We start from the raw sequence: 54,408 nt of genomic DNA, 5'->3' as shown, positions 1-54,408 counted from the left end.
CCTGCGGTTGTCTTGGAGTGGGAGGATGCAGTCGCTTATACCGTGTGGGCAGGCAAAAGGTTGCCAACAGAAGCGGAATGGGAGAAAGCCGCTCGTGGAACAGATGGACGTATTTGGCCCTGGGGAGATGAGTGGGACGGAACAAAACTCAGCGGAAATGATGGCACCGGACGCAAAGATGGCTATAAAGAGACCGCACCCGTTGGACAGTTTCCACAAGGTGCAAGCCCTTACGGGGCACACGATATGGCGGGCAATCTCTGGGAATGGGTGTCCGATTGGTATGATCCAAACTATTATCAGACCTCACCGCCTAATATCAATCCGAAGGGACCTGAGACCGGTGATGGACATGTTCTAAAAGGCGGCGGTTGGGCAGAGAATTTGGATTTCACCCGATGCGCCAGTCGTCTCGGTGGCGAGCCTGGTTCCCTCTTACGCGGGTTTCGATGCGTTATAGACGCGCCGCCTGGAGAGTAGTTTTAACAGGGGTTCCTCTAATAACGTATTAGGGATATATATTTTCTAAATCGTTAATAACAAAAGGTTTTATACGGTTTTCATGCGATCTGTAGTTCCAATGGCAAGATTTATGAAGTTTAAGTAATATTTTCCTAATTCTATACCATCGTAGGTTGGGTAGAACGGATGCCACCAAAACCGTAAAAAATCATAGAAAAACGGGTTTTCTCCATACACGTCCCATCAACGAGAGACGGAGTGAAACCCAACGCATTTGTCTGGAGTGTCGAGCCTCTGGCGGCGCGAAGTTGGGTTTCCCTGTGTTCTTGAGTGTATATGGCAGTATCTTGGATGTGACGTGTGTTTGAAACACCGACCTCTTCCTCTCAGCACCGTTCAACCCAACCTACGGGATCACAGAAATCCTAAATTGACATCTATCCTTGTGCTGTGCTATACTTTATAATAATCTAAGTTGCTACTCACAAGTTTTGGACGTTTAAAGAAAGTCTTTCAAGCACTCTCTACACCCCAGTGGAGGTTTTTGCGAATCAACGCTAAGGAACAATCAAAAAATTTGAAACGGATTATCACACACGCAAATCCAGACCTTGATGCCATTGTTAGCGCATGGATCGCCCAAGATTTCCTCTTCAAAGACCACGCGTCAGAGGTCCTGTTTGTGAGCCGAAAAGTGCCAGAGAAACTCATGTTGCATGCAGATTGTGTTGTGGATGTCGGAAATACATGCGTCCCTGAAAAATACCGATTCGATCACAAGCCTCCCGCATTTCAGAACAGAAACAGCACCTGTGCAACCCGACTCATCTGGGAATATTTACGCGACACCAGTGCCGATGTTGCACACCTTGAACCTTTGGTCCAGATTACATATCAAGGCGATACGCATCGGAATTCAGACGCACTCAAGCGGAGTCGAATTGACGGACCGCATGCGGAATTAGCCAAACTAAAATCAGAATATAAAGAGGTAACAGAGGTCTATCAACAGATGGTTCTCTGGCTGAGGAGTTATACAAAAAACTTATGAAACAATTTACATACCTACTCATTGCAGTATTTGCGATCGTCGCAATGCAAGCGCAACTCTCAAGTGCCGATGAATGGCACCAGTGGCGCGGGAAAGACCGCAAGGGTGTTTGGAACGAAACGGGAATCATTGAAGAATTTGAAGGTGAGCAGATTCCGCTGCGTTGGCGGGTTCGTATCGGAAGTGGATATAGCGGACCGAGTGTCGCTGATGGACGTGTCTATGTTACCGATCGGGTTACAAAGCCGAAACAGATCGAGCGTGTTCACTGTTTTGATTCGGAGACGGGTGAATCCATCTGGTCCTACACTTATGAATGCGTATACAAGATTGACTATACAGCAGGACCGCGTGCGACTGTGACTCTGCATGACGGATTCGCTTACGCCTTGGGTGCGATGGGACATCTGCACTGTTTTGACGCTGCTACGGGTGACATCGTATGGAAAAGAGATCTCAATGCCGAATATAATATTAATATGCCTATCTGGGGTATCGCGAGCGCGCCTATTGTTGAAGGAGAAAACCTAATCGTTCAAATCGGCGGCAAACCCGATGCCTGTATTGTGGCATTTGACAGGAAAACCGGTGAAGAAAAATGGAAAGCATTGGACGATAACGCCTCTTATTCAGCACCGATTGTTATCACGCAAGCAGGTGAACGCGTCCTTGTCTGTTGGACGGGTGCGAATATAGCGGGACTCAATCCACAGACCGGTGAAGTCTATTGGCTTTATCCGTTTCCACCCGAGAGTTTCGAGATAGCTATTGCTACACCTATTTTCGACCAGAATGAATTGTTCGTTACTGAGTTCCGTCAAGGCTCGCTTCTTCTGAAAGTGTCCCAGGATAAGTTGTCAGTAGAACTCGGCTGGCATCGTAAAGGCAAAAACGAACAGCATACCGATGCACTTCAGACGACGATGGCGACCCCTGTGCGTTTTGGGGATTACATCTACGGTGTCGATAGTTACGGTGAACTCCGCTGTCTGGATGCACGGAATGGGGATCGGATTTGGGAAGACCTCTCCGCCGTCAGGAAAGCGCGCTGGAGCAATATTCATCTCGTTAAACACCCTGTATCATCGGATAACAAGGTCTGGATGTTCAATGAACACGGCGAACTTCTCATTACAGAACTCTCTCCTGAAGGACTGAATATTATCAGTCGCGCCAAATTGATTGAACCGACACGCGATCAGTTGAACCGAAGAGGCGGTGTTACATGGGCACATCCCGCGTTTGCCTATAAACACGTCTTCATTCGGAACGATGAAGAACTCGTTTGTGCTAATTTGGAAAGATAGTAACTTTCTTCTTTTTTGCCGAAACACGTAGTCCGTAACGTAGTGGAGGACGGATATATTGAAAGGCACGTGAAAGTCCGAGCCAACGTTACTTATCCGCAAGGAATAATTAAAAAACCGCAAGGAATAATTAGGAACGTTTTTTCTTTTGAGTCAAAGATCATGAGCCTGAAACGTAGTGGAAGGCGGCTCTACGGAAGAGAACGTTAACTCCCATAGCACGCTAACCGAACCGCAAGGAACAATTAAATAATGGAAACGACCCGAATGCCGGAGGTAGATTTACGTCCCGGCGAACAACTGCACGGCTTTGAAGTCAAAGCCGTCACACCGATCGACGAATTGCGAGCGGTGACGATTGAATTAGCACATCAACATAGCGGCGCCCGCTTACTACATCTCTACACGGACGACACAGAGAACCTCTTCTCCATTAATTTTCCGACCCCACCATCGGACGATACAGGTGTCCCGCATATACTTGAGCACGCCGTCTTAGCGGGTTCACAGAAATACCCGGTTAAAGAACCGTTTTTTGAAATGATCAAGATGAGCATGGCAACCTTTATCAACGCCATGACCAGTTCAGATCATACTTACTATCCTGTAGCGAGCAATGTAAAGAAGGATCTCTTCAACTTAGCAGAAGTCTATTTTGATGCGGTATTCCATCCACTCCTCACGGAGGAGACCTTTAAGCGCGAAGGGCACCATCTCGCACCTGTTAATCCCGAAGATCCGACTGGCGATTTGAAGGTAACCGGTATCGTCTATAATGAGATGAAAGGGGTCTTCTCGGATCCAGAATCACTGTTGTATCGCGCAATGACGAGCCGACTCCTTCCAGATACGCTCTATGCCTGTGAGTCTGGTGGAGATCCCGATGCAATTCCGGATTTGACCTACGAGCAGCTGAAGAAATTCCACGAAACCTATTATCATCCGAGTAACAGTTACTTCTTCCTCTACGGTGATATCCCAACAAGCGACTATCTTTCCTTTCTCGCGGATAAACTGGATAAGATTCCGAGAAACGAGGCGAGTGCCGCCTTGCGACCCCTTAGTCCAGAAGTTACCCATCAGTCGAAATGGAAATCACCACAAGTTGTAATGGATACTTATCCTGTTGGCGCGGATGAACCCCTCACAGAGAAAACGTACCTGATGTTGAGTTGGTTCATCGGAGATGCGACTGATCCTGAAGAGGTAGTTTTGGGGCGTATTTTAAGTCTCATTCTTCTGGGCAATGAAGCTGCACCACTCCGAAAAGCGATTATCGATTCCAAACTCGGCGCGGATCTCGTCTATTCGGGTGCTGGTTCTATCGGGGCAGCGGCAACTTTCTACCTTCTCCTCAAGGGAAGTGAAACCGAGCGTGTCGAAGCGTTTACCGAACTCGTCACCGATACACTCACAGAGGTTGCGGATTCAGAGATTGATAGTGAGAAGGTGGAAGCCGCGTTCCAGCAAGCAACCTATCACTATCAAGAGGTTGCGTCGATGTTCCCGCTCCGCATGCTCCAACGTGTCATTGAGGGTTGGATATATGAGAAGGATTCAAACACCTTCCTGAAAATGGGGAAAACGCTCGCGGATGTCCGTCAGCAATGGCAGGAAAATCCAGCGATTTTCAATGAAGTCATCCGTAAGCGGCTTATTGAAAATCCACATCGTTTGACAAGCGTTCTATCTCCAGATAGAGACAAACAAGCAAAAACCGATGCCGAACTCGTCGAACAAATGAAGGAGATACGCGCACAACTCACGGATGAACAGGTGACACGGATTGCCGCGGATGCCGCTGAATTGGAACGTCTCAACGCACAACCGAATTCACCTGAAGCATTGGCGAAACTGCCGCAACTTCAGGTGAGCGATCTACCCGAAAAACCGAGACATATCCCGACAACGGTTCAGAACGTTGAGGGTCGTCCGCTTCTTCACAATGATGTCTTTGCCAATGGCGTTAACTATCTCGTCCTAAACTTCGATTTGCAAGGCTTGCCGGAGCATCTTTGGAGTTACCTACCGAGATACACCGATGCGATTAGCAAACTCGGTGCTGCCGATATGGACTACGCGGAGATAGCGCATCGGACATCGGCTGTTACCGGTGGGATCGGCTGTTCACCGGGATTCAGTACGCATGCTCTTGATACAAACCGCTCCTTGCAAAACATGCGTTTTCATCTCAAAGCACTTGATGGCAAAATCGACGAGGCACTTGATGTGCTCCATGACCTTGTCTTTGCTGTGAACCCGCGCGATACAGAACGCCTTCGTGATGTCTTGGTGCAGGCTGTTGCTGAATACCGGACGGAAATGATTCAGGACGGCTTGAATACAGCGATTCATCACGCTTCGCGAGGTCTGTCACCAGAATCACATCTCTCGGAAATTGTTTTTGGTCTTCCGCAACTCCACAACAGCGAAACGTTCCTCAACAATTTTGACGAACTTAACGCCGAGTTGATATGTCATATAGAAGCGATTCGCGACTTCCTGCTGACCCGCGGGCGCGTGACCGCGAGTTTCACGGGTTCCGATACCGCTTTTGAAACGACACGCACTAAACTTGGTGAGTGGCTCAGCGCGATGCGAGAGGAGTCGATTCCGTCAGAATCCATTGCGTTTCAACCGTTTCGGACACCGCCGAGAGAAGGATTAGCCGGTCCTATTCAGATTGCCTACTGTGCACACGTGATCCCGGCACCGCACTATTCGGATCCTGACTCAACGCTGCTCACTATCGGCGCACATATTCTGCGATTGGATTACATCATGAGCGAGATCCGCTTTAAAGGCAACGCTTACGGGGCATATTTCAACTACAGTCCGTTTGATGCGCAACTGTATCAAGCCTCATATCGCGATCCACACGTCGCACGGACGCTCAACGTCTTTGAACAGGCAGCCGACTACGTTAAACAGGTCCAATGGACACAGACAGACATTGATCGAGCGATTATCGCGACAGCGAAAACTGCTGAGAAACCAATTCGTCCGAGTCAAGCAGCGAGTGATGCGCTGAGTCAATACCTTGTAGGACAGACACGTGAGATGCGGGAAGAACGCTACGCGCAACTCCGACGTGCCACCCCTGCTGAGGTAAAACGGGCACTTCTGCAACTCTTGGAGGAAAACCGAGACAAAGCCGCGGTGTGTGTCGTTTCAAGTCGTGAAAAACTGGAAGCAGCAAATAACGAATTAGCACAACCGCTTGTCATTGAGGATATTATAGGCTAATTTAGTTACAGGCGTGGCGGAGCGTCTGCAAGGTGTAATGAATCACCCTTAAGTATAGCAATTTAGTAACCCATTTTTACAATAAACATGAGAGGAATCAAGATGATAAAGAGAATCGCAATTCTAACAGTGTTTACCCTTACTTTGACGGTGATCGCAGCGAGCGCGTCACAGCCAATCGGTTTCGAGAAGAACTGGCACCACTGGCGCGGACCTCACGCAACTGGTGTCGCAGTTGAAGCCAGTCCACCCACGACATGGAGTGAAACTGAAAACATCCGTTGGAAAGTCGCTATCCCCGGCATAGGACATGCCGCGCCAATTGTTTGGGAAGACAAAATTTTCATCCAAACCGCAATTAAGGGGGAAGCGTCGAAAGCAGAAGCCGAGGAATCAGGCGATGACAACCCGTTCAGCGGTTTCTTTAACCAAAGGCGTGGACGAGGGGCAGTTGAAAACGCCTACAAGTTTAATCTTATCGCCATCAATCGAAATGATGGGAGTATCCTCTGGCAGAAAACGCTGCGAGAGTTAAATCCCCATGAAGGCACGCATCAAGATGCCACTTTCGCTTCAAACTCTCCGGTCACCGATGGTGAGTTCATCTATGCTTATTTCGGTTCGCGCGGGCTTTACTGTGTGGATATGATGGGCAATGTGAAATGGGAAAAAGATGTTGGCACGATGTATAAACGCAATACCTTCGGAGAAGGGAGTTCACCTGTTCTTCACGGTAACACACTCGTTATTGTTCAGGACCATGAGGGTGATTCCTTTATTACCGCGCTTGACAAGCGGACAGGGGATGTGTTATGGAAGACCGACCGCAATGAAAGAACAACTTGGTTTTCACCGATTGTCGTTGAACAGGATGGGAAATATCAAGTGGTTACCGCAGGGACAAATCGTGTCCGTAGTTACGATTTGGAAACGGGTGAACTTTTGTGGGAAGGCGATGGGTTGACTGCGAATAGTATTCCTTCACCTGTCGCTGCTGACGGGTTCGTTTATCTGATGAGTGGTTTCCGAGGCAGTGACTTGAAGGCAGTCCATCTTGCAAAAGCAATGGGTGATATTAGCAGTTCAGGGGCAATTGTGTGGGAACACGGTCGGGATACCCCTTATGTTCCGTCGCCACTCCTCTATGGTGATATACTCTATTTCTTGAAAAGCAACGACGGTATCCTCACTGCTTTCAATGTTAAAACTGGTGAGGCGCACTACGGTCCGAAACGGTTACAGGGTGTTTCTGGGGTCTACGCTTCGATTGTTGGGGCATCGGATCGCGTTTACATCACCGGACGGAACGGAACCGTGAACGTTCTCCAGCACGGTCCCGAATTTACAATCATAGCGGAAAACACGTTGGACGATAGCTTCAACGCTTCACCTGCAGTTGTGGGTTCGGAGTTATTCCTCCGCGGCGGTCAGTATCTCTACTGTATCGCAGAATAGAAACGATTTTTCAATTGAGAGACTATAAGTTAGAGGCGGAGGTAAAACTCCGCCTCTTTCTGTAGGATCGATCTCCCGGCCGCGCTCTTCCTTGATTCATCGGAATACAGACAGCTGACTGCTACCTAATACGTCGCTCTTCCACCGCTGACATCGTAGCATTGCCCTGTCACGAAACTCGCCTCATCTGAAGCCAAGAAATTCACCACAGCCGCAACTTCTTCCGGTTTCCCGACACGTCCCAACGGAATTTTACCCACCATATAGTCAATCGTCGATTGCGCCATGCCTTCCAATATCGGTGTTTGGATCACCGCGGGGGATACGGCGTTCACACGGATGTTATAGTCGGTTACCTCTTTCGCCAGTGCTTTTGTCAGGCAGATGACCCCCGCCTTAGACACCGAATACGGGATGAGCGTCGGATTGCCCTCCTTGCCAGCAATTGAGGCAATGTTCACAATCCTCCCGTAATCCTGCGCAATCATCGGACGAATGACTGCTTTGCAGCAGAGAAAAACGCCTGTGAGATTTACACCCATCACGGCATCCCAATCCGATTCTTCTAAGTCGGTTAATGGCAGTGTCCGTCCCGCAATGCCGGCATTGTTGACGAGAATGTCAACACGACTAAAGGTGGAAATCACTTTTTCCACAGCGGCATTGACATCAGTAGATTGTGATACATCTGCCTGAACGGGTAATGCTTTGCGTCCAGTAGCCTCAATTTCCTGTGCTACCGCTTCAGCGGCTGCCATATTTAAATCCATGATACCGACATCTGCCCCAGCGTTTGCGAGTCTGATGGCAATCGCTTTGCCGATACCCTGTCCCGCGCCTGTCACAATCGCAATTTTATCCGTTAGATTCATCAAAATTTCTCCCTTCCAGAAAATCGTCTAATTCAATTCCGAACGCATCCGCTATCCTGTTGACGTAACAGAAAAACCCGACGACCTCCACAATAGCGAAGAGTGCCTCGTCAGTGAGTCCGTAACTACGCAGGCGTTCCAAGTCTGCTTGTGTAACAGTCGGTGCTGCATTCGTTACTTTGACGGCAAATTCAAGCATCGCTTTTGTGGTTTCGTCAATATCAGCCGTCTGAAAATCCGTTACAATCTGTGTAATCTGTTCGTCTGTGAATTGTTCCCGCAATTCATCGGCGTGTGCTATTATTCAGTAGTGGCATTCGTTCACTTTTGAGACGACGGTGGCGATCATTTCCCGTTGCATCCGACTCAATGGGCAGTCCGGGTCGTGCATCACGACTTTGTAGAGCTCAACGAAAGCACGCATACTTTTCGGTCGGGCACTGAAAAGTATGACGATATTGTAAAGTTGACCCGCCCGCGCAATCGCTGCGTCGTATTCCTCTTTCACGATCCCGGTGGCATCTGCCTCATCTACGGTTTGAATCCATGCCATATTTATTCTCCAATCACAACGCCGTATTCACCAACAACCGCGCCTTTGTGTCCGGTTTGGTAATGGAGGTGTCTTTCACCGACAATCGGTTGTGTGCTTTGCACTTCGACGGTGCCGCGCACTTTCCCCATTGCCTCCTCATCCATATCTACGCAGCAGAGTGGTTTAATTTGACGATGCACTTGCCGACGAATATGTCCCTCACGATTACGGACGATGACATTGACAAAGGCATCTGCTTCCCCGACGTTAAGGAATCGGAACCAATCCCAAGCACCCCCTGCGATTTCAGGGAAAAAAAGCCGAATACCAATCTGTCCACCCTCCACCGATGCGCCCGGTAAATCGATAATGGCTGTTCCACTATGCATGTGTCGTTCCGCGACAACCGGCTGATTGCTGCGCACTTCTACGGAGGAGTTTACTTTAATATCGTCTATGGGCGGTGTCCAGCACTCAAAAGGTCTCAGTCGATCGCGTTTTTTTGTCCATGTTGATCGTGCGTCGTCATCTTTCCGGGCAATCATCGTTACTTCTGCATCTTCTCTTCCAACGTTGACGATGACAACCCAATCTTGCCATGCGGGACCGACTTCTGGCAAAAAGAGCGTCCGAGGTGCATCCGAAATCACTTGTCCAAATTGTCCGACACTTGTTTTACCGCCTTGGTAGTGGAGATGGCGTTCACCGACAATCGGCTGTGAACTTTGCATCTCGACTGTGCCGGTAACGTTCCCCATCACACCTTCGTTGAGATCCCAACAGCAGAGTGGCTTGATGACATGATGGCGCTGTCTGAGGACATCGCCGTTCCTGTTTCTGACGGTGATGTTGACGTGCGCGTCTGCCTCACCGACGTTTAGAACCCGAAACCAATCATGAGCACCGGAGACCAATTCTGGGAAGAAGAGCCGCTGGCCGACTGTTCCGTATTCTGGAGCTGCGCCGATGAAATCCAGCACATTTGTGTCCTTGTGCATGTGTCGTTCTGCTACAATCGGTTGGTCGGCGGTGAACTGCATTGAGGAGTTCGTTTTAATCTCGTCAACGGGGGGTATCCAGGACTCGAAGGAACTAATTGTTTTTTCCGCAGACCACGTGGGTTGCCCGTTGTTGGCATGCCTCGCGATTCCGGTCACACGGGTATCTTCAGTCCCCACGTTTGTGACCTGGACCCAGTCTTGCCATTCGGGTCCTACTTCTGGAAAATAAAGGGTGGTTGCGCCTGGCATTGGTTCCTCCTGTATAAAGCCGAATGAGTGAAAACATAAAGTCGTAAAGCGCGCCAGAAAGTTATGAGTGCTGTGGTGAAAACCTCTGTTACTATTTTAACTTGCATTTATTATAATTTTCCACTACAATTTCGGTCAATGCCACTTGGCTTATGCCTATATCGGGCAATTTGTCTGCTTTGAAAAGGGGCACGATTTGGACATAGCGAAATGGTTTTCAGGATTCCAACACATATCACATCTTGAGGAGAACGTTCAATGGCAGCGAAAAAACTCTCAGACGCTGAAATTCAGAAAAACTTGGGACAACTCAACGGTTGGACGGTAGAAGACGGTAAGTTACACAAGGAATTCCAGTTTGATACCTTTGTTACAGCGTTCGGTTTCATGGCACAACTCGCCTTAATCGCCGAATCCATGAACCACCACCCTGAATGGTTCAATGTCTATAACCGTGTGACGATTGACCTAATGACCCACGATGCGGGTGGCATCAGTGACCTCGATTTTCAGTGGGCAAAGCACGCAGATTCGATTCGCGGTTAATCCGGTTTTCTATAGGTAGATGACATAACCGGCATTGGAGAGACGTATGGATAATACGAAGGTTTTGATTGGCAGTCGGCAAGCACCCGAAATTGAGGGAATGCTATCGGATGTTCCCCCAGGGGTTGAGGTGCACTTTTTACCACGCGGTGCGTCTTTGCGTGACCACATCGCCGATGTTGGTATTTTGTTTGGACACGTTAGCGAAGATGCTATGCCAGAAGCAACGGCATTGCGTTGGGTGCACCAACCGCATGCTGGGGTTGAAGGATTTATGTATCCTGCTTTCAAGGCGAGTGATGTTACACTCACCAACTGTCGAGGCTTGTATGGCACACAGATTGCGGAGCACGCCTTTGCGCTCCTTTTATCCATCACCCGTCGGATTCCCGATCAATTGGAATTTATGAAGACGAAACATTGGGAACGTGTTCCATGCATCGAACTGGCGGGAATGACAATGGGCATACTCGGGTTGGGTGGCATCGGACGAGCAATCGCGGCACGCGCACAGGTGTTTGAATTTAATGTCATTGCCGCTGACGTAGAGCCAATCGACAAACCTGATACCATATCAGAATTCTTTCGTTTGGATGGGTTGATGGAGTTCTTGGCGAAGTCCGACGTCCTCATGGTATGCTGTCCGAGTACCCCTGAAACACATAAACTCCTATCAGATGCGCAATTTAATCAGATGCCTGATGCGAGTTACCTCGTGAATGTCAGTCGTGGAAAAGTTGTTGACGAAACGGCGTTGGTAACCGCACTTCGGAGCGGGAAATTAGCGGGGGCGGGATTGGACGTAACGTATACAGAACCGTGTCCACCGGATAACCCACTGTGGGAACAGCAGAATGTCATTCTGACCTCACATAGCGCAGGTGCCTCGCAGCACATTCGGAGACGTGCCATGCAACTCTTTATTGACAATCTACATCGTTACGTAAAGGGTGATCCCTTAGTCAACGTCGTTGACAAGCAGAAGGGATACTAAATCACAACACAGAAATGGAGAGAAAATGAGTCAAAAAACGTATCGTGCAGCAGCAATCGGTCATACCGGTGCCGGCAACTTCGGACATGGACTCCATACCCCATATAAAAATATAGAGAACGTCGAATTTATCGCTGTCTCTGATCCGAACGAAGAGGGTAGAGAAAAGGCAGCAGCAGAAGCAGGTGCCTTACGCAGTTACGCCGATTACCGAGAAATGCTTGAGAAAGAGGATCTTGATATTGTGAGCGTCTGTCCGCGTTGGACCTCGGAGCACGTTGCTATGACAACTGCGTGCCTTGAGGCGGGATGCAGCGTCTATAGCGAGAAGCCGATGACGAGTACGCTCGCCGATGGAGATATAATCGTTGAGACAGCAGAAGCACGCGGGCTAAAGGTCGCTGTGGCGCATCAGGCGGTCTATCTTCCGGCGACACATGCAATCAAACAGATGCTCGACGATGGGAAAATCGGCACCATCCAAGCCATTCATGCCAGCGGCAAGCAGGACCATCGCGGGGGTGGTGAGGATATGATTGTTCTCGGCACCCACATTTTTAACATGATGCGTTTCTTCGTCGGTGATGTCGCATGGATGCAGTCTCATGTCACAACGAACGGCAAGGAGATTGCATACGGCGACGACCACGAACCCACAGAACCTGTTGGACCCGTCGCCGGTGATTCCATCAACAGTTACTTTTCTTTCAAAAACGGTGTCTCTGGCTTTTTTGAATCTCGGAGAGATCAGGCTGGTTCTGGCAGATACGGCATGGAAATCGTCGGCAGCGAAGGGATTTTCTCGCTCCGCGGTGATGTCGCAAACCGACTCATGGTTTATCCGTATCCAGTTCTGCTCCCTTCAAATCCGGATCAGGAGTGGGAGGCAATTGACTTAGACCAAACACCTTTCTCCAGCGGCAATGAACTCGCGATTCGCGATCTGATTGATGCGATTGAGAACGACCGAAAACCGATCTCCGCGGCAGCAGACGCTGTTGCTGCCTTGGAAATGATCCTCGGTGCCTACGAGTCTCAACTGTCAGGAGGACGCGTCCCCTTCCCAATCGCAAACCGCGAGCATCCTTTGAGCAGATAACTCTATAACCCTTATGGCGGGGTTACTCACCCCGTCTTTTCCTATCCCGGTATTATCTTCCGAACACCGTTTTCATACTGCACCTGATAATCGGAATCTGGCACATCCATTGCACGAACAGCAAGCTCACCGAACGTAATCAAGGGTTCGGAAAGTAGAAGCAGTTCATCGAGCGATTCGGTCGGTGTTTTATCTGTTGTATCCAACACAATCTTACGCCCACTCTGGGTAAACAGAGATTTGTCAATCTCCTCCTGAAAAAGATGGTTAAGCGTTGGGATGTCGGCTTCCTTGATAATCTGATATTCGTGTGGGTCTGTTGCCATTCGTTCCTTAATCGCGTCATCACTGGCAGTGACGTGGATCATCACGACATCCGGCAACCGTGCTTCAATCACTTGTGTTTCATAGCCGCGTTGCGCATTGATGTGATACTTCGAGTAGTATGTGCTTTCTGGATCATCGCCATAGAAGGACGAGTAAACCAATTCCTCAATATGCCATCCCGCGATGAGGGTGTTCGGATAGTTTTTTATGACTTCAACGTGATACTGAAGCTGCATCCGCTGCATCCGTTCCTTCACATCGTCTGGAAAATGTATATACGCCGCTCTCGATTCCGGGCTGAGCGTTGAATCCGGAATGGTAAAGTGATCGTCAACGTGAACCCTCAATTTCCGGTGTTGGTAATAGCTGGTCATCAGGTCTACCAATGTTGATTTTCCGGCATATTCGATCCCCACAAAAATACATCTCATAAGAAAATACCTCGCTATTGGAATTGGCGTGAATGGATAACGTCCTGCAGTTTATCTGTCTTTATATCTATCATGAAACAGGAAAAGTGTCAAGGAGTTATTCCTGATCTGATCCCTTGACAATGGCACATTTGCAAGGTATAATACTTTAATCTGAACGGTTTTAACACAAGGAGGCACAGATGGAAAAAATTCAGATCGTCAAAATCCAAAATCCGGAATACGGAGACACCTATACTGTCCACATCGAAAAAAATGGTGCAGGATGGATAGGACAGATACGGGAGGTTCCCGAGGTGCAGTGTAAAGGAAACACACCGGAAGCAATACTGAAAATCCTCAAAACTGAACTCCACGAAATCCTCATAGCGCGTGCAGATGCCTGGGATAAGCAGATTGAGGAAGATATAAAAGCCGGGCGACTGGATCATCTTGTTGAAAAAGCCCTTGAAGATTTGCGGGCGGGCAGGTGTAAAGATCTATAAAACTACTCCTGAGTTTTGGGCACATTATCAAGGACTACCACGATGGATTCAACAACTTGCAGATGAAAAATTTGAACTGTTGAAGCGAGATCCAAGACATCCATCCTTAAATCTCAAAAAGATTGGTACCTGTTGGGTAGCAAGAGTTGGCATTAACTACCGAACCTTGGCACGCGAATAAGATGGGATCCTCGTTTGGTTTTGGATTGGCAGACATGACGAATACGAGCGACAGATCCGGTCCGCCTTTTAATAAGTCATGCGCGTGAGATTTTATTCAACCCAAGGAGGTCCACATGGGAAAAATTCAGACCGTCGAAATCTACTATTCAGAATACGAGACAACCTATACCGCCCACATCCAAAAGAACGGCGACGGATGGATAGGATGGATACAAGAACATCCGAAGGTGAAGTGTGAGGACAGAACGCAAGAGGCATTGCTCGAAACCCTTGAAAACACGCTTTATGAAACGTTAGAAGCCGACTGGGAAGCCTGGGATAGACAGTTGGAAGAGGATGATAAAACGGGTAAACTCGACAAACTTGAGGGGAACGTCCTTGAGGATTTACGGGCAGGTAGGTGCAAAGATTTATAAAACGAATCAACTTTAAAATTATTTCACAAATAATATACCATGATAACAATTGGCAATCTTAACATTCCTAATTTCCCACTGTTGCTCGCACCCATGGAAGATGTGAGCGATCCACCTTTTCGCGCCGTCTGCAAAGAGAACGGTGCCGATCTTATGTACACGGAATTCATCTCTTCCGAAGCACTCATCCGCGATGCCGCACCGAGTGTCGCAAAGTTAGACATATTTGAGATGGAGAGACCCATTGGGATCCAAATTTTTGGGCACAATATCGATTCCATGCGCGCTTCTGTCGAAATTACTGAGAAGGTCCGACCCGACATTATTGACATCAACTATGGCTGTCCCGTTAAGAAGGTTACCTGTAAAGGTGCCGGTGCGGGTATCCTGCAAGACATCCCCAAGATGGTGAAAATGACTGCCGAGATGGTGAAAGCCACGGATCTACCTGTAACCGTTAAAACGCGACTCGGTTGGGATGATAAAACGAAGTATGTCGTTGAAGTCGCGGAGCGACTACAGGATGTCGGTATCCGCGCGATTGCTATTCACGGCAGGACCCGGCGACAGATGTATAAGGGGGACGCCGACTGGACACTCATCGGTAGAATCAAAGACAACCCGCGTATGACGATTCCTGTCTTCGGCAACGGTGATGTCGATAGTCCGCAAAAGGCAGCACGGATGCGGCAACAATACGGTGTTGACGGTATCATGATAGGACGCGCAGCGATCGGCTACCCATGGATTTTCAATGAGGTAAAACACTATTTCGCAACCGGCGAGTTGCTCCCACCGCCTTCAATAGATGAACGTATTTCAGTTTTTAGAAAGCACCTCGATTTTTCTATCAAATGGAAGGGCTTAAAGCTCGGTATCCTTGAGATGCGCCGACACTATAGCAACTATTTTAGAGGCATCCCACATGTTAAGCCCTTTCGCTATCGTCTTGTCACATGCGATAGTTACGACGGTGTGTTGGAGATCGTGGCAGAACTCCGCACGCATGCTCTCATGTTGGCTGCTGCATAGCACGGAGTCGGGATTCGGAGATCCCTCCTACAAGAGAACTAAATTCCCCCAAGAAGTTTCCAAAAAACGCTTGACTCGAAAGCCGAATAATATTATCATATAACAAAATAATATCTCCGCAGTAAAGGACTCTGAATGGACAAAATACCCTTTATGAAACTCAGTGGTGCAGGCAACGACTTTGTCATTATCAATAATTTGGCGGGAATCGTTGATAGCACCGATACAGATTTTGTGAAAAAACTCTGCCAACGCCGTATGTCGGTCGGAGCGGACGGGGTTCTCCTCGTCGAAAAGGCGGACGGTGTCGATTTTCGTATGCGCTACTTCAATGCCGATGGCGGTGAGGTGGAAACCTGTGGAAACGGCGCACGGTGTATCTCCAAATTCGCCTATCTGAACGGCATAGCGTCTGAACAGATGCGATTTCTGACGAACGCTGGGATTTATGAATCCGAAATAGTCGGTGAGAGCGTTAAAGTGCGTATGAGCGATCCTACGGACATACGGCTCAATGTTCCACTCCAATTGGCGGATGGAATGCACACAGTCGGATTCGCGAATAGCGGGGTGCCTCACGTTGTTTTCTTTGTAGAGGATTTGGAAGAAATGGATGTCTTTGACTTAGGACAGCAGACGCGGTATCACGATGATTTCATGCCCGCTGGTACGAACGCCAATTTTATCCGTATTCAGTCGCCAGGTTTGATTGATATCCGGACGTATGAGCGCGGCGTTGAAGACGAAACGCTCGCGTGTGGAACGGGGTCAATCGCTTCTGCTATTGTTGCTGCGACGTTGGGAAAAGTAGAATCCCCCGTTGCTGTGAAAACGGCGAGTGGGGTCGAATTGAAGATTCATTTCGATGTAGAGAACGGTGAGGCACGAAACGTTTATCTTGAAGGCGATGCTCGTGTTATCTTCGTCGGTGAACTCACAACGGACGCATGGAATTACTAAACGCGCGGAAATAGCGGTCAGCCATCGGTTGTCGGCAGTCGGTAAAGAGGACCTCTGATTCCGAATAGTTTCCGATAGCCAATACGATGAAACGCTGACAGATGCATGGTGGTTAGTTATCAGTTAAGAGAGGGTTGGACAAATTCCCTCTTTAACCGATAACCGATAACTAAAAACTTTAACCATTAACTCGCCTCCGTTATAAGTGTTAAGGCACGAGTTGATGGTTAAAACTCTGAAAAGGAGGGTTTACATGTTTCAAGGCTCTTACGTTGCACTCGTCACACCCTTTAAGGACGATGAATCGCTTGACGAAGCGAAACTCAAGGAACTGATTCAATTTCAGCTTGACGGCGGCACACACGGCATCGTCCCGTGTGGCACAACAGGTGAATCCCCCGCGCTGTCTGAGGATGAGCATGATAAGGTGATAGAACTCACTGTTGAAACTGTAAATGGGCAGGTGCCTGTTATCGCGGGTACCGGATCCAACTCAACAACACGCACCTTGCGCGCAACAGAGCATGCCAAAGCCGCAGGTGCGGATGCCGCTCTGATTGTTACCCCCTATTATAACAAACCGACCCAAGAGGGTTTGTATGCCCACTATATGAAGATCGCTGACACAGTGGACATCCCGATTGTCGTCTACAATGTTCCGGGACGTTGCGGGACCGACATCCTGTCACCCACGATTGCCCGACTTGCTGAACATCCAAACATCGTCGCGCTCAAGGAAGCGACGGGTGAACTCAAACGCGCCAGTGAGGTTGTCGATTTGTGCCCTGATGATTTCGTTGTGCTTTCAGGGGACGATGTGAACACGTTGCCGATACTTGCGGTCGGGGGGAAAGGCGTGATTTCGGTTGTGGCGAACGTTGCCCCGGCAGATGTCGCAGAGATGTGCAACGCTTTCCACGCGGGGAACCTTGAACTTGCCCGCAAACTCCACTACAAAATGTTGTCGTTGGCGGTGGATCTCTTTATTGAGACGAACCCGATTCCTGCGAAAACCGCGCTCCAACTGATGGGGAAACTCAATGGAAAATTGCGGTTGCCACTCGCACCAATGGTTCCTGCGAACCTTGAATCCCTACGGAACACGCTTTCAGAATCAGGGTTGATTTAAATGACTCGATTTTGGGCAATTGTTCGTTCGGGCTGTTATGCCTGAACGAACAATTGCCCATTATTGTTGTAGATTCTATTGCTTCGGGATGTTAGAGAAGTAATAAAATCTTGTTTTTTCCTCGGCAGTGTATTGTAAGAGGTTTCCAATCATGAGTTATAGCAATTTCACTTTGGAATCAGTGTTAGCGGCGTTTCAACTAAAGAAGGTTGAAACCGCAGGCACCTTCTCTGAAATAGAGCCGATCGTTCCAAGTGCCTATCTGACAGCAGGGTTGGCAAAAAAGGTGCCTTTGGCAGCTGCTATTGGAACTGAGAAAGCACGTTCTGAACTCATTGTGGCGGATGTACTGGTTGAACTCCGGGAGAAGTTCAACGACCGTATCAGTTTCTTTTCTGGAGTCGATTTCAGTGTTGACCTTGAGAGTGGATTGGTGGATACCTGCGATTTTTTAGTGAGCCTGTCACCAGGACAGCTTTTTTTAGAGGCACCCATTATCGTTCTTGTTGAAACAAAGAAAGACGATCCTAAACTCGGACTTGGGCAGTGTGTTGCCGAGATGATTGCTGCCCAACGTTTTAACGCTGAAAAGGGGAATAACATCCCCTCTGTTTATGGAGCTGCTACCACAGGGACAGAATGGCAGTTCCTGAAATTAAAGGAAAAGCATCTACAGATTGATATTGAAATCTATTCAATTCAGCAGTGTGAGAAAATTCTTGGTATCCTTTCGAGCATGGTAAACCAAGGAGTGTGAAGAGTTGACATTTACCGCTGATACGCTTCTGGCAACAGTCGATGCACAGTATCAATCACCAACTGCTCAACCCCAGGGGCAAATCGGTTCGGTGGACCGAAATAGAGCATAGCACCGCCTCCCTCATAGCCGCCCTCAGCTAATACCCGCTCCGACGGAATATAGCACGGAAACGCGTTTGCATACGCACCTACCCAGAGGCGTTCGGCATCTAATTCACTTTTCAAACGCAGCGAATAATCGACAACCACTTCACTCGCAAGGAAAACAATGGCGAGTTCCTCGCCGAACCTCCACGCTTGGACCGGATAAGAAAGTTCCGTCTGTAGCGGGAGTCCTGCCTGTAAGCGTTCGAGATGTTTTTGGGCGTGGTAGGCATCGGAACCCCCAGCCGCTACGCGTGCCTCCCACTCTTCACGGGTCGGTAGTGTATCAAACGGCAGATTAACTCGCTCAAATACGCCAGTCGGCACACTGGTGAGCGGTTTCGCCTCTTTCTTCAGGAGACGTTGGACTTCCTCTGAGAGTGCTTCTCCATGTGCTTTCGCATACGCAAGACGGGTACTGAAGACCTCTTCTTTTCCATCCGGCATCGGCATCATCCGTGATTCAGGGTTCGCATCGGCACCACATCCGATGGAGATTAAAGCGGTTACACCGGGGAGAGCGTCTTGGAGGGCGTCTTGGGCAAACCCTGCCCAGTCGCCGCAGATATGATTATCTGTGCCTGCCAATGTCGTGCAATGGCAGGCGTAACTTGCCCACACGGCGCGTAATGTACCGTCCAGACTTGTGATTTGCATACACGGTAAGGAGTGGTCTACCGGACCGCCTTCGGTGCGTCGATTTTTTGCAAAACTGAGTTCCCCGATGCTCCAACTTAAACGCGATGGCTCGCGATTTGCGATTGCCTCCAAAGCAACGGCTTCCATCCAATCCTTGAATTGGGCGGTGTACCGGTTTATCGTCTCCTGATGCGCAGGAGGTATATCGGTACTAAACAGGAAAGGTGCGGCGTTTGTTAGGCACGGTGCACTGTGTGTATGTGAAAAGCATGCCGCGAAATGTGCACGCGAGATTCCGGTTTTCTCCTTGATTCGGTCAGAAATTTCCTCAGTCAATTCATCCGGTAAGCCGCAGTTTTCGACCGTTACTAACACAACAGGGTCATCTGCGTCGCTGCCGATAGCGAGTGCCTTCGCCCAAATTCGCTGAATGATACCATCGGATTCTGCGCGACGACTCCCGTAACCGCTGAGTCGAATCGGATAATCTGGCGTAATATCTACTTGGGCAACACCAACCGGAATAACGTTGTTTCTATCTGCCATGCGAGTTTACCTCCGTGAATTAGAAGCGTAGGGTGAATGCAAATAAGTGTTTGTAGGATTCATAGGTGAAATTTCCGAGTATCATGGTGTATTCCAAATATGTGGTTCCAAGCCTGAGTCCCACTCCGAATGAAAACTGGGGCGTTACATGTGTGAGTCTGACGCCGAGTCTGAGTGCCACAGCTTTTGGCACTGTTCCAGCCCATGTTTTCTGAAATTCGCTGCCAACGGCGAAACTTATTCCTTTTTGCCCAAAGTCGCGCCAAATATCCGTTGCGACTGTAATCCATGCCAGAGGTTCATAAGCGGCACCGATACCGACTCGGAAAGGGAGAGGCTCCACTAAGTCTGCGCGCAGGAGATTTTCAAAAAGGACACCTACCAGCAGTGGTGGGTTCGTCTGATTGGCGGTAAACCGTATCGGATGTTGAAACCCAATGTCCAGCTCTAATCGGTTGACTGTTCTCTCAAGTGTCGGTTGGCGTTCATGGACGATGTCCCGGACTCTGTCCCCGAATTGTAATTCTTCAACGATCGCCTCAATCAGTTCTTCAGGTGCATCTACATCTACTTCAGGTCCGTGGCGTGCTTTCAAATTTACAGTTGAGATTGCTGTTCCTCGATTTACAACTTGCTTTAACACTTTAAGGCGCATACCCGCTGCTGATTTTCCGATTTCGCGGCTGAATCCTATGACCCAGTTCCTTTCTTGGAGTAGGTTGTAGCGTGTGAATAGATCCGTTGTAGCGGAAAATTGCCGTGCGTTTCGACGATATTCGGCATAGGTGCTTTCAAGTGTGAAGTCCGCAAAATTTACAAATTTTGCGTCATATCCGATACTCGCACCCCATTTACCGAATGTGTGTGAATAGTAGAACGTTGGCGAAATGTCAATATTGGCTTCAGCCGCAAATTGCACAGTGCCATGTTTCGGTAGTTCTGCCCAGTGAATATTTTCAGCCGCAGCACCGAACGCGAGATTATGGTGTTTTACATGCACAAGCGATGCTGGATTCCCAAATATGCCTGCGTCCTCTGCAGACGTTGCGATACGAGTGCCGCCCATCCCAGCAATTCGGAGCATCTCATTCGCCATGCTCACTGAGGGTATCACAGCCGCTAAGATGTGAAGCACTAAGATCGTGGTGAAGTAGTGCTTCGATGCTCTATTGTGAATCCACACTCATCACCTCAGCGAAAATATCCTCCAACGTATGTTTCACCCCACGAAGTTGGCGAAGTTGGACACCTGTATCGTAAGCAAGTTTGAAGAAAAATGTTGTTTCTGTCTGATCCTGACGTGCCGACGTAACGCGCAGGCGTTTATCGGGATGCAGTTCAACCTGAAAATTGTGGCGTTCCAAAGTGGTGATATAAGCCTTACTGTCACCGACTATCTTCAGATCGAAAGAGTGTCCTTTGTTCTCTTTGAGTTCCTCTATCTGTCCTTGAATAGCAACACTCCCGTGTGATAGGGCAATTATCTCTTGACATGCGAATTCCACATCGGGGAGCAGATGTGAGGACAAGATGACGTTGATGTTTTTGTCGGTCGCTATATCTTTGACGAGTTCGAGCATCTCTTCTCTACTGCTTGTATCCATCCCATTTGTTGGTTCATCAAGAAGTAAGAGTGTCGGATCATGGACCAGGGCTTGTGCTAACTTCACACGTTGTTTCATACCTGTGGAGTATCCATCCACGGTTCGATACCGTTCTTCATCTAAACCGACGTAATAAAGCACCTCGTGTGCGCGTTGCAGCGCATCGCGTCTCGGCATTCCACAGAGTTCTCCGGCATAAGATACGAGTTGGACAGCGTTCATACCCGGTATCAAACATTCGTCTTCCGGCATGTACCCAATCTGTTTCCGAATTTCAAATGGGTTCGCTTGTACATCCAAACCAAATACAGTGGCTGTGCCTTCGTTCGGCTTGACGAAACCGAGGAGTGTCTTAATCAGTGTGCTTTTCCCCGCACCATTCGGTCCGAGTAAACCGACAGCGCCGCCTTGGACCTGTAATGAAAGGTTGTCTAAGGCGGTTGTCGTCCCAAATGAAAGTGAGACATTTTTTACTTCAATCAACATATTTACAGATTGACCCTAAATAAAAAGGAAAAAATAATTTAGTAATTTCTGATAAACAATTCTTTCCCTTTTGCCGCGTTCTCTTTTCGGTAATTGTTCATCCCGTATTGTAACGTCCATTCCTGAATTTCAGCGAAATCAAAGAGTTCCCTGATGACGGGCGAGTCGTCGTATGTAATCAACCACCTGTGTGGACACTTTCGTATATTTTCAGCGAATTTTACGTGATCAAAAGTAGTGTGTAGTGTGCCTCTCACACCGTATAGTTTTGATTCAGTTGCCTTCCAGTAGGGCGGATCGAGAAAAATAAATACGTCGGGGTCTCCGTCTTGGAAAAGTGAATTGGTATAATCTCCATTCGTGATTTTGACTCCGGAAAGATATGGACAAATGTTTTTCACACGTTCAATAGATGAATCCGTAAAACGCTTCTCGTAAGCGGATTGTGAATACCCTCCAGAATCCACTGTGCCAGAAAAGGTAATGCGATTGAGCACAAAGAAGCGTACAGCCCGTTGAAACTCGCAGAGGAGTTCTCGGTTTTGGTTCAGTTCATCTTTCGTTTTTGTTAATTCTTCAAATAAGTTTCGCCCGTTTGTCGAAGTTGTGCGTTTCTCTCTGAGTGCGTCAACTAAGCTGGACCCATGATCTCTTACCTGTTTCCAGAAGCAGTAGAGGTCATAATTAAGGTCGTTAATCCAATAGGACTTGATATGGCTTTGAAAAAGACTTCGGATTGCAAAAAAGACCGAACCTCCGCCAACGAAAGGTTCGCGAAATTCCGATATATTCGCCGGAATCAGCGGCAGAATCTGTTTTAGAGCACGTGATTTACCACCGGGATATCGTAGTGGACTTTTCGCTAATTTACGCATGACGACCTGTTATCCATATTTGTAATTTCTTGTTTTCACTTGCTTCTTGATTGAGTGAGATGAGTCTTTTTTGATATGTTTGGGTCAAACGATTTTCTGCACAGAAATTGTACACATCCTCTGTAACGCACGGCAGGAGTAAACTACCGATAAGATTCCCTGTTAATTTCAATCGGGTGGTAAACTCGATATTTGTTTTTTCATCAATTGCCACTTCTTCCATATTCGCAAAAAGAATCAATTTGAACAGACCGTCTTTGATGTCATCTTCAGACGGAAGTTTTCCTTTGCTACTGTTTTTAGATTCTTGTATAACTAACTGGTCATTCTCCCAGTAAACTTCATCAGCGGTTAAAAAATACTGCCCACCAAGATAGTTTGAGATGTCGAAAACGCCTTTAGTATTTTCTTCAAGAGATTCTAAGACATGCGTTGTTATGGATTCTCTATGGGCGGCTTCGTAGGAGCGTGGGAGACTTGCCTCTTTAAAGGATACTAAACTGAAATGACCGTCTACCTTAAATTTTTCAAGGGTCTGTAGGTGATTTTTGGGACTGTGAACGGCGACGTTTCTCTCCTGAGATATTTTCTTGTATCCATCAACTGCGTTCAGGTAAATTGACTCAAAGTCTTTCTCAAAGTGTGTCGTGTTCCAATGTAGCGCGGTCATCTGATACCGACTCACATCAAGCAATTTTTCGCGGACACTCCGAACATTCATGATCTGATTAGTGATTCGGTCGGTTGTCTCTGGTTTCCTCTCTGCATCTTCATACCACGCTAAGATAATGTAGATATTCAGGAGATTCATCCATGAGAATGTGATAAAGTTAATCCTGTCATTATTCTGCGTACCCGCTCCCTCATCTTTGATAATTGGAATGATTGTAACCTTTTTTGTATTGAAGTGGAATGTGTTATAAATCCGTGCGAAGGGGTAAGAGCGTGTCCGTTTCGGCGAAACCCATTTTGAAAAAGCCAGATTATTTCCTGATGTTCCCAAATCAATTAGTCCATACGCCTGCGCTTGGTTCACATCAAATTGCGGTATATCATACGCTTCAAATCTCTCTGGGTTAAGATACGGTGTATATGTTGCATCTCTTATGAAGCCTTTCAAAAAGAGTGTCCCCATCAAATGCCTCCACGTTAGAGCAGGTTACGAATGATTGCCTCAGACCATACTATTCATTTTAAGTAGTGTTCGTTGTTAGAAACAGCGGGACGAAAGGTTCTTTTTACACGCGGACCTATCTGCGTTAAGATTTCATAGGGAATTGTTCCAGAGCACTGGGCAATTTCATCAACCGTAATTTCTTCGTTTCCCTGCTTACCGATCAGCACGACTTCATTACCAATAGATACCTCGTCTGAAGGTTCCAACTGCACCACACTCACATCCATGCAAACCTTCCCAATAATCGGACGACGCATCCCAGCAATCAACACCTCGCCGATACCAGAGAGCGAGCGCGGATAACCGTCACCGTAGCCTATTTGCACCGTTGCCACGCGGGTTTGATAGGGCGCTGTGTATGTCAACCCGTAGCTGACACCTTCGCCTTCTGAAATAGAGCCTGTCCAACCGATATGTGTCTTCCATGTAAGTGCAGGTTTTAATGCGATAGGTTTTTCAGTTGCGGGATAGATACCGTATAGACTCAAACCGGGACGGACGGCATCGAAGTGGGATTCAGGCACCGCCAGCGACGCTGCACTGTTCGCCGTGTGCATCATTTTCCCGTTATTGTCCGCAAGCAGAGATGACAACCGATTTAGCTGAACAGAAACAAAACTTTTATCTGCCTCGTCCGCGGTGGCAAGGTGTGTAAAAAGACCTTCGACTTCAAGTCGTGGGAGTGTCTTCAATCTCCTCAGAAACTGCTGTGCTTCCGTCCAGTACACACCACTCCGATTCATTCCAGTGTTCACATTGATGTGAACTTTCGTAGGTGTGACCTCTGAAGAGACTGCGTTCAATGCGCTGGCGAATTCCCAATCCCCTATCGTTGGTATCAGACTCAATTCAACGATCTGTTCAACCTGTGTAGGCAAGCAACTAAAGAGGATAAGAATCGGTTTGTGAATACCCGCTTGACGGAGTGCGATTCCTTCTTCAACCGTTGCGACTGCAAACATATCAGCAACTGGACACAGCGTTTCTGCTACAGGCACTGCACCATGACCATAAGCATCTGCTTTCACGACGGCAATCAACTGTTTACCTGTGTGTCTCTTGATTGCTTCAGCATTATGTTTGATTGCCAGCAGATCAATTTCTGTGTGTGTTCGGAAATAGGGCATGTTGTTTGTTACCTTGCTGCGTCAACACAAAAATTATACCACAACTGACACAAATTTACGAATGGTTTCAAATCTTCACCAATAGTCGTCTTATTATGTCTTCTGTTTTTCGGAAGCGGTCGCACCGCCTTGGAACCACAGGAATAACAGGATAAATACAATTGAGTTCGCCAGCAACATCGTTGAGATGGCATTAATCTTCGGTGTAATCCCGAATTTCAGTAGCGAATAGATATGCACAGAGAGCGTCGTATAACCCACACCAGCGGTAAAGAACGTGATAACGAAGTCATCAATAGAGAGCGTGAAGGCGAGCAATGCACCTCCGATAATTCCGGGGGCGATCAGAGGGAGTGTTATCCGCCAAAAGGTCTGCCATTCGTTCGCACCGAGGTCGCGGGCTGCTTCTTCTAAGGTGTGATCGTAGCCTTGCAAGCGCGCTCGCACAACAATCGTAACATAGGCGATGTTGAAAACAGCGTGTGCGATGATGACAGTGATTAAGCCGAGTGGAATCCTGACTTGCACGTAAAAGGTTAATAACGCAATCGCCAACACGATGTCTGGAATAATGATTGGGAGGTAAAGTGTTCGGACAAGTGCGGATCGGAAACGGAAGCGGTGTCGCTCTATAGCGAGTGCAGCCGCTGTCCCGATAACGGTCGCTATAACAGTCGCAACACCCGCTACCATCAAACTATTACGACATGCCCGCCACAACGCTGCATCCTCAAATAGTCTCGCATACCAGCTGAACGTGAAGCCTTCCCAAACTGATATCTGTTCGCCACTGTTGAATGAGAACACCACAACCGCGAAGATCGGCATATATAAAAAGAGGTAAACCAACCCGATGTTGGCTTCAAGAATTTTTAATTTTACCTTGCGGAAGAACAATGTGGATTTGGGCATTTGGCGTGCCTTCCTTAAATCCGCCCGCGTGTTTTTGCAAACGCTAAAATCCAATGCGAAGAAAGTATTTCTGCGTATTGTTGCAGGCTACTTAATTTTTCACTAAGGGGGACTGTCAGGTTGCCCCTCATTCTGTTGTAGCGCGCGGAAATATAGCACAGTCCCGACCAGCACGATGCCCATTAGCATGAACGAGAGTGCAGAGCCGAAGGGCCAATCTCGTGCCGTTTTGAATTGCCGCTCAATGACGTTCCCGATATAACTCACTTTTCCACCACCGAGGAGATCCGGTGTTAGAAACGCACCTACGGTTGGAATGAAGACCAGCATGGATCCCGCGAGGATACCGGGCAGACTGAGTGGCACGGTTATGTGCCAGAACGCGCGCCTCGGCGACGCACCTAAGTCTTGTGCGGCTTCTAACAGTGACACATCTAATTGCTCCAAAGCCGCATACAGTGGGAGTATCATGAAGGGTAGGTATCCGTAGACAAGTCCTATCTGCACGGCGAGAGGTGTGTTCAGGAGCTCTAACGGACTCCAATTCGGAACGACTGCTCCAAAGAGGCTGTTCAGGAGTCCTTCCGTCCGCAATATCAGTATCCACGCGTAGGTCCGTATGAGGAAGTTCGTCCAAAACGGGACGACGACGAGCAGTAACAAAACATTTCTATGTTTGGGTTTGTAGCGTGCAAGATAATAAGCGAAGGGATAACCAAAGAGTAAACAGATCGCGGTGCAGACCAACGCTGTTGATACCGAACGCCAGAGGATACCGAGATAGAGTCCATCGAACAGGCGTTGGTAGTTTTCCGGTGTGAAATTCCACCGCACCCCGCCATAAGTGCCGCGCTCTATGAAGCTATAAATGAATACGGATACAAGTGGAAGCAGAAAGAAACAGACAAGCCAGAATACAACGGGGAAAAGAAGGATAAGGAGGTGGTAGTTACGACGCATATTCTCTTGGAATGGGTAACAAAACCCAAACTGCCGCTGGCGAGGTTTCTAACCTCGCCTATCTACAAGGTCTGAGTAATTGTAAATTTTATCGTAGTTGTCAACGTAGAATAAAATAAGGCAAGTTTATAATTTAAGCTTAGAAGTGCGTAAAAAATAAGAAATCACATTAGATTTCAGTTTTCCTGCCGTCTTTCATACAAGTAGCGAATGTTTTCCTCACAGACAAATTCAACTATCAAACCATTCTGAACGAACAACTCACGGAATCCGTACCATTGGCTGTCTACTGCTTGCAAGATAGGAGATTTCTGCTGATGCTTGTTTTCGTAAGCGACTGCCACGGCAATAAATTTCCTGTCGTCTGGATCAAAGTCACTGAGTTCTGGATCGTCTGGAAACTCTTCAAAACCTCGTCCATCCTGAATCGGTGTAATTGTTACCTGCACGCACTGTTCTGTATTGGTATAATTGCGAATAAACCATTCCAAAAAGTGTCCGTTGATCCGCTCATCTGTGGTTAAGTTGTCATCTTCAAGATAATCTATGTACTCGCCAAGAATTGCTCGATTATCATCAATAATTATCTTCTCCGCTCCCTCAATAATTTGGTTTAGTCTCTCTCGACATGAACTTACACACTCAGACCACGCTTGTTCAGACCTCCCCTTTGCGACTAAAATAACGTTTGTATCTATAACAACAGCCTTCATCACCCCTCTGCTTTCTTTTGGCGTTTCGTTTGTTCCCGTGTCATCTTAACAAGATCTCCTCTCACATCCCCGAAAAAGTTTTTGGGCCAGTTTTTTATGTTACCGAGTTCATCAATGTCCAATGGTTTAATGCTGGAAACCCCGTTTTCATTTTCGCAGAAATAGAGCGCAGTCTCACTTACAGGAATTTTTCCCTCTGCAATCCGCAGTTGCAGGCGTGTCAAAAGATGTTCGCTGTGGCTTTCTATCAAAATCTGGAGGTTACGTTCCGTGATAGCTTCTATCAACAGATCCGCGAGATCAGCTTGTGCTTTTGGATGCAGATGAATACCCGGTTGTTCTAAAATCAGAGTTGACCCCTCCGGAACATAGCAACAATGAACCAGCAGTGGAAACAAATCGGCAACTCCATGTCCCATATCTGCCAACGTGACTTCTGAGCTGTTCTGGGTTTTTTGGATGCAGATTTCGTAATTGTTATCATCTAAAGAGCCTTGCGGGGCAAGCGAAAAGGAGTGAGCAAGTTCCATCTTTTGGAGCCATTTAGATATCCGTTCCTCAATTGAGACCTTTTTTCCATTGTGAGCGGTTGTTAATTGTCTGACGCGCGCTGAGAGTAGCGCGTCAACGGCTTCATTCCCCCACACATCTATCTCTTTCGGATGTGTCTTTTCCCAATGATAGAGACGGCGTGGATGCACACGGGTTGGACCAAGATAGTACACATGAGAAAACAATTCTTCAAATGCCGATGAAAACTTCCTTAAAAACTTTCCGGTTTCGCTTGTTCCTTGTGATAGTATGCCGTAACAGGTTTCCAGTTCCATTTCGTATTTGTTTATGTGCTGGTTTGGGAAAGATGCCTTGCCTTCCTCCCAGACTATTTCCGCAACACCTTTGGGGCTATGACCGTACATGAGTTTTTTTACGACTAATTTTCCATTTTCAACTTGAATCAAACTATCAAAGGCGAATCGATCTATAGTCTGCTGCCACGGAGAACCGTCTTCAGGAATTTCATAGAGGGGACGGGGATGGGTAAGTTTGCATGCAAATTCAAACCCAAGGCTTGATTGGAATAGGTGACGATGTATCACTTCACGAAAACTACCCAGATTGACAAGAGAGGTGTTATCACCCCAAAAAATAACCTTGTCTATATTTGAACATTCTGCTGTCTGCTTGAGCAACAGCAGCATCTGTAGAAGGCTACTCTTACCAGAGCTGTTCGTACCAAAAAATCCTGTCAATGGTGCAAGTGGTACGTTACCGCTATCTCGCCAAGATTTGAAGTTTTGCATCCTGATATATGTAATCATTTCTCTGCCTCCGTGTTATTCCTATTATACGGAGTTTCCCGAAGGAATTCAAGGCAAATCCAAACAGCAAGAAGGCATGGATTTATGGAAACCGTCTTAAAATCCGCGTAATCGGTATCATCAGCGATAATCCGCGATTCAGACGAGCAATCCCACCCGATTTTTGTTTGATTAGAAACATGAAATAAGATAAACTAATATCTCAATAAAATAGAGTGAATTCGACCTAAGCATGTGGTGTTGGGTTCCACTCTGTTCGGGTCAGCACACGGTAAATGAATTACAAAAAACCACACATAACTTAAAGGAGACGGACATTGGAAAAGATTCGGGAACTGATCTCTCTGTTAGAATCCGGGATTGAGGACTATGACGCGCAGATGAAGGTTCTGCAAACGGAACGCTTAAAATATATTCGACTTTCTATGACAGATGGGTTTGGCGCAGAAGAAGGCGATTCTAAGGAATCGTGGCTGCTACACCTCAAGCAGTTGGAAGACTCTCTCAGACTCCGCCGGAACAGCATACGACAGGCAATTCAACAAGCCGCAGAAGATATTCAGAAAGATGAATAATGAAAAAATACAAACAAAGATGTAGCCTGAAACGTAGTGGAAGGCAGATCTACGGAGAGGCTATTTATTCATTTAACTTACCTGACCGAACCGCAAGGAAAAATTAAAAATGATATTTAGGTTTAAGTCTCCTGATATAAGAAAACACGTAAAGTACATACTACTCTTAGTATGGTTCTTTGCTGTCTGGACAGTAAATGCACAGGAGATGGACAGTCCGCAGATTATTGAAGAGGCAATACGGCATCAGAATTTGGGGTTGGCATATCTCGAAGAATCGCAGCCCTCGAAGGCGGTCGAGGCGTTTACAGCACTTATTGAACTGCTTCCCACTGAAGCAATTGGATATGGGAATCTTGCTGTCGCGCATCTGCGTCTACAGCAGGCAGATGCCGCTGAGGAATGGGTCAAGCGTGGAATCGCTGTCGCACCGATGGATAGCCAGTTACACTTCATCCTGTCTGAGGTCTATCAACTCCAAGGAGAGAGTGAGTTAGCGGTGGAGGCGATGAAGGAAGCCGTGCGGTTGGCACCCGATGAGTTGGAGTTTCGTTATAAGCTGGTTCGCCACTATATTGGGCAACGTAACGATCCAGAAGCACAACAGGAAATGGTTCGACATCTGCGGGAACTCCATGCACGTTCTCCGGTGAATATTGTCGTGCTATTGAAATTGACACAGGGTCTTTTGGCACAGGAGAAACTTAAGGATGCCGAAAATCTTTGTCAGGAATTGATGCTCCTTTTAGGCGATATTGACCCAGAAAAACTGAAGTATCTTACGCAAGGCATAACCGCGATACAGCAAGGCGACTTAAAAATTGCTATACGAAACATGCGAATTTTTGAGAATGTGCAACGGGCGAGTCCACGGTATCAGCAGGGGATCGGTGAGCTTGTTACCGATATTCTTGGACATCCGATAGAAACCTTTAGTTCAGGATTTAAGGCTCGGATTGTAGCCAAACAGAGCACATCGATGACAGTGGATTTTCTGGATGTTACCGAACAACTTGGACTCGGTAACGTCGAAGGTGTGCCTTTGCGTTTCACAGACGTTTCTCTGATGGACTACGATGGCGATGGAGACTTGGATCTCTATACAACACTCACAGGGATGCTCTTTGAAAATACGGGTGAGAAGTTTATCGCTGTCCAACAGGTTCAAGAGATACTGGAACAGCAGGCTTTACAACCGCACACCGCCGTGTTGGTAGATCTGAATAAAGATGGGGTACAAGAATTTTTACTGCAAACCCGCGAAGGTATAACATCCCTCCAAATGGATGTCAATGGGAACTGGGGGACATTACCCCTCGTTCAACTTCAGAAGACGATATACGAAACAGGTTTGCTGCTTCCTGTTGATTATGACCATGATGGTGACCTTGACCTTTTTTCGGCACGCACCAATCTCGCGATGTATCGGAATAACGGCATTGCCGATGCTAAGGGTAATTTAACGTTTACCGATGTGAGTGAGCAGACTTTTGTAGCAACTGAGGAAGGCGACGCGTTGGTAGTGCGAGGTGCCCCTATTGAAGCACTCTCCGCTGATTTTGATGATGACGGGGATATAGATATTTTTGTAACACATGAAGAAATGGGATGCACACTTTTTGACAATCTTCGTCAAGGAAGGCTCCGAGCGATTTCCAGTGAGACAGGAATCCCGCAAGATGTCCGTTATACTGCAGCTGCCGCTGGCGATTACGACAACGATGGCGACTTTGACCTCTTTTTGGCTACTGCAGATCGCCTCCACCTCTATCGTAATAGAGGAGATGGGAGTTTTATTGACGCACCGAATTTAGAAGCGAGTGCCCTTGACTTGCCGGTTGCTCTATTGAAAAATTTGGATTACGATAACGATGGAGTTGTTGATGTCTGGGTGAGTGGACAAGACGGAATGTTCCTATTTCGGAACGAGGGCGGGGGTGTGTTTAGTGAACCCTATCCGTTGGTAGGATCGATCACCCCTACGGAGGGAGCACTTCTCCGAAATGCAAATGCTGGCACTGTCGGAGATTATGACAACGATGGCGATCTCGATCTCTTTTTCATCAATACTGAGGGGCAACTGCGCGTATTGCAAAACGATGGTGGGAACCAAAACAACTGGATACAGGTGCGGTTGGAAGGTATTACTGCAGGAAACAACAAAGTTAATCGAGACGGCATCGGCTCGAAACTGGAAGTGAAGGTCGGAGATCTGTATCAACTCCAATATGTAACAGAGCAGGTATCCCATTTCGGATTGGGAGCTTATGACACAGCAGATGTCGTTCGTGTCGTTTGGACGAATGGCGTGCCGCAGAACGTCGTAACACCGCAGGCAAAGCAGCGAATTTTGGAAAAACAGGTCCTAAAAGGTTCATGTCCGTTTCTGTATGTTTACGACGGTGAAGACTATCAATTCATCACAGATCTGCTCTGGCGTGCCCCGTTGGGACTCGTTACGTCGATGGGGTTCGTCGCACCCGATGAAACAAAGGATTTCGTAAAAATATCGGGAACACAAATGCAACCGAAGTCCGGAAAATATTCCATCCAGATTACGGAGGAGTTGTGGGAAACCGCCTATTTTGATGAGGTTAAGCTGATAGCGGTAGATCACCCGATAGGTACTGATATTTTCGTGAATGAACAGTATACGCCACCACCCTTTGCAGCGTTCAAAATCTATGGTGTTGCAGAAAAACGGTTCCCGAAATCCGCTGTCGATCATCGTGGTAAAGATGTATCCGATGCTTTAAAGGCGTTTGATTACGGCTACGCCGTTGAACATGCCCCCGGTGCCTATCAAGGTGTTGTGGACCCGCACGCCATTGTTCTCGATCTCGGTGATGTTTCCAACGACACACCTCTGACGCTTTTCCTTGGTGGATGGATCTTCCCGACGGATACCAGCATCAATGTTGCCCTATTCCAGAATCCAGCAATCAATCCTCGTTTTCCTTCGGTCGCTGTGAAAGATAAGACTGGTGAATGGAAAACCGTAATTGATATGATTGGACTCCCCGCCGGGAAAAATAAGACGATTACCGTTGACCTGACGGGTAAATTTCTGTCGGAGGATCGGCGGGTTCGGATTGAAACAGATATGCAGATTTATTGGGACACGGCGTTTTTCACTGTCGGCACGCAGACAGTCCCGATGGAAGTGACGACGTTGAACCCGGATAGCGCAGATTTACACTACCGAGGCTTTTCTGAGATGTATCGTCCGAACCCACATGCCCCGCACCTGTTTGATTACCAAAAGGTTACGAAGGCTGCACAGTGGCGAGACTTAGCGGGGTTTTACACCCGTTACGGCGATGTTGCTCCGTTATTGCAGGAGGTCGACGACATGTATGTTATCCTCAATGCGGGGGACGAGATCACAGTGGAATTTGATGCCTCACGCTTACCGACATTGAAAGCAGGATGGGTGCGTGATTTTATCCTTTACAGCGACGGATGGGACAAGGATGGCGACATCAATACGCTCACATCGCAAACTGTTGAACCGCTACCGTTTCATGGAATGTCCGCGTATCCGTATCCAGATGACGAACACTATCCCAATGATGCAGCACATCGGCAGTATCAACTTAAATACAACACGCGGCGTGTTGAACATCGATTACCGTCATTAGATGATGTAATAAAATAAAAGAGACAACACCACTTGTGGACTGCGTTTTTTAATTTTGTTCCTTAATGCGTCGCAATGGGATATACAGACAGAGCGTCGCAATGATCAAGATGCCCGCCAGTACTACGTAAGGATAAGCTTCTTTCTCATAGAGCCGCCCGCCGAGCAGGGGTCCTAAAATGCGTCCTAAACTTAAAAAAGCATCCATAATACCGATAGCCGCACCTTGACCAATCTGGGTCTGCTTAGAAATCCACGATGTGTTCGTCGGACGGATCAACTGATTACCGATACCAGCGATGGTGAGATACAAAGTAAGCGATGCGAAGGAGTAAGCTGCGATCAGTAGCACTATGCCGAGCGCGTTGAGCAGCAACCCGGTAAGAATAATCCGCCGCTCCCCAAACTTGTTAATTAATTTTCCAAGCAATCCACCCTGCAATGGCACAACAATCGCACCCATAAACATGAACATCCATCCCATTTCTCTCTCGCCGTAGTTCCAGCGATCCTCAATGAACAGTGGAAACGTCATTTCCAATCCTGCGAAGCTGAAGGTTGAAAAAAAAGCAACAAGGAACAGCGGTGTCAGCGGTGATTTCAGGGTTGTCCCACGAAATATCTCGCGTGGAGATATCCATTCGTGGGGGTCTCCACCTGTTTCATCAGCGATGTCTTTCTGTAGGGATTCTGGCAGTAGCATAAGCGCGAAGAGGAAATTGAGTATGGACAAGCCGCCTGCGACAAAGAAAGGTAGGTCATGGCTACCCATGATACCACCAATTGCTGGTCCGAGGATGAAGCCGAGTCCCATCGCAGCACCCATTAACCCCATCCCTCTGCCGCGTTCCTCTGACGTGGTTATATCTGCCACATAAGCCATTACACTCGGTAGTACAGCTGCTGAAGCGATACCCGCTGCACTACGAGCCATGAGAAGCCAAACGTAATCTTTCGCCAATCCGAAACCAACTAAAGCGACAGCATTTCCAAGCAATCCAAGTAAGATCGCAGGTTTTCTGCCGTGCGTATCCGAGAGCCTACCCCAGATAGGAGCGAACAACAGTTGCATCCCAGAGTAGATGGACATTAATATAGCAATTTCAGTGGTGGTTGCTCCAGTATCTTTCGCGTAATAAGCAAGATTCGGAATGATGATGCCAAACCCGAGCATCACGAAGAATAGGGTTAAGAACAGGAGAAGAAGCCTTGATTTTTGCATCTAAGATGAGCGCGAGAATCCGCGATAATGAATCCATACCTTTTCCGCTCCAGTGGATGACATGCGATCAGTAAGATCCGGGAGCAGTTCTATAAATATAATATCTTTTATTATAACAGGTTTGAGGAAAGCGTATCAACAAAAAAGAAGAGGGATTCGGTTATCAGTTGTGAAATTTACGCTCGATGTTTCGCTGGTGAGGTCTGCGACTCTGTCACGTTCTAATCGTAGGATCCTAAAATAAAAAAGTGGAATTTGGAGATGCTGAGCTGGAAAATTTATTATGGAAATTTTGGACGCTTTTTGGTATTATAAAATTGGATTCATAGTTCTTAATATACTCAACAATTGCACTTATTAAACAGTGGAGGAAACATGACAACCGAATTTGTTCATTTACATAACCATAGCGAGTATAGCATGTTGGATGGCGCGTGTCGCATTGAGGACATGGTTAATTGGGCAGTCGAAAATGGCGCGCCTGCTGTCGCACTTACCGATCACGGCAACATGTTCGGGGCATGGGAATTATACAGTAAAGCGACAAAGGCGGGGGTCAACCCAATCGTCGGTTGTGAGGTGTACGTCGCACCCGGCAGCCGACATGAACGCGGGAAGGGGCAGGGCAGTCCTTATCACCTCACGCTGCTTGCAGAGGATGCAACCGGTTACCAGAACCTCTTGAAATTAATATCGCTTGGGTACACAGAAGGTTTTTACAGCAGACCCCGTATCGACATGGAAATCTTGCGTGAATACCACGCTGGGATTATCGCATTGACGGGATGTATCCAAGGACAGGTGCCACAACTCCTCTGTTCAAATCGGCGAGAAGAAGGTATCCAAAACTTCAAAACGCTGATGGAGATAATGGGGAAAGATAACCTCTACGTTGAGGTGCAGAACCACTATATAGACAAGGAACTTGAAGCATATCCTGTAATGGTTCAGTTGGCGAAAGAGTTCAATCTCCCACTCGTTGCCACAAACGATTGCCACTACCTCCGAAAATCCGACCACGAAATGCACGATGTGCTCCTTTGTATACAGACAAAAAAGACTGTCAATGAGCAAAACCGGCTGCGGTTTGACAACCATTTCTATTTTAAAAGTGTTGATGAAATGCGAGAGGCACTCAAAGACTATCCACCTGAAGCCATCAGCAACACGCTTGCGATTGCGAATCGGTGCAACCTTGAACTCAATTATGGCAAAAACGTGATGCCGGAATACGAGGTCCCCGAAGGGCACACAAACGATAGTTATCTCAGGGAGTTGTGCTATCAAGGCTTGCAAGAAAAATATGGTACTGAACTCTCTGAGCCAATTCGGCAGAGACTCGATTACGAGCTGGATACTATTAGCAAAACCGACTACTCCGGTTATTTTCTTATCGTGTGGGATTATGTTAAATATGCCCACAAACAGGGGTACCCACTCTCTGCACGTGGTTCTGCGGCGAGCAGCCTTGTGCTTTACGCCCTTGATGTGATTACCTTCAATCCGATGGATTACGACTGTCTCTTTGAACGGTTCTTAAACCTTGAACGTATCAGCCCCCCGGATATCGATATTGATTTTGCTGACCGTGCCCGTGAACATGTTATTAATTACCTGAGAAATAAATATGGTGAGGATTCTGTCGGCAAAGTCGCCACATTTGCGACCTTGGGCGCAAAAGCCGCCATAAAGGATGTTGGACGCGCGCTTGAAGTGCCTCTCGAAGATGTCGAAAAGTTGACAGAACTGATTCCATCCACTCCTGGAATAACACTCGATGAGGTTTTGGAACAGATACCAGAATTTCAGACACTCGCTGACCGTCCTGAAAATAAAGAGTTGATGGATCTCAGTAAATCTGTCGAAGGCATGAAACGGCACGTCTCTTGTCACGCATCCGCGCTCGTTGTCTCAAACGGTCCATTGACGAACTACGTCCCACTCTTCAAGGATAAACATGACCAAGTCGCAACACAGTTTGAAGGGAAGACGGTTGAGGATGTCGGTATCGTTAAATTCGATTCTCTTGGGCTCCGGAGTCTTACCGAGACATATGACTGCCTACAGATGATTAAGGCAAACCACGGTCAAGAGATTAAGTTGGAAGAGATACCTTTTGATGATGAAAAGACGTATTCTCTGCTCAGTAAAGGATTGATTAACGGTTTATTCCAATTGGAAGCTTCGCCGGGTATGTATCGTGTTGTCACGCAACTCAAACCTGAGAACTTTGAGCAGTTCTCTGCTATTCCGGCTCTCTATCGCCCAGGCCCCTTAGAGAGCGGCATGATGCAACAGTTCATCGATCGAAAGAACAAACTCAAGCCTGTAGAACATATTCACACGTCGGTTAAGGATGCTCTTAAAAATACCTACGGTGTATGTGTCTACCAAGAACAGGTGATGCAAATCGCCCGTGATATGGCAGGTTTTACACTCGGTGAAGCAGACATACTCCGTTCCGCTATGGGAAAGAAGGACGTGGCACTGCTCGAGGCGCAACGTGATAAATTTATTGAAGGGGCAGGGAAAAACGGTATCGACAAAAAAGAAGCGAAAAGGATATTTGATTTGATTGAACCGTTTGCGCGCTATGCCTTCAACAAATCGCATACCGTTGCCTACTCAATGTTAGCGTACCGCATGGCGTATCTGAAAACGCACTACCCGCACGAATTCATGGCATCAATGATGACTGGAGAAGCAGCCGATTCATCCAAGATTACCCGATACCGCACCGAATGTAAGAAACTCGCTGAATTTCTGGAGATAGAAATAAATCTTATACCTCCGGATGTCAACAGCAGTCGGAGAGAATTCACGGTAGACGGCAACGATATCTGTTTCGGACTTGTTGCCGTCAAAGGGGTTGGTGATAACGCGATAGATGCAATCGTGGACGCACGAGAACAAGGGGGGTCATTCAGATCGCTGCAGGATTTCTGTGAACGCGTAGATACGAAGCAGGTGAATAAACGCGCCGTTGAAAGCTTAATTCTCAGCGGCGCATTTGATGCCCTTGAAGGACACCGTGCGCAACATATTGACAACTTAGATAATATCATGAGAGTGGCACAAAACGCACAAGCCGAACGTGACCGTGGACAGATGAGTCTCTTTGGTGATGGAGAGGAAGCACCCGTTGCAACTGTAACGCTTACCGATGCTCCCGAATATGATCCCTTGGAACGCCTTATGCGCGAAAAGGAACAACTCGGTTTCTACGTTTCCGGACATCCACTTGAAGAATATAGTGACATCATTGAAAACTACACGAGTGCAAGCACCCAAACCCTTGTTGAGCATCGTATTGATTCCGAGGTCGATGTAGCTGGCATGATAACGGAAGTTAAAAATATCATCACCAAGAAAGGCGATTCTATGGCGGTGATTGGACTGGAGGATTTGGAAGGCGCGATAGAGGTCGTTATTTTCCCAGATGCATACAAAACAGCAGGGGAACTCGTTGAAGGGCGGGTCGTTTGGCTTCGTGGGAAGGTCAATGTCAACCAGAATAATAGGAATCGGAGGTCTGAAAATGGCGACACCGAGAGGGAAGAACGCCAGATACAGGCAAATCGGGTGATAGATATTGAGGCGGTCAGCGGGCAACAAACCTCTGCACTTGAGGTGACGATTCCAGAGTCTGACGTTGAGAATGTCGAGAAACTGGAAAGGCTTCAAGAAATTGCTCGTGCGAATAAGGGAGATCTGGACCTGATTCTGCGTCTCATGAGTCCTCGCTACGGTGAAGTTATCGCACGGTGTGCTCAAAAGTATAGTGTCGCATACGAACCGCAGGTTGTTGAACAGGTTGAAGGCTTATTTGGGAAAAATTGTGTCAAGCCGAGCAACCGCACGATACGCGGAAATAAAAGCCGCACCTCACACATGGATTTTGTGTAATATCGCGTAAGAGGAGATTCGCTAATTATGCAGTACCGCACACTCGGTAAAACAGGACTCAGCGTATCAGAGATTGGATATGGCGGCGGTAGGGTCCGTCCAGAGCATGATGAAACATCGCTTGTCAATATGCTGCATTACGCCATGGATTCTGGACTTAACTATTTGGATACTGCTCCCGACTATGGGGGTGGCTACAGCGAGACGATTATCGGTAAAGCGATCGCTGGACGACGGGAATCATGTATTATCGCAACCAAGACGGAAGCCTATGATCCAGACGGCATCGCTGCTGATGTAGAGGGGAGCCTTCAGCGACTGGGTACCGATTATATTGATGTCCTGCAATTCCACGGTGGATGGTTCTACGCCGACGATACAGAATTGATTCTGAACGGTGGTGGGTTGGCAGCTTACCTCAAACTGAAGGAGGAAGGGAAGGTTCGATTTATCGGGTTTTCTGCAGATGGTCCCTCTGGAGGCACAGAGCAACTGATTGCCACTGGCGAGTTTGACATGATGCAGATCCACTACAACCTGATGTATCAGAGTACCTGCGATGCATTCGGTAGGCGCGGTGTCATTCCTGATGCCGTTGCACAGGAGATGGGAATTGTATTGATGCGATCTACCACCAGCAATGCGTTCCAGAATCTCATGAAGTACTGCTTTCCCAATGAGATGGCAAATGTTGATGTGGATAGTTTCCTGCTCAATTATTCTATCTCAAATCCACTCGTGAACGTTGCCCTGATGAGTCTGCAAAGCGTTGACGATGTAGATTGGACAAATGCTGTCTCCGATAATGTCGATGCGCGGTTAGATTTGCAAGCGATTTATGGAAGGTAGTTAAACACTTTCCACTGGTAGGTGCGGTTTCTAACCGCACCCCATACGCTAAAGCAACCCTCTCTGTAGGAGCGAGTGTTTTTGCTTGGGTGTTTCCCCATGCTCGCGATTCCGTCATCTACCTTCAACTATGGTATTCAGGGAATTGCATATTTCCCCTTATGTTATGAACTACGGTGTTCGCTTTAGGATTTAGTTCTTTACATCCAGTGGCAATAGGATACGGGAAGGGGTCGGGTGCGGTTGATAAACCGCACCTACCAGAGTTGGGAAATTGATTACGCAGACAAGAAATTCCGAATGACGTAATCCAGAATCCCGCCGTGTTTGTAGTATTCTACTTCCACAGGAGAGTCAATTCTGATGAGCAACTCCGTCGTTTGGGTTTCGCCGCTTGCGCGGACGATTTTCATCGTTGCCATCTGTCCGGGTTGAAGGTCTTCGGCAAAGCCTGTAATGCTGATAATCTCGCTTCCATCAAGGTTGAGCGTTTGGACATTCTCACCCGACTTGAACTGCAAGGGCAAGACTCCCATCCCGATGAGGTTGCTGCGATGGATACGCTCGAAACTCTCTACAACGACAGCTTTGACTCCCAAGAGTTTGGGTCCCTTCGCTGCCCAATCGCGAGAACTTCCCATACCGTAGTCCTGTGCGGCGAAAATAACGGTTGGAACATCGTTTCCGCTGTAGTCGAGTGCTGTTTCGTAAATAGTCGATTGTGTGCCCTCAGGATACTGAAGTGTCCATCCGCCCTCCACATCCGGGGTCATCAAGTTGCGGACACGTCGATTGGCGAACGTGCCACGACTCATCACACGATCATTACCACGCCTGGAACCGTAGGTATTGAAATCTCGCGTCTCTACACCGCGTTCTTGGAGGTATTCCCCTGCTGGGCTTGCGGCTGCAATCGCGCCTGCTGGAGAGATATGGTCGGTGGTGACAGAATCCCCAAATATGCCGAGGATACGGGCATCCACAATGTCTGTAATAGGGGCAGGTTCGCGTGCAAATCCTTCAAAGAAAGGGGGATGTTGGACATAGGTGCTTCTCTCGTTCCACGGATAGAGGACTCCCGTTGCGCCTGAGAGTTCTTCCCATTCCGGTGCTTGATTCCCTATGGACTCATACATCTCTCGGAACGTCCGTCGATCGACTGCGGCGGCGATCATCTCGGAGATCTCTTGTCGGGTGGGCCAGATGTCTTTCAGGTAGACAGCCTCTCCTGCAGTGGTGTGCCCAAGCGGTTCAGTAACGAAATCAATGTCAATCCGCCCTGCGACACCGTACGCGACAACGAGTGGTGGGGACATGAGAAAATTGGCTTTTATCTCTGGATGCACGCGTGCTTCAAAGTTCCTGTTGCCACTGAGCACGCTTGCGGTAACGAGGTTTTTTGTGTCAATTGCCTCTTGAACCACGTCATTGAGTGGTCCACTGTTGCCGATACAGGTCGTGCAGCCATAACCTACGACGTTGTAGCCGAGTTCTTCCAGATACGGCAGTAGACCGGTATTCTGTAGGTATTCGGTGACGACGCGCGAACCCGGGGCTAAACTGGTCTTAACGTAGTCAGGAACACGCAGCCCTTTTTCGACAGCCTTTTTGGCGAGCAGCCCCGCGCCGATCATCACGGAAGGATTACTTGTGTTTGTGCAGCTGGTAATTGCCGAGATCACCACTGATCCATGTGTTATCGCATCGCTATCGTCCACGTCTTCTGTTATACCGAATCCATCTTCTGCTACAGGACGTGTAAGGAGTTCAGTAAAGGTGTTTTTGACATCCGACAAAGCGATCCTGTCTTGTGGTCGTTTCGGACCGGCGATACTCGGTTCAATGTCTGCGAGATCGATTTCAAGAACATCGGAATATGTAACATCTCCGAGGCGTGGGATACCGAAGATACCTTGGGCTTTAAGGTAAGCCTCTACCATATCAACGTGCGTTTCGTCGCGTCCGGTGAGACGGAGATATCGCATCGTCTCTGCATCGGGTGGGAAGAATCCGATAGTCGCACCGTATTCTGGACACATATTGGAGAGTGTCGCACGATCTGGTAAAGAGAGTGCCTCTACACCTGCCCCAAAGAATTCTACAAATTTGTCAACGACTGCCGCGGCTCTGAGGCGTTGCGTCACAGTCAGAACCAAATCTGTTGCGGTTACACCCTCGCGAAGTTCGCCTTTCAAGTGAACGCCGAGGACTTCGGGGGTCAAAATATAAACGGGTTGCCCTAACATCGCGGCTTCCGCTTCTATGCCGCCGACACCCCATCCAACGATACCTAAGCCGTTAATCATCGTGGTATGCGAGTCGGTACCGACGACGGTATCTGGATAGGCAAGCGAATCTTCGGTCATAACGACTTTGGCAAGGTATTCCAGATTCACCTGATGCACAATGCCGATAGAGGGTGGGATGATGTTGAATTTTTCAAACGCCTGCTGCCCCCATTTAAGGAACTCATAACGCTCTTTGTTGCGTTCAAATTCCCGTTGCGTATTAAATTGAAATGCGTTCTCTGATCCATAGGCATCAACTTGGATGGAGTGATCAATGACCAAATCAACAGGGACGCGGGGTTCTATCATGCTGGCATCACCACCAAGCTCAGCCACAGCAGAACGCATCGCAGCAATATCAACAACAAGCGGAACGCCAGTAAAGTCTTGTGCGACGACGCGTGCCGGTTTGAACGGAATCTCCAAGGCTTTTGGAGCACTCGCGTCCCAATTTGCCAAATTTACAATATCCTCTTCTGTAATTTGGTGTCCATCGTAATTTCGCAATAATGATTCGAGTAAAATACGGAGGCTAACGGGCAAGGCGGTTGTTGACCCGATGCCGGCTGCTTCTAAGGCAGGAAGCGAATAGTAGTTACACGCAAACCCATCACTTTCAAGGGTTCGGTGTGTATTAAATAAATTATGAGCAGGTTGGGGCATCTGCTAACTCCTTTGTTTTGTAAGTCTTTTCTATAATTTTACCACAAGTCGATGCTATATTGCAATAGCCGTCAGCAAGCGGGTTGCCTCGCAGTAAGAGTTCACCTGAAACCTTTTTACTAATGGAAACCGATGGTTTCTTCCAATCACTGATGATTCATAAGTTTCATTATTTCATCAAGTTGCTGGCGAGCATGGGCGACAATAACGTTTTCAGGATAATCTGTAATGAGTGTGGTGTAAGTCGCAGCGGCATTGGTGAAGTCGGATTTTTGGCGGTAAATTTCGGCGATATTTACGAGTGCCTTCGGGACGCTCAGGCTTGCCCGCGCAACGACTTGTTCGTATGCGTTTATTGCCTCAGTATCTTTAAAGGCTTCGCGGTAGATATCACCGATGAGGAGCCACATCGCATCAACGATCGTCGCTTGTGGATAGGTTTCAAGACTTCGTTCGCACTGTTGTAGTGCTTCTGTAGTCTGTCCGTTTCGGTAGAGTTGCACAGCAGTGGCATAATCCGTGAGTGGAATTTTGAGATAATCTGAATGATTTTGGATGAGAACAATCCGTTCAAGGGCATCATTTGTGAGCTGGTCAGATTTTGAAATTCGGATGACTTCGTTGTATTCCTTCGTTGCTTGGTCGAAATTGGCAGCAAAGAAGTAGGAATCGCCAATCAGTTTGCGGGCAGCGGCACGATAGAGGTGGGGACGGTTGGCAATCGGTTCGAGAACTTCTCTCGCAAGTGTGTAGCGTTTCAATAGGATATGACATTCTGCCAAGCCCAGTTGTGCTTCTACCAAAGGGATTGTAAGTGAGCGTTGTGTGAGCAGTGCTTGGAAAGTTATTTGTGCGATTTTCGGTGCGTGTATACCGTGCAGTTGCATCTGCCCGAGTAACAATCTATTTTTCACAGAAGCCTCACCGTTGGAAACCAACTCTTCTAAGAGGGTAATAGCATCGTTCCACTGCTTCATTTTTTGGTAGAGTGCTGCAAGTTTAGATCGGGCATTTCTTATACGTGTGCCGTCTGTCGAAGCTCCTATCAACGCCTTATAGAAATCTATGGCTTGTGGGTTTTCGTTGCGTTCTAACATCCGTGCGTATGTCTCTAACGTCATATCAGTGTGAGTCGGATGGTTTCGATGGAGTTGTGTAAACGTTTTAAGTGCTTGCGACACTTCTCCGGCATGGAAATAGAGTTCTCCCAAAGTCATAACGATGTTGGAATTTTGCGGATTAAGTGCCCGCCGTTTCTCAAGTTGCGCGACGAGTTTATCACGGATCGGTTTGTAGTGTTCGCCTTCATAGATTTCAAGCATAGCATTCCAGATCGGTTCCCGTTGATTCCGTGTAAGCCCAACTTGCTGCAAAGCATCAATATAGACCTCGGCGGCTTGTTCAACTTGCCCTTGGATTTTGTATGCTGCTGCCAATTGTGTGTAGAGATAGCTATTTTTCGGTCTTAAGCGTATCGCTTGCTGATATGCTGCGATTGCTTCCGGATACATCTTATGGGAGAGATAGATTGCGCCAAGTTGTTTCTGTTGCTCGACTTGATTGACCTCGTCTTTGACCATTTTTCTCCACTCGGTCACGGCTTGCGAGGTTTTGCCAGTTTCAGCATAGAGTGCACCCAATTTCCTGCGGAGTGTTGTGTTGTTGGGGTTCCGTTCAAGTGCCTTGCGATAGAGTTCAAGTGCCTTCGGATGAGCGTTTTGTTGTTGATAAAGTTCTGCTAATTGCTCTAATAGCGTAGTATCGTCAGGATATTGTCGCATCCGTTCTTGAATCAGTTTTTCGGCTTCTGTGTAGCGTTGGTTGGTTATATAAAGTTGGATGAGGCTATTAATAGCACTTACGCGATACGGTGAACTCGGAAAATTCTCAAGGAAGTATTTGTAACTCTCCATCGCTTCCTCGGATTCACCCTCTGTTTGCTGGTATTTTCCAAGGAGATAGGCAGCTGTAGCGGCGGCGGTTGTATTCGGATGCTGCTGGAGAATCTGTTTGCACTGCCTGATTGCCACTTTGAACTGATAGCGCTGCCAGTAGAGGTTTCCCAACCGATGAACAGCTTGTGTTGCATAAGAACCGTTCGGATTTTCGTCAATAATTTCTCTGAAGACTCGCTGTGCGGCTGGATCCTCACCGACCTTGGCATAACTTTGTCCTAACATCAACCGAATCGAGTCCTTCTGACTCTGTCGGAGAGGTGTATAAGTGCCGTCAGGTCGAAGAGCACCATTTTCAATCAATTCTTCGTAGGCTTTAATTGCTTCTGCATACCGTCTTTCGTGGTAGTGGTCATGCGCGGCTTCTACCGGATCTGACACAGGCATCACGCTTGGGGCAGTCGGTGGAACTTGGACTTGAGCGAAAGTATGTAAACTATCCCCAAGTGTAATTAGGAATAAAACAGCAAGAAAGATAACTCGTTGTAGCATTGTGGTTTCCATTTTTACGAAGTGTCATACCTTGAATTTGCAAGGTCTTATGCCGTGCGTCGTTTTATCAGGATAGACACGTGTTGACTATTTCCTCAAGCGTTTGCGTTTCCATCTCTAATTTCAGTCTCTCAACTTTTTTACTACCGAATTCTACCGCTAATGCATCGATAGTGTTATTCACTGCGTCTGCATAAAATGATGTTGTCGCGTCTGTTTCCGCGTAAATTGACGCGGCTTTAAGAAAGAGGCACAAACTCTGTTCAAATTCGCCTTCCGCGTAAGCTAACTGTCCGAATTGATAGAGCGAGTCTGCGATCTCACAGGGGTTTCCGTTCTCTTTGCGGTACTCCAGACTTTGTGTATAGTAGTGTCTCGCTTCCTCGTGTTTACCGTGGCGAAGTGCTACCTTCCCAAGACTGTCCAGTAGATAAGGAAATCCCACATTGGAAGTAGAGAGGTCACGGGTGAGATGTAGACTTTCTGTATAGTAGCGTTGCGCTTCCTCTCGTAGACCTTGCTGGTTCGCGGTTTTCCCGAGATTATTAAGAGCATAGGCGATACTCAGTTTATTTCCAAGTTCGCGAGCGAGGCGCAAGCTTTCGGTATAATGCAGTTTTGCTGCTTCAAAATGGTGACGATTATACGCCGCGAGTCCCAGATTGTTTAGTACAATAATGGTATGCCATTTGTTGTCTATTCCCTTCGCTATTTCTAAAGCTTCGGTAAAGTGTGCATCCGCCTCTTTAAGTTTTTTTTCATACCTTGCGATCGTGCCGAGACAATTTAACGCCTTGACGACACCAAGCTGCTGTCCTATCTTTCTGAAAACTTGTAGAGCATTTTCGCATAATTGCCGAGCAGTTTCACATTCCTGTTGTTCATTATAGAATGTTGCGAGAGCCACTCGAAGTTCCGCTATTGTCAGCTGGACCGACATTTCGTTGGTTTCAGACGTGTCCTCGAATCCTTGATGTTTGCCGAGTCGCTGGTGCAATTCGGCTTCTGCTTGTTTCAGCCATCCCAATCCTTCAGTCCATAACCCGTGTATATAGAAAAATTTCGAGAGCGCAACAGCAAGTTGCCCAAACAGGAGCCATTCATTATTCTCCTGCGCAAACCCAAAAACAGCACGAAAGTTATCAAGTTCAATCGTCATCTCTGAGAGTGTGTCGTTCTGTTCAGTCCCTTCTAACTTTCTATCCTGTTCTTGTGCTAACGTGAGGTAATAGTGTGCATGTGCCTCTCTGAATCCAGTGGGCTGTTGCTTCTCCCGAAGATACAATTGTAGCGGGACGGGGAGTCGATAGCGGGTTCGCGTTAGATATTCTTCAGTCATGAGTAACGATTTATCGTGTAAGTTAAAGATGAGGTTGATTATTTCTGTATAGGGGAAATCCTGTTCTGCATGAACAGAAGTTGAACTACAGATAGTTTCAGCAGCTTCCAAGAAGAATCCACCTGAAAAAAGCGCGAGTTGACAAAGCAGGTGTTGTTCTTCTATCTCTAATAGTTCATAAGACCAGTCAATCACCGCATTGAGGGTTTGGTGTCTCGCTGGCACGTCTCGATCACTTGTTGAAAGAAATGTAGATGGTTGACTTGATGATGGATTGGCAAGTAGGACCTTTAGGCGATCGAAAATGTGTTTTGGGGTCATAGCACGGACGCGCGCTGCAGTAAGTTCAATCGCGAGGGAGAGTCCTTCAACCATACGACAAATCGCGCCAATCGCCTCAGCATTGTCGGTTGTTAATTGGAAATCCGGCGCGACTGCTTCTGCTCGCGCCAAAAAGAGTTGGACGCTTTCGTAATCATGGAGGGTTTCATAGTCGGTGTCTTCAGATGGAATAGATAAGGGAGGAACAATAAATCGCTGTTCACCTGCGATCTTTAAGGGTTCTCGCGATGTGGCTAAACAGTGTAGGGTCGGACATCTGAGAAGTAACGTCTTGACATCTTGAGAGGCATCCATCACATGCTCAAAATTGTCCAATACCAATAGAAGCGTTTTTCCTAAAAGATATGAAACGACTTGTTCCATGACATCCTGCGTTGATTTCAACGAAAGCCCGAGAACCGTCGCGATTTCCGTAATGACATACGTAGGTTCTTTCAAATCAGCTAACGCTATAAACCACAGACCATCAGAATAAGTGTCATGAAGCTCGGTTGCAACCTGTAGTGCGAGACGCGTTTTGCCGATACCCCCAGGTCCTGTCAATGTCACCAGTCGTTCCCGTCCTTTGGTGAAATACTCTGTTATACGGCGCACTTCGGTTTCTCTACCGATAAAACTGTTGATAGGGGCTGGCAGGTTATTAGGTGAATTGTTGAGGGTTCTCAGGGGTGGGAACTCGGTTTGTAGCTCAGGAATAGAAACACAGTCTGCAGACTTCTCATCCTGCGCTGTATTTTCTTCTGCCGCTTTGCCGAAGACTTCTTGCCACCTTTCCTCGCCGGTAATTTTTAAAATAGAAACTTGCGGTGCGAGAAATTGAAAAATCGCTTCAGGATGTTGAATGTTCTTCAGTCGATGTTCACCGAGCGCGGCAAAACTCCCAGATGGAAATTGCGTTTTAACGAGTTCATACGTGACAGCGGAGAGCAAAATCTGTCCACCGTGTCCCGCGTCCGTAATTCGTTTTGCAAGGTTCGCAGGCATCCCGTGATACCCGTCATCCAACAGGATCATATCCCCCGTGTGAATACCAATACGGACGCGTAAGGTCTCGATGTTTTCATGCCACTGATATGCATTGAGTGCTAACTGTATCTCAAGCGCGCACATAACAGCAGCACTTGCTGTAGGAAAAGTAAAGAAAAAAGCGTCGCCTTCGCTGCCGATCTCTGTACCACCCCACGCCGAATTTGCGGCACGCAGAATCGTGTGGTGGGTATTGATCACCTCCGCCGTAACCTCATTGCCGTGTGCCTCCCAGAGTAGTGTCGAACCTTCGATATCAGTAAACATCAAGGTCAGGGTGCCGACTGATGAATGTGGCTGCGGATTGTGTGTTGACACAGAATTATCCTTCTTCAAACCCATTGTTCCAGATTACCCAAAACTCAGAAAATTAGAGCATCGCCAAATTTGTGAGCAGTGCCATGCCGTAAATCATACAATTTTCATCAATGTCGAACTGTGGGTGGTGACACATATTCACAATGCCTTTCTCTTCATTACCTGCGCCCACCATCACGAAACACGCCGGAATTTCCTGTGAATAGTATCCGAAATCTTCACCCCCAAGTATCGGAGACATTGGGACTATAAGTTTGTCCTCGCCAACCAATCCCCCTGCCGTGGATACGGCTGTGTTGACACACGGTTCGTGGTTGTAAGTTACCGGGTACCCTTCTTGGTAGTCGAATGTGTAAGTTGCGTCGTGTGCAGCTGCGAATCCCGCGAGGAGACTCTCTAATTGTCCTCGGATTCGTGTCTGTACCGCTTTTTGGAGTGTGCGTACCGTCCCACCTATCAGGACTTTAGGCGGAATGACGTTAAGCGCGGCACCCGTAAGCCCGTTTTGCAAGTTCGCATCTCCGCCGTGAAGTTGTGTAACGCTGATTACCGCCGAATCCAGTGGATCCACGTTTCTCGCAATGATAGATTGGACGGCTGTCACGAACTGCGCACCAATAACAATTGGATCGACAGTGAGGTGCGGAAACGCCGCATGTCCACCTCTACCGGTGAGTGTGATGTGAAAGGTATCAGACTGCGCGAGCATTGGACCAGGACATGTAGCGTATTCTCCAACACTGAAGAGTGGAAAGACGTGTATTCCGTAAATTTCATCTACATCTTCCAACGCACCGTCTGCGATCATCGCTGGTGCTCCGCCGGGTAATGCCTCTTCGCTCGGTTGAAAAATAAATCTGATGTGTGTATTGAGGCTGTTGCGGAACTCTGAAAGGATTCTGGCTGTCCCGATAAGCATTGCCGTGTGTGCATCGTGTCCGCATAGGTGTGCTTTCCCATCAATCTTAGATTTAAAGGGAACATCTGTGAGTTCTTGAATCGGGAGCGCGTCCATATCTGCGCGCAAGGCTATCCGTTTTGTTGCTCCCGGGACTTCCAAATCTCCGACGACCCCGGTCCTACCGATCCCTGTCTTGACAGGGATTTCGAGTGCTTGCAGGGCACCAGCGGCGATACCTGCTGTCCGGTGCACATCAAACCCCAGTTCTGGATACTGATGAATGTCCCGTCGGATGGCAACGATGTCATTGAAATGACGGCGACACTGTTCAAAAATCTGGTCTTTCATATTTTTAATTTACCTTGCGGGTGAATAACCTGCGTCTCGGGAATCAAGCCCGTTTTTTATTTAATGAATATCCACTTCTAAAGTTAGAACGTCAGGGTCCGACGTAGGATACTTTGATGTCCCTGTTCATTTTCAAGTCGATAGATGACGGTATAAATCCCCGGCATTGTCTGAAAGACTTCGCTATCCAGTTTGGATCTCAATTCTACCTGTGCTGAACCATCATCTGGGATGATTTTTCTCTCGGTGAATGGACCGTAACACCTTTCTCCTAAAGGGTTAAGGACTTTCCATGTCAAGGTGAGTTGCTTAGGACGCGGTGGATTATTGATATAGACGGTAATTATGTCGTCCATCTGCCCGTTTTCAAGGTTAAGTGTGCCCAATTTTGAGAACAGTTTCACTGTCAAGGTTAGCGGCGGCACATATTCCAGGTAGCCTCTACCCGGAATGGCGCGCCATGTTCCACCTGTTGCGAGCGCGATTTGCCGGATTGGTAAATAATCGATTCCGATGACATCAACACGAACTTGTGCGTTTTGTAAGGTTTCAATGACCTGATCGAGGCTGTAAGGAGACTTTCCATCGTAGTCAGCATCGTGAAAAGCACCGTCACTTGCGAGCACAATGAACCGTTGCGCGCCTTTTCGGAATTTGGTCTCTGTTACCGCAGTCATAAGTCCGTCTAAACCGGCTTCTGCGATGTCTCCACCGCCATCAACACCTATTTTAAAAAGCCAGTTCTTGAAGGTTCCGAGGTCGTCAGTGCTTCCATATTTCCTTGTTTCATCTGTAAAGGTCACCAATCCAAAAGTGGCATCATGCCCTTCTCGGTCAAACGCCTCAAACAGAAAATCGACATAAGCACGAATGCCACGGATGTTATCTGTCATACTTGCCGTTTCATCAAGAACAAAAACAACATCAACTTTTTTCGTCACGCTTGCTTCTGCCAGCGTCCGAGCGATGTCTTTCATCATATAGACGAAAACGCCACCTACGTTGCCTCCGCCGGATGTGCCACCGCCGCCCCAAGAGTTGCCCATACCAGTTGCCCGAAGCGCGTCCCCGCGTTCACTGCCGTAGTGAATCTTCGGTGCGTCAACAGTTGGTGAGGTGCCATCCAATAAGGTGCCATCGGTGTCTAAAGAAATTCGGTTGATTTCTCCTTGCGGTGCCACGTAATCTGTTTCGGGTGTGGAGGGCAAGGTAACCGTTGGTTGATCGAGTGATTTTACTGCTAATCGGCTTTCGGGAGCATAGCCAGTCTGCTTCCCTACAACAGGATTCAGTTGCGATAACCCGTCTCCGATCTGTCGCGCTCGATTTGTGTTCTCCTGTCTACGTGTTTCGAGATTTGCAACTTCTGATACGTCTTGAGCTTGCAATTGCCAAGATGCGCTCAAACCCGCTTTCGGTTTCGGTGGTGGTTTGGGTTTCTCTTTTTCGACGACGGGTGCGGTAGGTTCAACAACGGGGAGTTGTTTAATCGGGAGTGGGGGTCGTTCAACGTGGGTTATTGAAGCTTCTATCTCGTCATAGAACGGTAGCACAGGCACTTGCTGGGGAGCCACCCACCACATTACGAATAGCAGTGTAACGTGGATGATGAGTGAGTATATGAGATATGGAGAGGTTCTTCTATTTTTCATTGCATCAACCTACGGCTTGTCCTCATGAGTCTATGTGCTTAGGAAAACTAATATAGACACGCTTCCAAAATGCTTAGTACCTCGTCAAGTACCCAATTGGATGCTTTTTCAAGGAACTGCACCTGGCGGCTAACGTAATCAACAGATTTAATCTGCTCTACCATGATGTACCCAGTCAGTGAAGAATCACTGGGAACTTTAACATGGAATGGAACATTCCTAAAGGTGTTGGTTATCGGACATACCATGGCAAGTTGAGTCCGGGCATTAAATAAGGTATTGCTGACTACCAGCGCGGGGCGCCTACCTCTTTGTTCATATCCTGATTGTGGGTCGAAGGTGAGGCGCACGAAATCCCCTGCCTGTGGAATATAATTGGGCATCTACCATTCCTCTTTCCCTACAGGTTTGCCCCAGTCGAATTCTTCTGGCTGGTAGTCCTCTGGCATTTGAGCAAGGAGTGCTTTCAAATCAGTACGTCTACGTGTTCTGATTGCCGTTTCAATGATAATTCGTCCGTTCTGAATTGTTACCTGTACTTCATCACCTACGTTTATCTGGGCTGCTTCTAAAATATTCTTCGTAAAGGAAATTCCGTCACTATTTTCTGATTTTTGAATTTTGATTAACATAGTTTACCTCCGTAACTACAAATGAAATTCAACCACATCGCCATCGTAAATGACATCATTGCGACTGACAGATTGTCCATCGTGCCAGTGGGGTCCCCATATCCGTGCGAACCTAAATTCGGCAAAATCTTTGTGTAACTCCATAGCGGCGTCAAGCACGGTTGAGCCTATAGGGAGAACGATGGGATCATCGCGTTCTGTGGTTTTGCCGGGTGCCTTGGGATAAATGCGCAAGATGTCCAATTCTGCATAGAGTGCTTGCGATAAAGTCTCTTTGCCTGCACCCGTTTCGGCAGAAATCGGATAAATTTGAAACGTTTCGTCGTAGAATTCTTTAAGAATTTCCAATCGCTCTTCTGCGCCTGCCGCATCGAGTTGATTGGCGACAACGAGATGTCCATTCTCCGGCGTGTCGCAGTCTGCCTCCTTAAGAAACGCTACCACCATATCGAGATCATCCAATAAGTTATCGCTCGCGAGGCTTACAATCGGCAGAACAAGGTCAGCATTGCGAGTGAGCGTCAGAACTGTTGATGAAATGAAGTCCAGCATAAGAGATGGCGTATCAATGAGCTGGAATTGGATATTTTCATAACGTAGCATTCCGACAGTTGGCAGAGTCGTCGTATAGGGGGTTAGTGATACCTCTATTTTGGCATTCGTAAAGCTTGATAGGATTTGCGATTTACCGCCGTTCGGGGGTCCTATGAGGACGATCTGTCCGGCTCCCTGCTTTGGAATGTGTTCGCTGTAACTTCTTTTACTGGCACCCTTGCCCCCTTTTTCTGCTGGACCTCTCTTGTGTCTGGCGATACGGCGACGAATATCAGAGACCACCTTTTCTGAACCTTTATGTTTCGGGATGATCCGTAACATTTCCTCTAACAGGCTCAGTCGCTCTTCATCTGTCTTGGCGGCTTCGTGCTGGTGCTTGAGTTTATAGTAGGTCGGGGGTAGATTTGCTGGCATTCTTTCAATTATTCCTTGCGGTTTGATGGAGTAGGTTTGGACTTTGACAGTTTTCGTGTTTGAGTCGCCTGCGCCGTTGTTGCAGGCTGCGTTTTCGCAGTTATTTTGCGTCGGCAGATGTGCAGAAAAGACTTCAGCTTCCCGATGCATTGCTGTAGAAACGAACTGCCGGTCGCGATGACTCCCAGAAAATGCCCAAAAAACCGAAAATTGAATGGCCCTGGTGATTTGGTTCTCTCTTGTTTACAATGCCAATAGAATCTGTTATAATATGAAACAATTCTTAAATAGGATATCCAATTTTCGTTCTTATGTCAAGGCAATTAAGACGGAACCTACACGCTACTCTAAAGATCCACCTAATTTTCTTCCTTGTTATATTTATCTCCTTTCCTGTTATGGCGGAAGAGGGTACTCAACCCTTGAGTCGTGGCGATGAACTGCTCACGTTAGTGCAATCCGACGCGCTTGAAGCACAGGTCATGGCGTTGCAGGAAAACGCTTCATCAAGACATAACTTGCGTCCCCATCACACACGTAACGCACACCACCGCGAGGCGACGGATGACATTGTGCATTACATTATGCGTGAGTTTCGCCGTTCTCCGCGTTTGAAAGTCAGTGAACAAGTGTTTGGCGGCATCAGGAACATAACCGCTGTTCTACCAGCAATGCCGACTTCATCCAGCAACCGTATCTTTATCATCTGTGCGCATTATGACACGCAAGCTGTGCGTGAACCGAATTGGAATCCATTAATCTCCACTGCACCGGGGGCAAATGATAACGGGACGGGTGTTGCTGCGATGCTGGAAATTGCTTATTTGTTAAGTCGCTACGAATATGAACACGAGATACGGTTTATCGCGTTCGGGGGTGAGGAACTCGGTTCCCTTGGGAGTCGGCACTATGTTCGGGAGGCTTCCGCTACAAGGAGGAGTGGTGAGACTGACCTTGTTCCGAAAAGGATTGTCGGTGTTTTTAATCTGGACATGTTGGGTTTCAATTGGAAAACCGATCTTGTTGAAATTGTTACCAACAACGATTCTGCTTGGATAAGCCGTGCGCTCATAATTGCAAATACATGGTATAACGTCGGCTTAAAGATTCGTCGCACCCAAGATGAATTCGTTGATATTTCCTCTCACAAATCGTTCTGGGATGGTGGTTATGATGCTGTCACTTTAACTGAGAGTTCTACGCCGTGGCGGGATTCTCAAAACTACAACGCCAATCCTTTTTATCACACGTCCCGTGATACTGTGGATAAGGTTAATTTTGGTCTGGTGAGAAAGGTAACGCAACTTGTGCTTGTCACAGTGGACGGTCTGCTCACGTCTATGTTCCATCCAACGCGGCAGATTCCAGACGTAACATTGGAAGTTCCATCAACGACAAATGAAAATCCATTAAAAATTAAAGGGACCTTTCGTTCAGGTTTTCCAATAGATATTATTGTTTATCCGAGTCAGACGTTGGCGGTTTTGGATCGAGAGATGCAAACCTATACTGCAACAGTGCCGTTACACCCAGGAGAGAACACTCTTCGCGTGACGGCGCGCTATCCGCTGGGCGCAGTCTCAGTCGCGAAGTCCGTTGTTTTAACACAGGCGTTTGCTTGGGAAGATGTGATCGTTTTTCCGAACCCAGCGCGTTCAGACGGTTTGACTGAATTTCGGGTTGCCGCAAATGTAGGTATAACAGACCTACAGGTACTCATCTATGATTCGGGCGGTAATCTGATAAAGCGGATTGAAGGGGTCGCTGACAGGTTCGATGAACGTATCTGGCGGACATGGTGGAATCAGCAAACCTCCTATGGATTGGCGGTATCTCCAGGTGTTTATATCTGCCATATCACGGTTGTTTCAAAGGGAGAAACATACACGTATCTGGAGAAATTGGCGATTTTTCGGTAGTAAAGAACCTTTGACAAATTCCGGCAGACTATGTTAAAATAGACTATACAAAAATGGGGATAAAGGAGGATCGGACGGTGGTTGAAAAGACAAGGCGTCAGTGACCCCCAACTGAAGTTTGGGGGACCTGTGCGAAGCGCAGGTTTCCAAACGTCCACTCCACAAGTTAAACCACTTTCTACACACAATATCGCGGTATCTCGGCGTGGCAGCCGAAACAATGTTAGTAAAAGGTCTGTATCTGTGGTGGGTGCAGACGCAAGGATGCTCCCCAAGTCTCTATCAAACTTGGATACTGTGATGTGGAAGGGGAAACATACAACCCGAGAGG

43 protein-coding genes and 1 pseudogene are annotated in these 54,408 nt (G+C 47.6%); 19 read left to right on the top strand and 25 right to left on the bottom strand.

All coding sequences use genetic code 11. The annotated features are described in order from the left end of the window. Positions 1-480, top strand: a 480-nt coding sequence (locus J4G07_02510) for an SUMF1/EgtB/PvdO family nonheme iron enzyme (protein ID MCE2412851.1), incomplete at its 5' end; no start/stop codon positions are given. Positions 481-670: 190 nt separating this feature from the next. Here the strand turns inward: J4G07_02510 and J4G07_02505 are convergent. Further along, entirely contained in the window at positions 671-835 is a 165-nt protein-coding gene (locus tag J4G07_02505) for a hypothetical protein (GenBank protein MCE2412850.1), read from the bottom strand. A gap of 204 nt (positions 836-1,039) precedes the next feature. On the opposite strand from J4G07_02505, the gene J4G07_02500 reads away from it, so the two are divergent. From J4G07_02500 to J4G07_02485, 4 genes are all read left to right on the top strand, one after another. Then, positions 1,040-1,513, top strand: coding sequence for a hypothetical protein (locus J4G07_02500; protein MCE2412849.1), 474 nt, complete (start codon positions 1,040-1,042; stop codon positions 1,511-1,513). Next, the gene (locus J4G07_02495) at positions 1,510-2,820 is read left to right on the top strand and encodes a PQQ-binding-like beta-propeller repeat protein (protein ID MCE2412848.1); all 1,311 of its coding nucleotides are present in this window, start codon (positions 1,510-1,512) and stop codon (positions 2,818-2,820) included. The genes J4G07_02500 and J4G07_02495 overlap by 4 nt, the downstream gene beginning before the upstream one ends. A gap of 252 nt (positions 2,821-3,072) precedes the next feature. Next, positions 3,073-6,066 (top strand): insulinase family protein, encoded by a 2,994-nt coding sequence (locus tag J4G07_02490; GenBank protein ID MCE2412847.1) that lies wholly within the window; start codon positions 3,073-3,075, stop codon positions 6,064-6,066. A 102-nt stretch (positions 6,067-6,168) separates the two neighbouring features. Next, positions 6,169-7,521, top strand: coding sequence for a PQQ-like beta-propeller repeat protein (locus J4G07_02485; protein MCE2412846.1), 1,353 nt, complete (start codon positions 6,169-6,171; stop codon positions 7,519-7,521). Between the two features lie 125 nt (positions 7,522-7,646). Here J4G07_02485 and J4G07_02480 read toward each other — a convergent pair whose 3' ends face one another. Genes J4G07_02480 through J4G07_02465 form a run of 4 tightly spaced genes read right to left on the bottom strand, consistent with a single transcriptional unit; the run spans position 7,647 to position 10,178 of the window. Further along, a complete protein-coding gene (locus J4G07_02480; GenBank protein ID MCE2412845.1) occupies positions 7,647-8,393 on the bottom strand; it encodes an SDR family oxidoreductase in 747 nt (248 codons plus the stop codon). Further along, entirely contained in the window at positions 8,377-8,676 is a 300-nt protein-coding gene (locus J4G07_02475; protein ID MCE2412844.1) for a peroxidase, read from the bottom strand. Before J4G07_02475 ends, J4G07_02480 begins: the two co-directional genes overlap by 17 nt. A gap of 21 nt (positions 8,677-8,697) precedes the next feature. Beyond that, the gene (locus J4G07_02470) at positions 8,698-8,946 is read right to left on the bottom strand and encodes a carboxymuconolactone decarboxylase family protein (GenBank protein ID MCE2412843.1); all 249 of its coding nucleotides are present in this window, start codon (positions 8,944-8,946) and stop codon (positions 8,698-8,700) included. Between the two features lie 2 nt (positions 8,947-8,948). After that, the gene (locus J4G07_02465) at positions 8,949-10,178 is read right to left on the bottom strand and encodes a hypothetical protein (GenBank protein MCE2412842.1); all 1,230 of its coding nucleotides are present in this window, start codon (positions 10,176-10,178) and stop codon (positions 8,949-8,951) included. Between the two features lie 258 nt (positions 10,179-10,436). Between J4G07_02465 and J4G07_02460 the strand changes: the two genes are divergently transcribed. The 3 genes from J4G07_02460 to J4G07_02450 are packed head-to-tail and all read left to right on the top strand — an operon-like array spanning position 10,437 to position 12,817. Then, positions 10,437-10,724 (top strand): 4a-hydroxytetrahydrobiopterin dehydratase, encoded by a 288-nt coding sequence (locus J4G07_02460; GenBank protein MCE2412841.1) that lies wholly within the window; start codon positions 10,437-10,439, stop codon positions 10,722-10,724. A 46-nt stretch (positions 10,725-10,770) separates the two neighbouring features. After that, a complete protein-coding gene (locus tag J4G07_02455; protein MCE2412840.1) occupies positions 10,771-11,718 on the top strand; it encodes a D-2-hydroxyacid dehydrogenase in 948 nt (315 codons plus the stop codon). A 25-nt stretch (positions 11,719-11,743) separates the two neighbouring features. Further along, entirely contained in the window at positions 11,744-12,817 is a 1,074-nt protein-coding gene (locus J4G07_02450) for a Gfo/Idh/MocA family oxidoreductase (GenBank protein ID MCE2412839.1), read from the top strand. 41 nt (positions 12,818-12,858) lie between these two features. Here the strand turns inward: J4G07_02450 and J4G07_02445 are convergent, their stop codons facing one another. Then, positions 12,859-13,575, bottom strand: coding sequence for a hypothetical protein (locus tag J4G07_02445; protein ID MCE2412838.1), 717 nt, complete (start codon positions 13,573-13,575; stop codon positions 12,859-12,861). A gap of 182 nt (positions 13,576-13,757) precedes the next feature. Between J4G07_02445 and J4G07_02440 the strand changes: the two genes are divergently transcribed. From J4G07_02440 to J4G07_02415, 6 genes and pseudogenes are all read left to right on the top strand, one after another. Further along, positions 13,758-14,060 (top strand): hypothetical protein, encoded by a 303-nt coding sequence (locus tag J4G07_02440; GenBank protein ID MCE2412837.1) that lies wholly within the window; start codon positions 13,758-13,760, stop codon positions 14,058-14,060. A 296-nt stretch (positions 14,061-14,356) separates the two neighbouring features. Next, positions 14,357-14,548 (top strand): annotated as a pseudogene (locus J4G07_02435) (hypothetical protein). A gap of 150 nt (positions 14,549-14,698) precedes the next feature. Continuing rightward, complete coding sequence (gene dusB, locus J4G07_02430) at positions 14,699-15,691, top strand: tRNA dihydrouridine synthase DusB (protein MCE2412836.1); 993 nt, start codon at positions 14,699-14,701, stop codon at positions 15,689-15,691. Positions 15,692-15,826: 135 nt separating this feature from the next. Then, the gene (locus tag J4G07_02425) at positions 15,827-16,651 is read left to right on the top strand and encodes a diaminopimelate epimerase (GenBank protein MCE2412835.1); all 825 of its coding nucleotides are present in this window, start codon (positions 15,827-15,829) and stop codon (positions 16,649-16,651) included. A 253-nt stretch (positions 16,652-16,904) separates the two neighbouring features. Further along, the gene (locus J4G07_02420) at positions 16,905-17,780 is read left to right on the top strand and encodes a 4-hydroxy-tetrahydrodipicolinate synthase (GenBank protein MCE2412834.1); all 876 of its coding nucleotides are present in this window, start codon (positions 16,905-16,907) and stop codon (positions 17,778-17,780) included. Positions 17,781-17,931: 151 nt separating this feature from the next. Next, positions 17,932-18,537, top strand: a complete 606-nt coding sequence (locus J4G07_02415) for a hypothetical protein (protein MCE2412833.1) — start codon at positions 17,932-17,934, stop codon at positions 18,535-18,537. An 11-nt stretch (positions 18,538-18,548) separates the two neighbouring features. Here the strand turns inward: J4G07_02415 and J4G07_02410 are convergent, their stop codons facing one another. The 10 genes from J4G07_02410 to J4G07_02365 all read right to left on the bottom strand — a co-directional run bounded on the left by J4G07_02410 (position 18,549) and on the right by J4G07_02365 (position 29,041). Continuing rightward, positions 18,549-19,868: a neutral/alkaline non-lysosomal ceramidase N-terminal domain-containing protein gene (locus J4G07_02410; GenBank protein MCE2412832.1), complete on the bottom strand. Its 1,320-nt coding sequence runs from the start codon at positions 19,866-19,868 to the stop codon at positions 18,549-18,551. Between the two features lie 19 nt (positions 19,869-19,887). Continuing rightward, complete coding sequence (locus tag J4G07_02405) at positions 19,888-21,051, bottom strand: hypothetical protein (GenBank protein ID MCE2412831.1); 1,164 nt, start codon at positions 21,049-21,051, stop codon at positions 19,888-19,890. Next, entirely contained in the window at positions 21,035-21,958 is a 924-nt protein-coding gene (locus J4G07_02400) for an ABC transporter ATP-binding protein (protein ID MCE2412830.1), read from the bottom strand. Before J4G07_02400 ends, J4G07_02405 begins: the two co-directional genes overlap by 17 nt. A 38-nt stretch (positions 21,959-21,996) precedes the next feature. After that, positions 21,997-22,833, bottom strand: coding sequence for a DNA adenine methylase (locus J4G07_02395; GenBank protein MCE2412829.1), 837 nt, complete (start codon positions 22,831-22,833; stop codon positions 21,997-21,999). Continuing rightward, positions 22,826-23,968: a hypothetical protein gene (locus tag J4G07_02390; GenBank protein MCE2412828.1), complete on the bottom strand. Its 1,143-nt coding sequence runs from the start codon at positions 23,966-23,968 to the stop codon at positions 22,826-22,828. The genes J4G07_02395 and J4G07_02390 overlap by 8 nt, the downstream gene beginning before the upstream one ends. Positions 23,969-24,021: 53 nt before the next feature. Continuing rightward, positions 24,022-25,137, bottom strand: coding sequence for an alanine racemase (gene alr / locus J4G07_02385; GenBank protein ID MCE2412827.1), 1,116 nt, complete (start codon positions 25,135-25,137; stop codon positions 24,022-24,024). Between the two features lie 93 nt (positions 25,138-25,230). Beyond that, positions 25,231-26,049, bottom strand: coding sequence for an ABC transporter permease (locus J4G07_02380; protein MCE2412826.1), 819 nt, complete (start codon positions 26,047-26,049; stop codon positions 25,231-25,233). 102 nt (positions 26,050-26,151) lie between these two features. Further along, positions 26,152-27,009, bottom strand: coding sequence for an ABC transporter permease (locus tag J4G07_02375; GenBank protein MCE2412825.1), 858 nt, complete (start codon positions 27,007-27,009; stop codon positions 26,152-26,154). 176 nt (positions 27,010-27,185) lie between these two features. Continuing rightward, the gene (locus J4G07_02370; protein MCE2412824.1) at positions 27,186-27,722 is read right to left on the bottom strand and encodes a hypothetical protein; all 537 of its coding nucleotides are present in this window, start codon (positions 27,720-27,722) and stop codon (positions 27,186-27,188) included. Further along, positions 27,722-29,041: a DUF3696 domain-containing protein gene (locus J4G07_02365; GenBank protein ID MCE2412823.1), complete on the bottom strand. Its 1,320-nt coding sequence runs from the start codon at positions 29,039-29,041 to the stop codon at positions 27,722-27,724. Before J4G07_02365 ends, J4G07_02370 begins: the two co-directional genes overlap by 1 nt. A gap of 317 nt (positions 29,042-29,358) precedes the next feature. Between J4G07_02365 and J4G07_02360 the strand changes: the two genes are divergently transcribed. Continuing rightward, a complete protein-coding gene (locus tag J4G07_02360) occupies positions 29,359-29,616 on the top strand; it encodes a hypothetical protein (protein ID MCE2412822.1) in 258 nt (85 codons plus the stop codon). Positions 29,617-29,725: 109 nt separating this feature from the next. Beyond that, the gene (locus J4G07_02355) at positions 29,726-33,274 is read left to right on the top strand and encodes a VCBS repeat-containing protein (protein MCE2412821.1); all 3,549 of its coding nucleotides are present in this window, start codon (positions 29,726-29,728) and stop codon (positions 33,272-33,274) included. A gap of 31 nt (positions 33,275-33,305) precedes the next feature. On the opposite strand, the gene J4G07_02350 is transcribed toward J4G07_02355, so the two are convergent. Beyond that, positions 33,306-34,478, bottom strand: a complete 1,173-nt coding sequence (locus tag J4G07_02350; protein ID MCE2412820.1) for an MFS transporter — start codon at positions 34,476-34,478, stop codon at positions 33,306-33,308. 375 nt (positions 34,479-34,853) lie between these two features. On the opposite strand from J4G07_02350, the gene dnaE reads away from it, so the two are divergent. Then, complete coding sequence (gene dnaE, locus J4G07_02345) at positions 34,854-38,384, top strand: DNA polymerase III subunit alpha (protein MCE2412819.1); 3,531 nt, start codon at positions 34,854-34,856, stop codon at positions 38,382-38,384. A 27-nt stretch (positions 38,385-38,411) separates the two neighbouring features. Beyond that, entirely contained in the window at positions 38,412-39,233 is an 822-nt protein-coding gene (locus J4G07_02340; GenBank protein ID MCE2412818.1) for an aldo/keto reductase, read from the top strand. A 278-nt stretch (positions 39,234-39,511) separates the two neighbouring features. On the opposite strand, the gene acnA is transcribed toward J4G07_02340, so the two are convergent. The 8 genes from acnA to J4G07_02300 all read right to left on the bottom strand — a co-directional run bounded on the left by acnA (position 39,512) and on the right by J4G07_02300 (position 52,158). Continuing rightward, positions 39,512-42,184, bottom strand: a complete 2,673-nt coding sequence (gene acnA, locus J4G07_02335) for an aconitate hydratase AcnA (GenBank protein MCE2412817.1) — start codon at positions 42,182-42,184, stop codon at positions 39,512-39,514. 146 nt (positions 42,185-42,330) lie between these two features. After that, entirely contained in the window at positions 42,331-44,631 is a 2,301-nt protein-coding gene (locus J4G07_02330) for a tetratricopeptide repeat protein (GenBank protein ID MCE2412816.1), read from the bottom strand. 67 nt (positions 44,632-44,698) lie between these two features. Next, the gene (locus tag J4G07_02325; protein ID MCE2412815.1) at positions 44,699-47,656 is read right to left on the bottom strand and encodes a tetratricopeptide repeat protein; all 2,958 of its coding nucleotides are present in this window, start codon (positions 47,654-47,656) and stop codon (positions 44,699-44,701) included. A gap of 52 nt (positions 47,657-47,708) precedes the next feature. Beyond that, on the bottom strand, positions 47,709-48,905 hold the full coding sequence (locus tag J4G07_02320) for an amidohydrolase (protein MCE2412814.1): 1,197 nt from the start codon (positions 48,903-48,905) through the stop codon (positions 47,709-47,711). Between the two features lie 83 nt (positions 48,906-48,988). Next, positions 48,989-50,557: a VWA domain-containing protein gene (locus J4G07_02315; GenBank protein ID MCE2412813.1), complete on the bottom strand. Its 1,569-nt coding sequence runs from the start codon at positions 50,555-50,557 to the stop codon at positions 48,989-48,991. A gap of 47 nt (positions 50,558-50,604) precedes the next feature. Beyond that, complete coding sequence (locus J4G07_02310) at positions 50,605-50,940, bottom strand: type II toxin-antitoxin system PemK/MazF family toxin (GenBank protein ID MCE2412812.1); 336 nt, start codon at positions 50,938-50,940, stop codon at positions 50,605-50,607. Next, a complete protein-coding gene (locus tag J4G07_02305) occupies positions 50,941-51,189 on the bottom strand; it encodes a transcriptional regulator/antitoxin, MazE (GenBank protein ID MCE2412811.1) in 249 nt (82 codons plus the stop codon). It abuts the gene before it with no gap. A gap of 15 nt (positions 51,190-51,204) precedes the next feature. Next, complete coding sequence (locus J4G07_02300; GenBank protein ID MCE2412810.1) at positions 51,205-52,158, bottom strand: 50S ribosome-binding GTPase; 954 nt, start codon at positions 52,156-52,158, stop codon at positions 51,205-51,207. Between the two features lie 422 nt (positions 52,159-52,580). Here J4G07_02300 and J4G07_02295 point away from each other — a divergent pair, with 422 nt between their 5' ends. Next, positions 52,581-54,077 carry a M20/M25/M40 family metallo-hydrolase gene (locus tag J4G07_02295; GenBank protein MCE2412809.1) on the top strand — a complete coding sequence of 499 codons (1,497 nt, stop codon included), beginning with the start codon at positions 52,581-52,583 and terminating at the stop codon, positions 54,075-54,077. Positions 54,078-54,408: the final 331 nt, after the last annotated feature.

The organism is Candidatus Poribacteria bacterium (genome assembly GCA_021295715.1).
Taxonomy (GTDB): Bacteria; Poribacteria; WGA-4E; order WGA-4E; family WGA-3G; genus WGA-3G.
The sequence above is the reverse complement of the archived record's forward strand: the minus strand, read 5'-3'. Positions and strand labels throughout refer to the sequence as shown.

Bases quoted from the DNA above. Each gene is read 5' to 3' on its own strand.
- J4G07_02315 (MCE2412813.1), bottom strand. From the start codon at position 50,557: ATGAAAAATAGAAGAACCTCTCCATATCTCATATACTCACTCATCATC.
- J4G07_02410 (MCE2412832.1), bottom strand. From the start codon at position 19,868: ATGGCAGATAGAAACAACGTTATTCCGGTTGGTGTTGCCCAAGTAGAT.
- J4G07_02300 (MCE2412810.1), bottom strand. From the start codon at position 52,158: ATGCCAGCAAATCTACCCCCGACCTACTATAAACTCAAGCACCAGCAC.
- J4G07_02310 (MCE2412812.1), bottom strand. From the start codon at position 50,940: ATGCCCAATTATATTCCACAGGCAGGGGATTTCGTGCGCCTCACCTTC.
- J4G07_02460 (MCE2412841.1), top strand. From the start codon at position 10,437: ATGGCAGCGAAAAAACTCTCAGACGCTGAAATTCAGAAAAACTTGGGA.
- dnaE (MCE2412819.1), top strand. From the start codon at position 34,854: ATGACAACCGAATTTGTTCATTTACATAACCATAGCGAGTATAGCATG.
- J4G07_02445 (MCE2412838.1), bottom strand. From the start codon at position 13,575: ATGAGATGTATTTTTGTGGGGATCGAATATGCCGGAAAATCAACATTG.
- J4G07_02340 (MCE2412818.1), top strand. From the start codon at position 38,412: ATGCAGTACCGCACACTCGGTAAAACAGGACTCAGCGTATCAGAGATT.
- J4G07_02330 (MCE2412816.1), bottom strand. From the start codon at position 44,631: ATGCTACAACGAGTTATCTTTCTTGCTGTTTTATTCCTAATTACACTT.
- J4G07_02380 (MCE2412826.1), bottom strand. From the start codon at position 26,049: ATGCCCAAATCCACATTGTTCTTCCGCAAGGTAAAATTAAAAATTCTT.
- J4G07_02355 (MCE2412821.1), top strand. From the start codon at position 29,726: ATGATATTTAGGTTTAAGTCTCCTGATATAAGAAAACACGTAAAGTAC.
- J4G07_02350 (MCE2412820.1), bottom strand. From the start codon at position 34,478: ATGCAAAAATCAAGGCTTCTTCTCCTGTTCTTAACCCTATTCTTCGTG.
- J4G07_02490 (MCE2412847.1), top strand. From the start codon at position 3,073: ATGGAAACGACCCGAATGCCGGAGGTAGATTTACGTCCCGGCGAACAA.
- J4G07_02305 (MCE2412811.1), bottom strand. From the start codon at position 51,189: ATGTTAATCAAAATTCAAAAATCAGAAAATAGTGACGGAATTTCCTTT.
- J4G07_02390 (MCE2412828.1), bottom strand. From the start codon at position 23,968: ATGGGGACACTCTTTTTGAAAGGCTTCATAAGAGATGCAACATATACA.
- J4G07_02450 (MCE2412839.1), top strand. From the start codon at position 11,744: ATGAGTCAAAAAACGTATCGTGCAGCAGCAATCGGTCATACCGGTGCC.
- J4G07_02420 (MCE2412834.1), top strand. From the start codon at position 16,905: ATGTTTCAAGGCTCTTACGTTGCACTCGTCACACCCTTTAAGGACGAT.
- J4G07_02440 (MCE2412837.1), top strand. From the start codon at position 13,758: ATGGAAAAAATTCAGATCGTCAAAATCCAAAATCCGGAATACGGAGAC.
- J4G07_02480 (MCE2412845.1), bottom strand. From the start codon at position 8,393: ATGAATCTAACGGATAAAATTGCGATTGTGACAGGCGCGGGACAGGGT.
- J4G07_02320 (MCE2412814.1), bottom strand. From the start codon at position 48,905: ATGAAAGACCAGATTTTTGAACAGTGTCGCCGTCATTTCAATGACATC.
- J4G07_02495 (MCE2412848.1), top strand. From the start codon at position 1,510: ATGAAACAATTTACATACCTACTCATTGCAGTATTTGCGATCGTCGCA.
- J4G07_02455 (MCE2412840.1), top strand. From the start codon at position 10,771: ATGGATAATACGAAGGTTTTGATTGGCAGTCGGCAAGCACCCGAAATT.
- J4G07_02425 (MCE2412835.1), top strand. From the start codon at position 15,827: ATGGACAAAATACCCTTTATGAAACTCAGTGGTGCAGGCAACGACTTT.
- acnA (MCE2412817.1), bottom strand. From the start codon at position 42,184: ATGCCCCAACCTGCTCATAATTTATTTAATACACACCGAACCCTTGAA.
- J4G07_02370 (MCE2412824.1), bottom strand. From the start codon at position 27,722: ATGAAGGCTGTTGTTATAGATACAAACGTTATTTTAGTCGCAAAGGGG.
- alr (MCE2412827.1), bottom strand. From the start codon at position 25,137: ATGCCCTATTTCCGAACACACACAGAAATTGATCTGCTGGCAATCAAA.
- J4G07_02375 (MCE2412825.1), bottom strand. From the start codon at position 27,009: ATGCGTCGTAACTACCACCTCCTTATCCTTCTTTTCCCCGTTGTATTC.
- J4G07_02485 (MCE2412846.1), top strand. From the start codon at position 6,169: ATGATAAAGAGAATCGCAATTCTAACAGTGTTTACCCTTACTTTGACG.
- J4G07_02465 (MCE2412842.1), bottom strand. From the start codon at position 10,178: ATGCCAGGCGCAACCACCCTTTATTTTCCAGAAGTAGGACCCGAATGG.
- J4G07_02365 (MCE2412823.1), bottom strand. From the start codon at position 29,041: ATGATTACATATATCAGGATGCAAAACTTCAAATCTTGGCGAGATAGC.
- J4G07_02470 (MCE2412843.1), bottom strand. From the start codon at position 8,946: ATGGCATGGATTCAAACCGTAGATGAGGCAGATGCCACCGGGATCGTG.
- J4G07_02395 (MCE2412829.1), bottom strand. From the start codon at position 22,833: ATGCGTAAATTAGCGAAAAGTCCACTACGATATCCCGGTGGTAAATCA.
- J4G07_02400 (MCE2412830.1), bottom strand. From the start codon at position 21,958: ATGTTGATTGAAGTAAAAAATGTCTCACTTTCATTTGGGACGACAACC.
- dusB (MCE2412836.1), top strand. From the start codon at position 14,699: ATGATAACAATTGGCAATCTTAACATTCCTAATTTCCCACTGTTGCTC.
- J4G07_02415 (MCE2412833.1), top strand. From the start codon at position 17,932: ATGAGTTATAGCAATTTCACTTTGGAATCAGTGTTAGCGGCGTTTCAA.